Annotated in this window: 30 protein-coding genes and 2 tRNA genes; 14 read left to right on the plus strand and 18 right to left on the minus strand. The window is 42.5% G+C overall.

Features of this window, described 5'->3' with window-relative positions:
* The first annotated feature begins 170 nt into the window (after positions 1 to 170).
* The 3 genes from QXD64_06715 to QXD64_06725 all read left to right on the plus strand — a co-directional run bounded on the left by QXD64_06715 (position 171) and on the right by QXD64_06725 (position 1,455).
* Positions 171 to 283: transfer RNA gene (locus tag QXD64_06715), tRNA-Tyr, on the plus strand.
* A 25-nt stretch (positions 284 to 308) separates the two neighbouring features.
* The gene (locus QXD64_06720; protein MEM3397003.1) at positions 309 to 947 is read left to right on the plus strand and encodes an NUDIX domain-containing protein; all 639 of its coding nucleotides are present in this window, start codon (positions 309 to 311) and stop codon (positions 945 to 947) included.
* An 82-nt stretch (positions 948 to 1,029) separates the two neighbouring features.
* The gene (locus QXD64_06725) at positions 1,030 to 1,455 is read left to right on the plus strand and encodes a hypothetical protein (GenBank protein MEM3397004.1); all 426 of its coding nucleotides are present in this window, start codon (positions 1,030 to 1,032) and stop codon (positions 1,453 to 1,455) included.
* 5 nt (positions 1,456 to 1,460) lie between these two features.
* On the opposite strand, the gene QXD64_06730 is transcribed toward QXD64_06725, so the two are convergent.
* The 3 genes from QXD64_06730 to QXD64_06740 are packed head-to-tail and all read right to left on the minus strand — an operon-like array spanning position 1,461 to position 5,348.
* Entirely contained in the window at positions 1,461 to 2,174 is a 714-nt protein-coding gene (locus tag QXD64_06730) for an acyl-CoA dehydratase activase (GenBank protein MEM3397005.1), read from the minus strand.
* 2 nt (positions 2,175 to 2,176) lie between these two features.
* Positions 2,177 to 3,709, minus strand: a complete 1,533-nt coding sequence (purH, locus tag QXD64_06735) for a bifunctional phosphoribosylaminoimidazolecarboxamide formyltransferase/IMP cyclohydrolase (protein ID MEM3397006.1) — start codon at positions 3,707 to 3,709, stop codon at positions 2,177 to 2,179.
* Between the two features lie 10 nt (positions 3,710 to 3,719).
* Positions 3,720 to 5,348 carry a radical SAM protein gene (locus QXD64_06740; protein ID MEM3397007.1) on the minus strand — a complete coding sequence of 543 codons (1,629 nt, stop codon included), beginning with the start codon at positions 5,346 to 5,348 and terminating at the stop codon, positions 3,720 to 3,722.
* Positions 5,349 to 5,467: 119 nt separating this feature from the next.
* Here QXD64_06740 and QXD64_06745 point away from each other — a divergent pair, with 119 nt between their 5' ends.
* Positions 5,468 to 5,926 (plus strand): hypothetical protein, encoded by a 459-nt coding sequence (locus QXD64_06745; protein MEM3397008.1) that lies wholly within the window; start codon positions 5,468 to 5,470, stop codon positions 5,924 to 5,926.
* Between the two features lie 139 nt (positions 5,927 to 6,065).
* On the opposite strand, the gene QXD64_06750 is transcribed toward QXD64_06745, so the two are convergent.
* Complete coding sequence (locus QXD64_06750; GenBank protein ID MEM3397009.1) at positions 6,066 to 7,130, minus strand: helix-turn-helix domain-containing protein; 1,065 nt, start codon at positions 7,128 to 7,130, stop codon at positions 6,066 to 6,068.
* A 167-nt stretch (positions 7,131 to 7,297) separates the two neighbouring features.
* On the opposite strand from QXD64_06750, the gene deoC reads away from it, so the two are divergent.
* The 4 genes from deoC to QXD64_06770 are packed head-to-tail and all read left to right on the plus strand — an operon-like array spanning position 7,298 to position 12,335.
* A complete protein-coding gene (gene deoC, locus QXD64_06755) occupies positions 7,298 to 8,242 on the plus strand; it encodes a deoxyribose-phosphate aldolase (GenBank protein ID MEM3397010.1) in 945 nt (314 codons plus the stop codon).
* A gap of 11 nt (positions 8,243 to 8,253) precedes the next feature.
* Positions 8,254 to 10,020 carry an aldehyde ferredoxin oxidoreductase family protein gene (locus tag QXD64_06760; GenBank protein ID MEM3397011.1) on the plus strand — a complete coding sequence of 589 codons (1,767 nt, stop codon included), beginning with the start codon at positions 8,254 to 8,256 and terminating at the stop codon, positions 10,018 to 10,020.
* Positions 10,021 to 10,029: 9 nt separating this feature from the next.
* Positions 10,030 to 11,799 carry a phosphoenolpyruvate carboxykinase (ATP) gene (locus QXD64_06765; protein MEM3397012.1) on the plus strand — a complete coding sequence of 590 codons (1,770 nt, stop codon included), beginning with the start codon at positions 10,030 to 10,032 and terminating at the stop codon, positions 11,797 to 11,799.
* 50 nt (positions 11,800 to 11,849) lie between these two features.
* Complete coding sequence (locus QXD64_06770) at positions 11,850 to 12,335, plus strand: multiprotein bridging factor aMBF1 (GenBank protein ID MEM3397013.1); 486 nt, start codon at positions 11,850 to 11,852, stop codon at positions 12,333 to 12,335.
* Between the two features lie 343 nt (positions 12,336 to 12,678).
* On the opposite strand, the gene QXD64_06775 is transcribed toward QXD64_06770, so the two are convergent.
* Entirely contained in the window at positions 12,679 to 13,713 is a 1,035-nt protein-coding gene (locus tag QXD64_06775; protein MEM3397014.1) for a type II glyceraldehyde-3-phosphate dehydrogenase, read from the minus strand.
* Between the two features lie 103 nt (positions 13,714 to 13,816).
* On the opposite strand from QXD64_06775, the gene QXD64_06780 reads away from it, so the two are divergent.
* The 3 genes from QXD64_06780 to QXD64_06790 are packed head-to-tail and all read left to right on the plus strand — an operon-like array spanning position 13,817 to position 17,712.
* Positions 13,817 to 14,374, plus strand: a complete 558-nt coding sequence (locus QXD64_06780) for a Rab family GTPase (protein ID MEM3397015.1) — start codon at positions 13,817 to 13,819, stop codon at positions 14,372 to 14,374.
* Between the two features lie 6 nt (positions 14,375 to 14,380).
* Positions 14,381 to 14,674, plus strand: coding sequence for a hypothetical protein (locus QXD64_06785; GenBank protein ID MEM3397016.1), 294 nt, complete (start codon positions 14,381 to 14,383; stop codon positions 14,672 to 14,674).
* Complete coding sequence (locus QXD64_06790) at positions 14,674 to 17,712, plus strand: tetratricopeptide repeat protein (GenBank protein ID MEM3397017.1); 3,039 nt, start codon at positions 14,674 to 14,676, stop codon at positions 17,710 to 17,712. The genes QXD64_06785 and QXD64_06790 overlap by 1 nt, the downstream gene beginning before the upstream one ends.
* Here QXD64_06790 and QXD64_06795 read toward each other — a convergent pair.
* The 4 genes from QXD64_06795 to QXD64_06810 form a co-directional block, all read right to left on the minus strand.
* Positions 17,669 to 21,169: a NosD domain-containing protein gene (locus QXD64_06795; GenBank protein ID MEM3397018.1), complete on the minus strand. Its 3,501-nt coding sequence runs from the start codon at positions 21,167 to 21,169 to the stop codon at positions 17,669 to 17,671. The two genes, QXD64_06790 and QXD64_06795, sit on opposite strands and share 44 nt — an antisense overlap.
* Positions 21,170 to 21,271: 102 nt before the next feature.
* Positions 21,272 to 21,805: a DUF2148 domain-containing protein gene (locus QXD64_06800; GenBank protein ID MEM3397019.1), complete on the minus strand. Its 534-nt coding sequence runs from the start codon at positions 21,803 to 21,805 to the stop codon at positions 21,272 to 21,274.
* Positions 21,798 to 24,683 carry a leucine--tRNA ligase gene (gene leuS / locus QXD64_06805; GenBank protein MEM3397020.1) on the minus strand — a complete coding sequence of 962 codons (2,886 nt, stop codon included), beginning with the start codon at positions 24,681 to 24,683 and terminating at the stop codon, positions 21,798 to 21,800. The genes QXD64_06800 and leuS overlap by 8 nt, the downstream gene beginning before the upstream one ends.
* 255 nt (positions 24,684 to 24,938) lie before the next feature.
* Positions 24,939 to 26,540: a PQQ-binding-like beta-propeller repeat protein gene (locus tag QXD64_06810; GenBank protein MEM3397021.1), complete on the minus strand. Its 1,602-nt coding sequence runs from the start codon at positions 26,538 to 26,540 to the stop codon at positions 24,939 to 24,941.
* 141 nt (positions 26,541 to 26,681) lie between these two features.
* Between QXD64_06810 and hutH the strand changes: the two genes are divergently transcribed.
* From hutH to QXD64_06825, 3 genes are all read left to right on the plus strand, one after another.
* Positions 26,682 to 28,205: a histidine ammonia-lyase gene (gene hutH, locus QXD64_06815; protein MEM3397022.1), complete on the plus strand. Its 1,524-nt coding sequence runs from the start codon at positions 26,682 to 26,684 to the stop codon at positions 28,203 to 28,205.
* Between the two features lie 64 nt (positions 28,206 to 28,269).
* Positions 28,270 to 28,378, plus strand: a tRNA-Arg gene (locus QXD64_06820).
* 30 nt (positions 28,379 to 28,408) lie between these two features.
* A complete protein-coding gene (locus QXD64_06825; GenBank protein ID MEM3397023.1) occupies positions 28,409 to 29,980 on the plus strand; it encodes a tRNA uridine(34) 5-carboxymethylaminomethyl modification radical SAM/GNAT enzyme Elp3 in 1,572 nt (523 codons plus the stop codon).
* Between the two features lie 3 nt (positions 29,981 to 29,983).
* Here the strand turns inward: QXD64_06825 and QXD64_06830 are convergent, their stop codons facing one another.
* The 9 genes from QXD64_06830 to QXD64_06870 form a co-directional block, all read right to left on the minus strand.
* Positions 29,984 to 32,557, minus strand: a complete 2,574-nt coding sequence (locus QXD64_06830) for a DUF499 domain-containing protein (protein ID MEM3397024.1) — start codon at positions 32,555 to 32,557, stop codon at positions 29,984 to 29,986.
* Positions 32,558 to 33,784 carry a hypothetical protein gene (locus QXD64_06835; protein MEM3397025.1) on the minus strand — a complete coding sequence of 409 codons (1,227 nt, stop codon included), beginning with the start codon at positions 33,782 to 33,784 and terminating at the stop codon, positions 32,558 to 32,560.
* Entirely contained in the window at positions 33,781 to 34,125 is a 345-nt protein-coding gene (locus QXD64_06840; protein MEM3397026.1) for a DUF86 domain-containing protein, read from the minus strand. Before QXD64_06840 ends, QXD64_06835 begins: the two co-directional genes overlap by 4 nt.
* Positions 34,118 to 34,414 (minus strand): nucleotidyltransferase family protein, encoded by a 297-nt coding sequence (locus tag QXD64_06845; GenBank protein ID MEM3397027.1) that lies wholly within the window; start codon positions 34,412 to 34,414, stop codon positions 34,118 to 34,120. Before QXD64_06845 ends, QXD64_06840 begins: the two co-directional genes overlap by 8 nt.
* Complete coding sequence (locus QXD64_06850; GenBank protein MEM3397028.1) at positions 34,411 to 35,988, minus strand: DUF1156 domain-containing protein; 1,578 nt, start codon at positions 35,986 to 35,988, stop codon at positions 34,411 to 34,413. The genes QXD64_06845 and QXD64_06850 overlap by 4 nt, the downstream gene beginning before the upstream one ends.
* Before the next feature lie 3 nt (positions 35,989 to 35,991).
* Entirely contained in the window at positions 35,992 to 39,333 is a 3,342-nt protein-coding gene (locus QXD64_06855) for a helicase-related protein (GenBank protein ID MEM3397029.1), read from the minus strand.
* Between the two features lie 54 nt (positions 39,334 to 39,387).
* Positions 39,388 to 40,533: a zinc ribbon domain-containing protein gene (locus QXD64_06860; GenBank protein ID MEM3397030.1), complete on the minus strand. Its 1,146-nt coding sequence runs from the start codon at positions 40,531 to 40,533 to the stop codon at positions 39,388 to 39,390.
* A gap of 400 nt (positions 40,534 to 40,933) precedes the next feature.
* On the minus strand, positions 40,934 to 43,153 hold the full coding sequence (locus QXD64_06865; protein ID MEM3397031.1) for a vitamin B12-dependent ribonucleotide reductase: 2,220 nt from the start codon (positions 43,151 to 43,153) through the stop codon (positions 40,934 to 40,936).
* 64 nt (positions 43,154 to 43,217) lie between these two features.
* The gene (locus QXD64_06870) at positions 43,218 to 45,971 is read right to left on the minus strand and encodes a tetratricopeptide repeat protein (protein MEM3397032.1); all 2,754 of its coding nucleotides are present in this window, start codon (positions 45,969 to 45,971) and stop codon (positions 43,218 to 43,220) included.
* Between the last annotated feature and the right edge of the window lie 259 nt (positions 45,972 to 46,230).

The raw sequence follows: 46,230 nt of genomic DNA on the forward strand, positions 1-46,230 counted from the left end.
CATACGAACCATTTAACAAATACATGAAAGTATGGTTTACTCCTCTGATTTCATTTTCTCTGTGGAAAATTGGTAAGGGACAGCGTAAAAGCTTGTGTGGCTCATACCAACCTTCCGAAGTCATGAAGTTGGCGAAAAGCCCAAATATTATTTTGTATATGGCAAAAACACCCGGCTTAGCTCAGACTGGTGGAGCAGGGGACTGTAGAAGTGCTGTTGGCACCCGCCAACTGCCCCTGCTGGCATCCCAAGGTCGCTGGTTCAAATCCGGCAGCCGGGACCAATTTCAAAAAAGAGATGTAGAGACAATGAAAATTAGAGCTTATTTTTTAATTCCTCAACAGGTTGCAGGGACGATTACAAAGGACCCGAAAAGCCCTGGGATTCTAGCTTGTGAAAATTTTTCTACCGACGATGTTGAAACCGAGATTTTAGCTGTGATAACGAGGAGTTTCAGGGGTTGTGTTTGGAAAATACCCATTGCTATCACCAGACATGTCGATTTACTAGAAGATGGAGATGCAGTGCAATTTGTTGAGGGAGGAATTGAAGTTTCTGGTATCGAGTGCAGACATGTGGTCTCTGCCTTTATCAGAAAGCAAGGAAAACTCTTATTGCTAAAGCGAAGTGAAAAGGTTGGGTCCTTTCGTGGAAGGTGGGCGACGGTTTCTGGCTACATTGAGGAAGGAGATACACCATTAAGCAGAGCAAGACTGGAAATTATGGAGGAAACTGGAATAAGGAAAGCTGTATTGTTGAAGAAAGGGGAAGTTGTACTAGCACGCAGCGGCAACAGAGTTTTTGCAGTTCATCCTTTTTTATTTGAGACGAATGAAGAGGTAATACTTGATTGGGAACATAGTGAATATAGATGGATTCAGCCCATGGAAATAGACAGTTACAATACTGTGCCTAAACTCAAAGAGGCACTGAGAAAAGTATTGTAAGACCTTTACATCCTTTGGTTTCCCATTCCATCTATGGTAATCATTATATTTTTCTGTAGCTAACCCAATAAAGGTAATTGATATGGCGAAAAGATTGCAAAGCAAAATTGCTAGGGTATCCCTATTGAAAATTGGAATTGTGGTAGCTGTGTTGGTGGTGGCAGGATTCTGTGCCATTTTTGTATGGAGCCTGCTTGTAACTGATACAACAGAAAAGCGAGAACTTGACCATATAGACATAGAGGTGCGATATATAAAAACTGGCTGCACCTACGTGTTCAACATCACAGCTTATGATACTGTTCTTAACCCACTAGAAGGTGTTGAAATTCATTTAATAGGATGCGGTGTTGATGAGACAAAAATTACTGCTAAGGATGGTAAGGCACAGTTTTCTATAACACCTTTACTGCCTCAAAATGTGAATTTTGATGAAATTCAGGTAACTGCGAAGTACATGGGCGCACACCCAAAAATTCTCAAGGGAGTCATTTTTGTCTATGATTGAGACCTCTATTTTTCTTTACCTTCCTTCTCCCTCATGGCATACCTTGCAGCACCAACAGCGTTCACAATTTGCGGCTCTGGTGGCACAAACACATCCGCATTCACTGTCTCCCTAAATGCCCTCACAAACCCTTTGTTCTTTGCCACACCACCAATCAACACAACTTTCGTTGCAGAAGGCACAATCTCTGCTACCTTCTTTGCAAAAGAGTAATTAAGTCCTGTTAGAACATCCTCTGTCCTTGCTCCATTCGCCAGATGAGAAAGAATTTCAGAGAGGGCAAAAACAGTGCAGGTATTGTTAAGGTAAATTATCTTTCCTTCACTCACATTTTCCAGCGTCTCAAAGTCAAGCCCTAAATAGGAAAGAATAAACTCAAAGAATGCACCTGTGCCAGCAGAGCATTTGTCGTTGATGTAGAACCTGTTTTCCCTTGAATCCACAACCTTGATGTCCTGCCCGCCAATGTCCACAACCACCTCACAATCTGGAAAATAATACCTTGCTCCCAGCATCGCAGCAGTAATCTCTGTGATTGTGAACTCACTTTTAATTTGCTTCCTGAAGTAGCCAGTGGTGCACAGATTGCTGTTTATGTCTGGAATCAGCCCCCTGTTTTTTGCTGTTCTGGCAATCTCTACCCTGACAATCTCCGCCCCTTCCATTTCCACAAGCTTCGTGTATGTGCTTCCCAAGTCAAGTCCGATAAATTTCTCCATAATCAGTGCCTGAAAACCCTCCAGCCAGTGAACACCATTGCCATTCCATACTCATTAACTGCATCTATTACCTCTCCATCCCTTATTGAGCCACCTGGCTGAATCACTGCAGTTATTCCAGCTTTTGCTGCAGCATCAATACCATCTCTGAATGGGAAGAAACCATCTGAGGCCATCACTGCACCCTTTGCTTTCTCACCTGCTTTCTCAGCTGCAATTTTAACAGCCATCACCCTGCTCGTTTGCCCTGGACCTATGCCAACTGTCTCATGCTCTCTTGCGAACACAATTCCATTGCTCACCACATGCTTCACGACCTTCCAGCCAAAGAGCATTGCTGCAATCTCCTCATTTGTGGGCAGACGCTTAGAAGCACATTTCAGTTCGTGTTCGTCCAGCGCCCGGGTATCCCTCTGTTGCACAAGCAGACCCCCACCCACCTTTTTCATCTCATAACCCTTCATCTCTCCACAACTGCCAGTTCTTAACACCATGCTTTTCTTCTTTGCAAGGACCTGAAGGGCTTTTTCTTCGTAGTCAGGTGCAATTATCGCATCCAGAAAATATTTCTTCATCTTCAGGGCACAATCCTCAGTTACAGTTGAATTGAAAGCCACAATGCCACCATAGGCAGACAGTGGGTCACCTGCAATGCAACGCACAAATGCCACACTGGAGTCCTCACCATTCGCCACGCTGGAGGGATTGGTGTGTTTTACAATTGCACAGGTTGGTTCTGAGAATTCGGTAACAATGTTCCACGCAGCATCAAGGTCAAGGATGTTGTTGTAAGAAAGCTCCTTTCCCTGGATTTTTTCAGCATTGGTGATGCAAGGGAAATCCACATTGGGTTCAGCATAGAATGCAGCTTTCTGGTGCGGATTTTCCCCATATCTTAAACCAAGCTTCTTTTCAAACACAGCGATAAATGTATCCGGGAATTCCTCGCCAACAAACTTTTTCTGGAAATAGTTGTAAATGGTTGCGTCATACACTGCAGTGGTGCGAAACGCCTCAACTGCAAGCTTTTCAAGTGTGTTTTCACTTAAACCACCGTTTTTCCGCATCTCTTCCAGCACTGGCAAATACTGTTCCTTTCTTGTGACCACTGCCGTGTAACGGTAATTTTTAGCAGCAGCCCTTATCAATGATGGCCCTCCAATATCAATGTTCTCAACTGCGTCCTCCAGCCTATGCTCACCCCTTATTGTTCTCTCAAATGGATAGAGGTTTACACACACCATCTCAATTCTCTGGATGCTATGGTTTTTCAGCTGGCCAAGATGCTCCTCCTTATTTTCAGCCAGTACACCACCAAAAATAGAGGGATGCAAGGTTTTCACACGGCCATCCAGAATTTCAGGAAAACCTGTGACGGAAGATACATCTCTCACAGCAATTCCCGCATTTCTGAGCAAATTTGCAGTTCCACCTGTGCTTATAATCTCCACGCCCATCTCTGCAAGTCCTTTCGCAAACTCAGTAACTCCTGTTTTGTCTGAGACGCTCAACAACGCACGATAAATTTTCAGCATTTTTTCACCTTTACATCTTTTTTATGTTTTTTGGTGCTGGTGGCTGGCAGTACATTGGATTGCATTGGGTGGCGGGTTTCCGCATCAAATAATTTTCCCAGCCAGAAAACTTCAGAATTGGCTTCAACGCTTTCTTCCCATGCACCCATCTGTAGTAGAGGAAGTAAGCAAAAACGCTTCCAAGCAACATGAATGGCTTTTTGTTTGGCTCAACCCAGCATTTCACATTGTGCTCCCAGCATTTTGCAATAAATTCCCACTGTAGTTCGTTCAGGTCGCTCAGGTCAGCATGCTTCTCTCTGTGCAAAATGCAATCCTCCTCACTTGTGAACAGCAACGGCACATAGAAAATCTTCATGTCCTTCAGTTTATCCAGCAACTCAAGAGTTTTAATTGTATCTTCTGGGGTTTCTCCTGGCAATCCTGTGATTAGCGTACCAAGTGGATACATCTTATTGTCGTTCATTATTTTTATTGCCTGCACAACCACTTCCTGCCACTGTTCTGGCTTGTAAGGAAGCATCTTTCCACGCATGTATTTTTCCATAAGCCGCTCGCTCCCTGTCTCAATCCCCACTTCAACAGTGCAGTAAGGCGAACCGTTTACATCTTTCCACCTGGACTTCTCAACCAGTAGTGGACAGATTTCCTCCATCATTTTCGGGTCATAGACCACAGGAGCAAGAGACGCATGAGCAATCTGGATTAACTCCACACCTGGAGTGTCGTGCACCGATTTTATCAACTTCACAATGGCTTCTCTATTCGGGATAAATCCGGGCTTGGCGTGGTAAAGGAACACATCGTCTGTTTGGAGCGAAATCATTTTTGTTCCGTTCTTGGCATTTAACTCCACTTCTTTCATTATGTGTTCAAGCGGAAATGAGTGGCGCTGTCGCATTGTGGGAGAGCAAAAGGCACACCCCCTACCACAACCTCGCATTATTTCCACGAAACCGTAAAGTGAGGGTCTTTTTATCAATGGAATGGTCTCTGGCTCTGGCTTTTTGCATGTAACCACTTTTGGCAGTTGCTCCCCATTCACTGCCTTCTTGAAAAGTGAGACAACCTCTGCTTCTGCCTCGCCCATCACAATTGTGTCAAGCCCCAGTTTCTCCTGCAAACCAGCTTTCTGCACCTGCCAGGCACCACTACCACCCAGAATTTTTTTAACTGGATATCTTGAGAAAACAGGGTTTGCAAGTAAGTCCTCAAACTCTGCTGCAGACATGGATTTGCCGCTAACTGCCACAAGCCCTGTGTAAGTGCGGCTCACGAACCCAATCCCGAGCGGGTCCATGGAAGTAATACCCACAACCTTGGTGTTCTTTCCAACAAAATGCTCAAGCATTGTGGGGTAAACAGTAACCACATTTTCTTCGCCAAATTCTTCAATAAGCAGTGATTCTACCTTCCTCAACCCATAAGGTGCAAATTTGGCTGTGCCATCTGGGTTAAATGGAGTTGGAGGATACCAGTACTTGCGAAGCATGTCTTTTGGCACAATTTTTGAAGGAAAACCACCGGTAAAAGCAATGAAAGCATTGAGATTGAAATCACTCATTTCTATAGCAGATGCAGTTAGAACAATTTTTTTTCCCTCGGTGCTGCCATGCCCGTTATTGTTTTTGCCAAACATGGTCTCGCCAAATCTCGGATTACCTCGGAGAAATATATAATTTTCCACGGTAACTTTGACCTGTGGTTTCGGAACCTACCTCGCAACTTATTTATATTAATTTGTTAATTATAGATTGAATGGAGAACCAACAAATTAACCTCATCCTTGAAGACAAAATTCTCCTTCATCTACTGGATTTTACTAAGTATAGGGGTAAGTTTGAGAGCCCGAGTGGCGTGACAGTGGTAGGTATAAGCAGAGCATTGCGTGTCCACCCTAGAATTCTTCCACCCATCCTGGATAAACTCAAATCCGTAAATCTGGTATGCGAGGAATGGAACTGGGTTGTAGGGTGCAATGCCAAGAAAAAGGTGTATTTTTTGACACCTACAGGTATCACTGAGGCCAAAAGGATTCTTGAAAATCTGAAAAATCGGTCTGTGAGAATCCGTCATGGTAACAGAGAATTTGATGCAAAATTCTGCGATGTGAATTCAATTTTAGGCATGAACATGCGAACTGTAGAGATTCTATGCTGTATGAGTGATGATGGTTGCATAGACCTCAACATGCGGAACCGAATGATAAGATTTTAAGCCCCCATGCCCACTTTTGGCTTTTGTTATTCCAACGCGAGAGAGTGAGCAAATTATAAATCTAAACCTCTTTACCCGCTTGATACCAGAAGAGCAAACCGATAAAAAATCCAAATTGGAAAATAAAAAAGGAAAGTTTTTACAATTTGGGAAGACCCAGGAACTCTGTTGCCATTTCAAGGAACGTGTAGTCCCTTACCCTTGTGAGATGTTTCACGGAGTACAACACAGTGGTTGTGGTCTCAACCATCTTCGGATTTGCCTTTGCAATCACACCTAACCTCTTTCTGTGGCACTCAACATACTCTCCATAGGAGCGATGTGCTGACAGGTACACCCCATCCGTGTTGCTTGCCACTGCAAAGAATGCAGGTATCTCTGTGAGTGCTTCGGCGAGAATACTGTTTTTCTTTTCCATCTCAATCCCTATGTTGAAGCGATCGTGGGTAAGAGCCACAACTTCCAATCCAAGTTTCTCAAGGGAAAGGTCCCTCGCTGGTAAAATCACTTTGTTTGCAAACCGCCTTCTCATTGATGCCACTGCCTGCCTTGAGAGCTTTGTTTTATCTGAAACCACCACGTCTGTGCCTTCTGGCGCTGCAAGGAAACCTGCAACGCCCATCCTCTCTTTCTTTGTAAGCGAAATTACTTCCTTCACGCTAAAAAGAGGATGTGGCTCTAGTTTTCTCTCACTTGCTGGCACATCAAGGTCGAACATTGCACTGACCACTGGAGAGAAGTCAAATAAATTGAACACATAGGTACCTTCCGCTGGGAAAAACACTGTGTTCCAGTTTTCAAACGAGAGGCCTTTTGCCTGCATATTCGCCTTCAATTTCTCGTTTGTTTTTATGGCAGTAGTGTAGTTTTTCTCATACCCAATTGCTATGTCTGCAATGCCATCAGTAAGCAGGTAAAAGGTGCTTTTTCCAACATCCTTGTAAAAATTCTCGCCCACACCTTTTCCGAGCCGATTCAACGACCCATAGCTCACTGTCAGCAATTCTGCACCCATATTAGGTAAGAGAGCAATATTTACTCCCCTGTAAATCCCCATATTCCTCAATCTTCGTCTTATTGCCGTCACTGTAGAAAGCTTCAGTTTGGTCATTTTCGCAATGTCTTTGTCTGTTGAACTCGGATATTTCGCGATGTAATACAGAGCATATTTCTCCTTTGGTGTTAAGATGTCCTTTCTCCGCATGTGCATAAGTATATCATAGAGAGATATTAATTTTTTGGTTTTGACATGAGCCTCTATTATTCTAAATTTTAGATTTATTGCTATTTAGATTTGTTATTGAGTCTATTAGCACATTCCCTATCCCATCCCCAATAACCTTTATTTATACTCTCAGTTATCAGGTAACTATGTACCTGCGAATTTCCAAATCTGAGCTGGCTAAAATCCCCTCAAAACTTACGAAAGAAAAGGTTGCGGGCTTGATAGACCACACGGAGCTCAAACCCCATGTTCTGACAAAGAAAATTCATTCCTTATGTGACGAGGCAGAAAGATATGGATTTGCATCCATTTGTGTGAATTCTGCACGTGTAAATGAGGCAGTGGAATACATTAAGGCAAAGGAGTACGATGTGCTCGTGTGCTCAGTTGTGGGCTTCCCGCTTGGACAGATGAAAATTGAGGCAAAGGCATTTGAAACAAAGCTAGCAGTGGAAGATGGTGCTGAGGAAATTGATACTGTGATAAATGTAGGAAAACTGAGGGAGCTAAGCACTGCGAAAGGTGAGGAGAAAGAGAAGATACATGCCTACCTTTTAAAGGATGTTGGAGAGGTTGTGAAAGCAGCGGATGGCAAAACTGTGAAGGTAATTTTAGAGACAGGTTTTCTCACAGACGAAGAGATTACCGAGGGCTGCAAGATAAGTGTTGAGGCGGGTGCCCATTTTGTGAAAACATCGACTGGCTTTGGGCCAATGGGCGCGCTTCCTGCACATCTGAAGTTGATGCGAGAGACAGTTGGTAGAAAGAAAGGAGTGAAGGCATCTGGAGGCGTTACAAATTTTCTTGATATGTTGCGATGCATCTATGCTTGTGCAAATGAGGATGAACTTCTAAATCCAGTTTACTTTAGAGTAGGCACAAGCTCTGGCATTAACATCGTGAACACTGTTTCCTGGCTCAAATACACTGATAACTGGCTTATTGATGAGGTTCCATGCAGATACTGCCCGAGTAATTTTGTGTCAAAGTTGCCAGAGGAGATAAAAGAGTATTATGTGGCAAAGTGCAGGAATTGCCAAATTCTGACGCCAGTTGAAATTGAGGAAAGGAGGAAGCATCACAAACTGTAGGAGGCGAAAAAATGAATGGATGGTGTGGAAAATTATTGAGAGTCAACCTTACTGAGAAAACTGCGAAAGTTGAGAAATTAGACGAAGAAATACTGCGAAATTTTATTGGTGGCAGGGGTTTAGGTGCAAAGCTTCTTTTTGATGAAGTGAAGCCGGAGACAGAACCACTTTCACCTGAAAATAAGCTGATTTTCACAGTGGGACCACTCACAGCTACAGGTGCACCGACTGGTGGTAGATATTCAATAACAAGCAAATCTCCGCTAACTGGGACAATCTTTGATTCGAATTCTGGGGGGCATTTTGGCCTGGAAATTAAAAAGGCGGGTTATGATGCAATTGTGATTGAGGGGAAAGCAGAAAAACTCACTTATCTCTTTCTTAACGATGAGAATGTACGATTTGAAGATGCTTCCAGCATGGCAGGATTGGATACACATTCAACCACGGAAAAAGTGCTCTCAGAAACAAACGAGAAGGCAAAGGTGGCTTGCATTGGTCCAGCTGGCGAAAAGCTAGCGTTGGTCAGTTGCATAATCAACGACAAACACAGGGCAGCAGGTAGAGGAGGACTGGGTGCAGTTATGGGTTCAAAGAAGCTGAAGGCAATTGCAGTGCTGGGCTCAGGGACACCTGTGATTACACATCCAGACAGATTTGAGGCAGCGAAAAAACTAGCTCTGGAGGCAATTGCGAAAAACCCAGTGACAAAAGATGCATTGCCAAATTATGGGACTGCTATTCTTGTGAATATCATCAACGAAATTGGGGCATTGCCCACAAGAAACTATCAGGAAGGAACTTTCAAGGATGCGGATGCAATCTCTGGTGAAACTCTACGTGAGCGAATTTTCGTGAGGCGAAGTGCGTGTGCACACTGTCCAATAGCGTGTGGGAGAGTAACAAAAGCAGGAGGCGAGGAAGGAGAGGGGCCAGAATATGAGACAGTTTGGGCTTTTGGTGCTGATTGTGGCATTAACGACATTGAGAAGATTGCTCTCGCCAACTACAAGTGCAATCGCTATGGGCTGGATACGATTTCAACCGGCGCTACAATCGCCTGTGCAATGGAGTTGAGCGAGAGAGGTGTGATTACTGACTACATAAGATTTGGAAATGCAGATACAGTGCTCCAGCTCATTGATAAGATTGCAAATTTGGAGGGAATTGGAGAAAAGCTAGCAAAGGGCTCGCTCAGATTTGCAAAGGAGTATGGCGCAGAGGAATACTCAATGAGTGTGAAGGGATTAGAATTGCCAGCGTATGACCCTAGAGGTGTGCAGGGTATGGGATTGTCCTACGCCACTTCCAATCGTGGTGGCTGTCATTTGAGGGGTTACATGACTGCACCAGAAGTGCTTGGTAATCCCTACATGACTGACAGATTGAAAACCGAGGGAAAGGCAGGGCTCACTGTGTTGCTCCAGAACATCTCTGCGGCTGTAGATTCACTCGTGCTTTGCAGATTCTCACAGTTTGGTTTAAATCCTGAACATTATGCAGAAATGCTTTCCGCTGCAACTGGCGTTGAATACACAGACACCGATTTGTTGCTTGTGGGTGAAAGAATTTACAATCTTGAACGGCTGTACAATGTGAGAGCTGGTGTTGTGAAAGACACGCTGCCAAAACGGTTACTCACGGAAAAGCTGAAGGAAGGCCATTCAAAAGGGTATGTCGTGGAGCTGGAAACCATGCTAAAGCAATATTATGAAATAAGGGGCTGGGATGAAAATGGTGTGCCAAAAGAAGAAACGGTAAAACGAGTTGGTTTGTAAGGTGAGAACATGCTCATAGAAATAGAAAAACTAACAATAGAGAGCTTTCTTGAAATTTTTGAGAAAATTCAGGAAATAAAGAGGAAAGCAGGGATAGAAGGTGTCTTGAACAATCCCCCAGACCTTCTTGAGCGTGCAAAGCTTTATGGAATACAGTATAAAAACGGGTCCTGGGGCTGGGCTTCCAATATCTGGAGCAGAAGTGCAGAAGGAAGTGTGGTGATAGAGAAAAACGAGGACTTGAAGCTAGAACACAAGGAATTGATGCGAACTGTGCTTGAGCAAATTCTCTGCAGGAAGCTCATCCGGGTAGATGCAACTCTTGGAATGCCTGGAACTCCTGTAGCAATGCATGCCCGACTTTATGAGGATGCCCAATTTCCAGACATTGCCTTCCGCTGGAAGGAACTGAATTTTCCAGCATCACCAGATGAGAAGCCAGATGCTATAATCTTCCACATTCCCCACTATCTGGAAAATCCAAATGTGCCTGGGAAAAAAGAGATGTTAAAGGTACTTCGTTTTCCCAACCATAATTACACAATTATAACAGCCACTTCCTATCAGGGGGAGGTGAAAAAAGGTTTCTTGACTCACTGGATAAACTTTGTTTACCAGAAAGGGGGCACAGGTGAGCATGCCTCCCTCAAGGAATTTACAGTGAAGCGGGTGGATGGCAGCGAGAAGAGAATTGCAATGTGCGTCTGGGGATTAAGCGGGAGTGGTAAATCAACCCATGGGCTTTACATTCTCAACGAGCGCACCAACAAAATCTTCATTGAGAAATTCGGAATAGACATGGCAAAATATGTTTACAATCAGGTGATAAAGAACGATGACATCGTAGCAATCTTCCCAGACAGGGTTTATGGCTCAGAAAAGGGCTCATGGACGAAAACCGAGGATGTGGATGAGAATCAGGTTGCAATGTACACTGCAGGCATGTCACCAAGAGCACTCCATGAAAACACGGAGTTTGACGAAAATGGAAATGTGAGCTTTGCTGGCAAGCTGTTCCAATACCATGGAAAACTCAACCGCAATGCAAGAAGTGTTTTCTATCTCGAAGATACTGGCTACTACGATGGGAATGTTAATTCTAGTGTGCCCCTTAACATGGCGGTTTTTATTAGCCCGGGATACACATCTGACTATGCATGGGTGAAAATAAGCAACCCAGAATTTGCAGCGAAAGTTCTGGCAGATGGGAGGACCATTGGGCATCCAGCCCAGAGTAGGGTAGGTGTAGGGCAGGAGAAGTATGAGAGCAGGTATTGTCTGCCTTTCACGATGGGTGCAACCAATGCCCAGCATGTGACAAGATTCTACGAGTTTTTGGTAGCAAGGGAGAAAGAGCCAGTAGATGTTTATCTGATCAATACAACCGGTCGTATCGGCGCTGAATACGAATGGGTAGAAAGAGAGATTGGAGGCAGAAAGTTGCTTGTGCCCACTGCAAAATTCGTGGAAAAGGACGGAAAAAAGAAGCCTGTGGGAGGCACAGGCCCAAGCATTGAGGAGACCGAATTGTTTCTGTTCCAGGCAGCTAGAGGTGCTGTGAAGTATGCTCCACATCCAATTTTCGGAGACAAAGTGCTGGTGCCAGTTCATGTGGAAGGTCTCACTGAAGAGAGATTGAAACAGTTTGACCCATTCACTTATCGTACAAGAGAAGAAATGCAAAAATTGCTGCGAGCTCAGATTGAGTTGAGCAAGTATTACCTCTCAATCCAGTGTCCAGGCCTACCTGAAAAAATACTGAATGCGATGGATTTCTGAAGGCACCACTACCTTTAATATTCCCTCTTCCTTCTCCCGTGTGTGAAAGCATGCACTGTGAGATGTGTGGGATGGAAACCAAGGTTCTAAGAAAAGTGCTTGTTGAGGGCACTGTGCTATCACTTTGTCCCAAGTGTGCGAAATATGGTAAGGAGATATCGGAAGCACCCAAATCCGAAATTCCTGCACCTTTCAGGAAGCCCCAGGAAAGGCAAGAAGTAGACATCTATTCAAAAATGCCAGAAGAAGAGCTTGTTGAGGACTACAATGAACGCATCAGGAAGGCAAGAGAGGCAAGGGGCTGGAGTCAGGAAGAACTTGGAAAACGCATCAACGAAAAAAAATCCATAATTGCAAAGATTGAAACGAAGGAGTTTAGACCACCAGATGCACTTGCAAAAAAACTCGAGGCAACGCTCAACATAAAGCTTCTCGAAAAAGTTAATGAAAATGTGGCTCTAAAAACATCTGGAAGAGACAAAACACTCACACTGGGAGATATGATTGTAATAAGGGAGGAGAAAAAGAAGAAATGAAGGAAACCTTTTCAGGCTTCGCCCGAAAAGGTTTCATCCAAAAGATGGTAAGACCCAAAATGGATAGGTTCGGGGAACCCTTTTGCTCGCTAACGCTCGCAAAAGCGTTCACGGAAAAAAATGGCAAAAGGGTAAGTTCGGAGATGCTGAAAGCATCCCCTTAGCACAGGTACCATGGGGTGCCAACCCTTGGGGGTTACCGTAAGGGGCGCAGCCCCTCGTGGTACCGTAGGGTGCAACCCCGATCGTAAGACGGTCGTCCAATCTAGAAAAAATTGTTTGCTTCGTTCGGGGATGCCAAAGGCATCCCCTTTACACAGGTACCGTAGGGCGGTTAGCCCCGTTACTTTATTATTTTCAGTGTCCTATTTGTCTTCTCAATGCTCTTGAACTTGTCTGTCTCCAGGTTCATCATTGCTCTAATTGCATCCACATTCTCTGGCACAACATCGCTTTCCTGATGCACTGCCTGGGTGTAGTAGAGTTCCCTACCGACAACACTCACACCATCCTGCCAGACAGGAATCTCATAGAGGTCTCCTCTGGGCCTTCCGAGGTCCTTGGCATACTCCATCAACTGGGCAGTAGATTCAAATCCATGTTTTGAGTTCACAAGAATCACTCTTGTGGATTTCTTCCAGATATTGATTACATCCTCGGTTTTCACTTCCTTTTTCAATGTAACCATCACATTGTGCAGGTGCATGATTGTAGTGGGCACAACCACAGCCATGCTGCTGATGTTTATGCTCGGCACAACGCTCTGGACATCTGGACCATGATGCGAAGGAACTTTCACTTCTGGCTGAATTGCGTTTATTGGTCCCTTCTTTGAGTCATTTGGGTCTGTGGCTCTGCGCACTAGCACTACTTTCACATTCTCAATTCCAATCTCGTTGTGTATTGGCACAAGGGTTCTCAGTAAGCCAGTGGTATTGCATGAGACCACACGAACATACTTTGCCCCGATGCATTTCTCATAGTTTGCAAAGGCATTGAATGAAAGCCCTGTAAGTTTGTGTTTCTCTCCACCTTGGAATATTGCCGGCTTTCCCAGTTCCTCATAAACCTTCTTGTAATCCTCACCAGTGGTGCCACCATCTTTCTTCTTGCCAGGTGTTGCATCTACGATGATGTCCGCTTCTTCGAATAAATCTCTAGCAACCCCTGCCACCTCAAATCCTGCATCCTTGAATGCCTGGATTTTGTCCTCACTGGCTGCATAAATCTTGAAGCCCTTCTGCATTGCTGTTATGCACTCGTATGTGGGCCTTGTTTTCACAACCCCGATAATCTTCATGTCGTCCTGCCAGCTCACTGCATCCGCCACTCTCTTTCCGATGGTTCCATATCCGTTTATTGCTACCTTCACGACCATGTTAATCCCCTTGAAACTGCAATACCAACGGGATAATTAAACTTTCTCCCATGCGTTAAGATTAGTTTTATATATCACAATTCAATGGTGGTTCAGTGAGAACATGCAGACCAAGAATGTGATAAAATCTGTGATAATGCTGGGCGATGCGGCTGTAGGAAAGACAAGCCTTGTCAGAAGGTTTGTTGTAGACCAGTTTGATGATACATACATCACAACACTGGGTGCCAAGCCAATGGAGAAGGATGTGAAAATTGTAGGTAAAGACGCAATTGTGGAATTGCGAATGATAATCTGGGATATAATGGGACAGAAGGACTATGAAAGGGTTCATAAGGACATGTTCGAAGGTGTCAATGGTGGCATCCTTGTCTGCGATGTGACGAAGCCAGAGACACTGAAAAACCTTGGAGAATACTGGATTCCAAAATTTTTTGAGTATGCTGGAAAGGTTCCCCTAGTGTTGCTAGCTAATAAGGTCGACCTAAAAGACCAGATGAAAATTAATATAAAAGATATTCAGGCTCTCCTTGCTAGCTTCCAAATGAAAGATGGATGTTCACCACCTTTCTATCTGACATCGGCAAAGACAGGCGAAAATGTCCAGGTTGGATTTGAGAAACTTGGAGAACTTCTGATAAAGGACATGGGTCTTCTTTAGAGCACAATGAAAAAAATAACGGAACATCCGCCTGAAACTCTCGTGGAATTGATGGATATCATTTTAAGTAGAGTGTGCAGTGGACTAAAAAGCTCAAGAAATTTGCTGGCTAATGCATGCACTGAAATGGAAGGGTTCAGAATAGACCCTGATGCCCCAGAGCCAGAGAAAATTGAGATTTTAATCAATTATGTGGAAACGCTTAGGGATGAAAATGGAAATGTGATTTTTTCCAGCGTAGAAATTGAGGAATACAGAGCCTTCCTCAAAAAATTGACAGAACAGGAGCAAATGAAGTGATGCCTCCAGATATAGTTGTCCCGTTTGTAGATAGAAAGCAGGAGCTTAAAATTATTCAAGAACTGATTGAAGAGGCAATATCTGGTAGAACTGCTGCACTACTTATAAAAGGAGATGTGGGTATCGGAAAAACAAGATTGATGGAGCAAACTTTGGAAATCGCTAAAAATAAAAATTTCCAATATGGAGTTGGACACGGAGTAAAGGGTGTTAGGATTCCATTCGTAACCCTCACCGAATGCTTCTCAGAGCTAGGAATTGAGCATTTGCTTTCACCCCAGAAACCACCAAGAGTGGACTGTGTCTATCTATCTACAGATCGGGGACTTCTAATTGCAAAAGTGGAGCGAGAAAATTTTCAAATTAAGCCAGAAATCTTTACGGCAATGCTTGCTTTAGTAAATCGCTTTGTCCAGGACTCAATGAAACTTATTGACCCAAGTGCAGGTGGTGGACTTGGACGGCTTGAATACGAAGGTTGGTGGATTGTAGTGGAACGCCTCGGCAACCTAAACCTTGTAGCCATTCTTTCTGGCAGAGAAACGGAATTCCTAATTGAAGACATGCGAAATGCTCTTTTCAACATCCAAAGAAAGTATGGAAAGATTCTAAAAAATTGGAATGGAGATGCAGATGCAGTAACAGGCATAGAGGAAGAATTTCGTTATTTAATTACATCTGGCAAATACGATGGGATAGATTACGGAAAAGGGGACTTTGCTGCCCAGAGAACTACATTGTTTGAAAATGTGACAAGAGGGGTTTGCAGAATTGCCTCTGAAAAACCAATGCTAATTGTCATAGAAAATGTCCAGTGGGCTGACGAGTCCACTATTTCTATGGTTTCCTATCTTATCCAGAACATCCGAAACTCTAATCTGTTTGTGCTGCTCACCGCAAGAACCGACGAATTTGCTGGAAGTTTCGCAAATGATGTATTGGGAGACCTTGTGAATGCTGGAAAAATGCAGGAAATAGAGCTCGGAGAACTGTCAAAAGAAAGTGCAGTAGAAATCTTAGAGAGCATTGCAAAGGGAATCGGGAAAAATGAGGAAGTTGTGTGTGAAATTCTTTCAGAAACTGGTGGAAACCCGTTATTTCTGATTGAAATTACAATGTACATGATTGCAGAACGTGAGATAATCGAGGAAAATGGAAACTGGAAAATCGTGAAAAAGAAGGAACACCGCCTACCTAAAAAGGTGGAGGAGATTTTCAGACGAAAACTTGCAGGGCTGGGAGAACTGCGAGAAATTGTAGAATGTGGTTCTGTGATTGGAGAGTCATTTAACCCAGAAATTGTAGCCACGGTGTTCGGAATTGACAGATTTCAGATGCTCAGAAAATTGCGGAACATAGAACATTCTGGGCTCATCACATTTGTAGGCAACGATTGCGCCTTTGCCCACACACTTGCGAGAGAAGTGACTTATCAGTCAATTCCACAGCCAATGAGGGCAATGTACCACGAAAAAGTCGCCGAAGCCCTTGAAAAAATTTACAAGGATAGAATTGAGAGCATTTTGAGCAGGATTGGCTATCACTATTACAAAGCAGGGAATTCTGGTAAAGCATTGCCTTACCTTCTGAAAGGCATCAAAAATGCAGAAACAAAATTTGCAAATGAAGAAGCCCTACAGTTAATTGGTTATGCAAAAGAACTTTCTGAGAATGATGAAAGTTTGAAGGAAGTATATGTTGGACTTCTTGAAAAAGAGGGAGACATTTACCAGATCACTGGCAGATACAAAGAGGCATTACAGGTATATTCCACACTGCTCCAGTTCACCTCAGCTCCTGAGCGAATCTACAGAAAGATTGGGGAATGTGCTCATGCCACTGGCAACTATGAGGAAGGGTTAGAGTATATAAAAAAAGGACTGGAAAATGTGGATAAGTCAAACAGGGAATATGGAAGATTGCGGCTGCTGGAGGGCACAATTCACTACAGGAAAGGAGAGATAGAGGAGGCACAACAAATTTATCTGGAAATACTTGCCGTGTTTGAGGAATTTGGGGCAGAGGATCGAGATAGGGCTTTGTTGCTTAACAACCTCGGAAATGTGTATTTTGAAAAAAGAGAGTTGAAGAAAGCCCTGGATTACTACAGATTGAGTTTAGGAATAAGAGAGAAAATAAACGAGCATCTAACAATTGCTGGTTCCTACAACAACATAGGAATTGTTTACAGATACATGCACGAGTACAGCACAGCTCTTGCCTACTTCCAGAAGAGTTTGAAGCAAGCTGAAAAGTGTGGGCATCTCTGGGGCATGATTTTCCCATTGGATAACATGGCAGACCTCTACTTCGCAATTGGTGATTTGGATAATTGTATGCAAACCTACAAAACAGAAATCCAGTATCTTAAAAAGATTGAGAACCTGCACGCGTTAATCAATACTTATGGGAAACTCGCAAAGGCATTTGCTAAGCATGAACGATTTAATGAGGCAATGGAATGTCTTGTTGAATCTGGAGGTTATGTGCTGAAAACAAACAATCCCTTGCTTCTTGCTGGACATTTTCTAGCACATGTGGCGGTTTACAGAGAACAGGAAAAATATGAGAGAGGACTGGAATTTGTGGATAAAGCATTGCTGGAACTGAAAAAGGTAAAGAACGACGAACGAGGTAAAATACTACTTTTGAATGCCATTTCAGACAAGAGCGACTTGCTTTGCTCTCTGGGAAGAAAGGCAGAGGCAGAGAAAATTTGCACTACCATTTTCAACAACTTTTCAGCAATGGATGTGGCAAAGGCAGCGGGTTATGCTTACATCACCTATGGTAAGATTCTAGCAGACCAAGGAAAAATTGGAGAGGCAAGAAGCAAGTTTTATCAGGGAGTGGAAGCGTTGATGCTTTATGGTGGAGAATACAGAACTGCATGTGGTTATCTTGCATGGGGAGAGGTAGAAAAAGGTGCTGGTAATCGAGAGGAGGCAGATAAACTCATAGACAAAGCGATCAAGATGTTTAGCATGATGAAAATCAAACGAAAAATAGAGGAGGCGAGAAAGCTTTTGGAAAGTTAGCTTTCCTCTTTTTTCGAAGAATGAGAAGTGCAAAGTTGCAAATAACCAGCACAGAAACTTGGACTATGGATAGCTCACTAACTGGACTTCCTAGGGGATACCAATCACTTGCTCCAGCCCCACCATTAATTGGGTAGGCATTCGCAGTGCCGTTGCCATTGCCATCCCAGTTACTCCAGTAGTTTCCTTCCAGAGCTGTGTTGTCATACCAGTAGTTACTGCCGACATCGTCGTAGGCTTGGCAATTGCCAGAAACACCTTTGCCTGCACCGTTGTTGCCGATGAAGTTGTTGTGGTGAATTGTGTTGCTGGTAGAACCAGATGTGATATTCATGCCGTAGTAGGTATTGTTGCAAATCCAGTTGTTGGTTATGTTGTTGTTGCTTGATGAATACAAGGAGATGCCATAATAGTTGTCCGAGGCATTGTTGTTTGTGATGTTGTTGTTGCTTGAGGAAGACAAGCGGATGCCATCTATGGAGTTGTCTGAGGCATTGTTATAGGTTATGATGTTTTTGATAGAGGCCCCCAAGAAGATGCCGAGGTCGTTGTTAGAAGCTGTGTTGTTGGTTATGGTGTTGCTGTCTGAAAGGTAATCCAAGACGATGCCGTATTTGGTGTTGCTTGAGGCAGTGTTGTTGATTATGGTGTTGTTGCTTGAGTAATACAAGTAGATTCCACTGTCGAAGTTACCAAAGGCAGTGTTGTCAGTTATGGTGTTATTGCTGGAGCACCACAAGTAGATGCCATTCCATGAGTTGCCCGAGGCAGTGGTGTTGGTTACGGTGTTGTTGCTAGAGGAACTCAAGAAGATGCCATTGATGTTGTCAGAGGCTGTGTTGTTTTCCAACACTCCGTTCTTTACATTATTTAGTGCAATGCCTGCACCATTGGGTTGAGTGTCTGTACTTGTTGCATAATACACATTACAGTTTCTTATCACAAAATACACATCAGTGTTCTCTATCCAGATGCAATAAGTGCCTCCATTCGCATCTATTTCCCATCCTTCTATGATGTATGGATCACTCTGAGTGCCAGAGCCACCAACAACACCATTATCTGGAGTAAATTGGCTATTTTCATTTATGTGTATCGGTACATGCGGTGTGACCCTTGTTCCACCATTTGCCGCAGTATTTTCATGCCAGATTTTTCCTGCCCTGTAAGCAATCTCGCTTGCGTCCTTCTGTCCGAGCCAGTTACTCATCTCAAAGTAGAATTTGGAGTTTCCATCAATGCCTGGTAGTGTGTCAAGCCCAACACTGAGCTCAATTTTTCCATCGCTCAAACCATGAGCAATGTTTGGATTCTGGATTTCCTCTGCCTTAACACCATTCTCCCACTTCCATGCCTTTGCACTGATTACCTGCCCATTCCTCCCTTGTAACTCAATCAGATAACCATGGGAAATCATTGCTGGATTGAAGGTGTTGATTGTAGAGTTCATCAAATCAATGTAAACTCTTGCCACATCCATGCCCAGATTTTCTTTTATCACCACTGGCATAGATGGTCCTGGCTGCACTGGTGGTCTGGCACCAAGCACAGGAATTTCGCAGCCAGCAAGCATTGTGCCATCTACTGCCATGTAGAAGTAGGCATTGTTTGTTATTGCACTTGCATACTCCAGCAAATCAATGTTTTTATCAGCATCACCAGGCACATCTACACCTTTCTGTACACCCTGCCAGTCACCAAATGCACCGTCTATAACAATGCCCGAAGGCAGAGAACCAAAGTATGCTTTGCCACCATTGCCCACAATTCTGTAAGGGACATTTGTGTCCATGCTGGAAACTGCAAACGCATACGCATTACCATCACTCAAGCTCTTCGCCTTGCATCTCACAGTAAGTTCTTCGTTCACTCCCAAATCTTTCTTCGGCAAATCCAGATTTGCATTCTCCACGCTCAAACTCTCCACATGCACCGCCTTGCCCTTTGCAACCAATCGCAACTCTAGCACATCCTCGTCTGCATTCACCACATCACTGCCAATAAAATTCTGGTAAACCACCAAACTTCCTTCTGTTTTGCTCACTAGGGCCATGCCCCGTTTCTCTGCATAAGCACTGCTCTCATAATGCCGCATCAGCACCAAACTCACTGGGTTCTTCAAGCCAGCAATTTTGGCATAGCCCTCAACAATGTTTGTGCTCTTTTCAACTCTTACCTCGCCAGCATTCTCCCAAGCACTGTAATTCAATTCTGGCTTCGAGGAAGCACTCTGCTCAATGAATCTTGAGGCAACGGCAGAGCGGATTTCACCCGCATAACCAGAAACTTCAATCTTCGCATCTGCACCCAGATTCTCTATTCTGTAGCCAGTGTTGGCATTTGCATCTGTATCTACAAAAATTATCAAAGCATCGTAGCCATTGTTAGCACCATTGAACAAACTGCCAGATACTTTAGCATAGAAGTAAACTCTATCGCTTTCATAGTAAACACTGTATTCGTTCAGGTTTATATCTGGATCTACAGCAACACTTGTATCTGCATAACTTGTTATTCCTTGCCAGTCATCAATTTTACCATCTACCTTTATTTTTGTCTGTGGCTGGAGTGCATACCAAACTATTAATAAAGAGGCAATCAACAGAACAACACTAATGAAAACACCAACTATCATATTTTTTTTAGTTGTTTTCTCTTTTCTCTTTTGATATCTAACCCCATTGATAAAGCTCTCTTCTTTGTTTTTTGTTCTTCGCTGCTCTAACTTCGTTTCTTTGCCCTCAACTTTCTGGGGCTCTACACCTACTCTCTTTTGTTCCTTAGGTTCCTTTTCTACATCTTCTAAAATCTCCTTTATTATACTGTCAAGGGTTTCTACTTTATTGGGTTCGACATTATCTATTCTATTAGGAGTGAGAAATGCTCCACAAGATGGACAAAAGGTCTGGCTCTCATCCACTCGCTTGCCGCATTTCGCACATCTTACAAAAACCTTCACCCCAACATGGGTATAATCCCCAATCTTCATTAACTTCACATACTCTAATAACAAAGCTCTCTCTTTCTCCTTAAATATCTTCGGAGGAGCATAAATAAGAAATACTGAATCATGTAGAGATACAAAATCAGCCATTGCTTTCACAAATTCAAGGAGTTTATCAAAATCGTTCCTAGACATAAGAAGAGAGATAGCATCAACCACAACAACGGACTTCTTGTGATTTTTAACAAACTCTAGAATTGTTTGAGTAACTTCAAATTCCAATCTCCTTGGATCCAGGGTTTTGTGTTTCTCAGTGGGAGATGTGGTGAGCCAGTATCCCTCTTCCTTCCTCAACCATGGAAACTCTTCAATCAACAGGTCTGGGTTCCGCTTTGTAATATAAATTAATTTAAAGCCCCTAGAAACTATCTTTTCTGCCACTAAATAAACTGTACTCTCTGTCGTGCTCATGTATCCTTTACCAACGTCCACAGAGATTTCTTCAGGGGGCAATTTATTACCTCCTAGTCTTGTTTCGTCAGGTAAAACTTATATATAATTCCTTCTTAATCGTCAAAAATTCGTACCTGGACTCGCCTATTTTTACTGGTTTTTCTAAACCTTCCTGTCAAAGTACGGGCTCTTCGCTGTTGCACTCACTGGAAAACCAATTATCATCGTCGCATCCAGCATTTTTTCCGCTTTTGCAACCGCTCCAACGGTGTACATTACCCTTGAATCCAGACCAAAAATGGCAGCGTTCTTTGCCACGGAACCCAGCGCAATGCCCAGGTCAATCAACTTGAAAGCACAGTTTGGGCCCTCAAACTCACCACTTTTCCTTCCAAACTCGTCAAAGCCCTTGCAGCCGAGCCCGCAAGCCATACAATCAAAACCCATTGCTTTGTGCGGTTTTATCCCTATGAGAAGGACAGCATCCGATTGCTCTACATTTTTACCGTCTCTTTCATAACGCTTTTTTCCTGTTTTCTCAGCCATTGCAAACATTGCCCTTGCAAGCTTCCCTTTCTCCTCACCTGCTAGAACCTTCATCACGAGGGAATCCTCACCACGCCCTTTCGGTGCAGTCTGGGCAGTCACCATCAAATACTCAGCCAACCGTTTCACATACTCCTCGAGTTCACTCATTTTTCACCACCACCTGAATACCTGGTTTGAAAGGCATCGCCACCTGTGCCTTCTTTTCTGCTGGATGGGCATCAGCATTTTTTACCTCTACCTCTACACCAAACTCCCCAGCAAGAAATTCCCTTGCCTCCTGCAGGAACTGATATTCATCAAAGAATATGTATTTCTCACCCTTCTTTTTTATCTCTTCCAAAAGTTTCGGCACTGTTTTCTGGATTTCTTTTGCATGCTGCTTTAATGTAGGTTTTTCCATCAATTCCTTCATTATCTGGCTCCTCTCCTTTGAGATGTTCATTGCTATTTCCTTCGCAAGTTCCTGCTTCCATTTTGCAGCCACATAAAGCTCTATTTTTTCTGGCTTGCCCTTAACAAGTTTCAGAATGTTTCTTATGTCCTCCACCAAGGCCTGAAGAAACTCCTCCTTTCTTTCTGCTTCCTCGCTCTGTTTGTAGCTTTCTGGTGCGGGCAAGGGCTCCGAAGAGATTAAAGTGCTGTTCTCAAGATGCCAGATTTCCTCGCAGATGTTTGGCACAAAAGGTGCAAGGCATTTGAGATAATCCATGTAGATTTTTTGTGCCAGCTTGCTTTTTCCACCTCGCTTTATATACCATCGCAGGTCATTGTAAAACTCGAAGAAGAGCACATTCGCAGATTCTCGCAATGCAAATTTTTCCATGTATTGATGAGCTAAAACCAGCGTTTTTGCAAACCTGCTTTCTAACCAGGTCTCGAGATGCCCCTTGAGTTCACTCTCAAATTTTGCCAGTTCCTCATATTGCGCGTAAATTTTCTCCACCCTGTTTTTGTAGGTGAGTACCGTTTCCTCATCCCATTCCAGGTCTGCATCTGGAGAGGCAGCATGTGCGTAGTAAAGGCGGAGGGCATCAACGCCAAACTTCTCAGCAATTCTGGGAATTGCCACCATTCCACCCTTCGACTTTGAAATTTTCTCGCCGGATTTCATTGTGAGATGCCAGTTTACAAAAATCCCTCTGGGCCAGTGTTTCTCACTGAGAATTGCCACATGGTTCATCAGGAATACAGGGAAATGCACTGTCTTATGTTCTTTGCCACCCAGATTAATGTCAAGCGGATACCAGTATTCAAAGTCCTCTCTGATTTTTTCCTGGATTTCTTTAATTTCTGCGTTTCCTTCACCTTTGTCAAGGAAAACATAGTCAAAGAATGCAGAATTCATTTGCTCTGGCTTCAGCAACCCCTCGTTCACATACTTTGAAATTATGTAGAATGCGGGATAAAGCGTAGAATCTGAAATCGGCTCAATTATCCAGCCCGCTTTGTACGGGAATTCGGTGCCAAGCCATCTCCCCTTTCTGATGCATGCCCTGTCGCTGTACCAGTCAATCACTTTCTTTATTTCATCGTGATAAGTTTGAGGGTAGAGTGCCATTTTCTCAGAATGGCTCTTGGATTTTTCCTTGAGTTCTGGGTCGCTGTACTTTATGAACCATTGGTCTGGCACAACTGAGATTATTACACGAGTGCCGCATCTGCACACAACCTCCTCAGAGAACTCATACATCTTGTCTGCCACGCCTTGTGCAACAAAATCTTCCTTAATCCTGTCCTTCACCTCGGAAATCTTTTTTCCTGCATAAGCACCGCAAATCTGCTTCAACCTGCCATTGTGAAACTCCTTTTTATAAACAATGGTTGTTGCCTCATCCAGCTTTGCTCTATCCTTTGTGTCCTTTATTCCGAGCTGGGTGCAAATATCCACTGCTGACATTCCTCTATCAGGAAAATGGTCAATTGCGGGCTTGACAGGGGCACGGGTTTCCATTGGATTATCCTCTTCCACAACTTCTATCAACGAAATTGGCTTGATTTTAGCAATCTCCTCCTTACTTAATCCGTATTTCTCTGCGTTCTCCTTCAGTTCGAGAAGGGCTGCCCAGTCATATGGTGCATGGGCAGGAACAGACATCACAACACCAGTTGCCACATTCCCATCGACAAATTCCCCAGGCAAGATAGGAATTTCACGATTGACAACAGGAGCAATACATTGCTTTCCAAGCATTTCCTTTACATCTATCTCGCCCAGAATTTTCCCGTTTTTCTGGTGCAGAAGTTTCTTTGCTGCTTCCTCGCTGACGATGTATTTCTCGCCTCCTAATTCCAGAAGCACATACTTTATGTTCGGGTTGAGCCAGATATTCGTAACACCAAAAATTGTTTCAGGGCGGAGTGTTGCAGCAGGGAGATAGTAATCACCGTATTTAAATTTGAGAAGCGTAAACTCCAGAATTTCTGCATTGCCACCTCTGGAAATGTCTGTCTCAGATGGGTCAACAGCCACAGGACCACAATTTGGGCAGAGCGGTGCATGGTGTTCCTTCTTAACTAACAGTCCTTTTTCCATCAATTTTTCAAATTGCCAGGTTATGAATTTTTTGTATTCAGGGGAAATTGTGATGAGGGTTCTGCTCCAATCTATCAGAAATCCAAATTGCTTCCACATTGATATGTAGATTTTCATTAATTCATAGGATGCGGTTTCTGGTTCTCTCATCCGCTCAATTGTTGCATCGTCCAAACCAAGTTCTTTCAATTGCGAGAGAGTAATCGGGTCATTGGTCTCAACTTTCTTTGCAAATGCAACTGCAGGAATGCCTGAGGCATGCACACCTGCTGGGAAAAGCACATCGTAGCCAAGCATTCTCTTCCATCTTGTAATTATGTCTGAATACGCAAATCCACGCATGTGCCCTGCATGGAGGATGCCTGATGAGCCAGGATAGGCAAAAATCAGGAAAAACTTCTTTCCATTTCTTTTTTCTGCCTTCCAGATACCTGATTCTTCCCATATCTTTGCCCATTTCTGTTCAACCTCAACATGGTTGTAAGCGGACATGAAAGAGCCATATAGGAGGAGGTTATTGAGGATTTTGGTTGGGACTATTCCACCTTATAGCTACCAGCGTCAAAGGGCTGTTTATAATGCCCAGAGATTACAATGTTTTCTCTAATTCAGGGAACGCACCATACAACCTGCATTAAGGAAAACTTAGCAATGACTTCTATAACTCTCTTTTATGTAAGGGTTCTGTCTTTCGCAAGTCGTTTCCGTAAAGCTGCTATGCAGTGCAAACGTTCACCTATGCATAGGTTAAGCTTTAATTCTATGTGATAAAGGGAACATTAAAAAAACAGTAGTAAATAGAAGTATGCTAGTGCAAGTATTCGGAGTGTAAGGTTCCTCTTCATGGAGTGGAATATCTACTATCACCTCATTGTTGAATTGTATTGTATCATTAAAATTTATTGGAGTTACCTTACAATTAAATGTGTATGTTCCATTTGTAAGATTTAGATAGAATGAGACTATATTTAAACCATCTTCTGAGAGGTTAATAAAATCATTAAATACCAGAGATTTTCGGTTTTCATTTTTAATCCACACTACAACTTGAATTGTATAGTTAGTTATAGAATGGTTGAAATTCATGTTATGGATATATAGTTCAAGAGATCTGGTTATATTTTGGTCTCCAAGAATCGTTGAACATTTCAGGTCACCTTTACAGATAAATACATCTTGCTTATCTGATGATGCTTGTTTTATCGACAACACATACTCTGAACAAACTACAAAAGCGGAGGAAGCGTTCCATAGAATCGGATCTAGAACCAAGCCACCAGGTCGATATCTCCATACGAGCGTCCCGTCATAATCAAATATATTGATATAATTACCACCAGAAATTACGTAATTTCCTAATAAGCCTATGTTTGGCATAGATGGACCTTCACCACAAAACGTGTCTATGGCAGAACTCCATGCAATGCTTCCATTTACCAAACTCACAGCAAAAACCGAACCTGAATAATCAACTACAAAAATTCTCTCTTTTCTAAGTATTGGTGACGATGTTATCCGTGTTCCAGAAAGCATTGTCTTCCATCTAATCTCACCATTACTCTTATTGAGAAATAATACATGAGATTGATAGAACGGGTTGTCACCATATGTGGATATGGTAAGAATAATCCCCTCATCTATAATTGTAGGGCATGAAATGTCACAAATGCGGTATGGGAGTTGTTTAAGCCAAATTAACCTACCGTCCTGCAGAGAAAAGGCACCGAAATACCATTTCGAATAACCATTTTCTGTGTCCTCCCTTGCTGAAATATACACAACACCCTCTTTTATCCCTGGCACCCCATAGCCATGATAATTGAGTTCCCAAACTGCCTTCCCATCAACTGCATTTAAACACACTATTTTTCCATCGTGAAAGTATGAAACAATAACTCTTTGCTCCCCTGATGCAATCTCAAACGGCATAGAATTTTTCCTCAAGTATTTCCAGACAATAGAATTAGTAGTTGGGTTAAAGCATACTATACTCCACTCATTTGTATCTACTCCATAAATTAAGCCCTCTGAGAAGCTTATGCACCGAGAGAGAGCAATATTGAACGACTGAACTTCTCTATTATTTATGTCTAGAGCGTACAAATGTTCAGCTGGAATATATATCTTGTCATGCATCAAAAAAGGAAGGTGGCCCTTGTGATTCCAAAATCTTTCTACATACCACTCGATTGAAAAGTCAGTGGTATATCTTGGAAAAAAACCAGAGGTAGTTGAAACATTGTATTCCCCCTTGACTTCTATTGGCTCACAAAAGATAGAAAGAATGATTAGAACAAATACTCCTACACATATACTTGAAAGAATTATTCTCATATATCTCTTATCCATCAAAATTTTTTCCTGGTATTTAAAAGTTACGAATTCTGTTGCATAAAGCTAGCATTCATTCGTATTTCCATGCTTTCTAATTTGTATCTCTTGCTTTATACAAGGGCAAATCCATATTTACCCCTCTGCTATCTCTGAATTATGCAAGTCGTGGAGATAGATGGCGAGAACCTTACCGTTGCGAAATTCATTGCAGTGAGCAGAGAGCATGCAAAGGTGAAACTTGCAAAAAAGGCAGAGAAGAGAATCGCTGACTCCAGAAAAGTGATTGAAAAAATTATTGCCAGCAGCGAGCTTGCATATGGAATAAAGACAGGTTTTGGAGAACTGTGCCAGGTTTCAATTCCACAGGAAGACATTCTCAGATTGCAGGAAAATCTTGTGCGAAGCCATGCCTGTGCTGTGGGAGCGCCATTGGCAGAGGAGGTTGTACGTGGCGTTATGCTTTTGCGTGCAAATACATTTGCAAAAGGTTTTTCTGGGGTCAGATTAGAACTTGTCCAGCTGCTGATCGAAATGCTCAACCGCAACATCACACCAGTGGTTTATGAGCAGGGTTCTGTGGGTGCAAGTGGAGATCTGGCTCCACTGGCTATGGTTGCACTTGCGTTGATTGGCGAGGGCGAGGTGATTTACAAGGGCGAAAGAATGCGGGCTACCGAGGCATTTGCCAGGGAAAAGCTCAGACCTTTGAAGCTTGAGGCAAAGGAAGGGCTTGCCCTCATTAACGGCACGAGTGTGATGACTTCAATCGCTGGTTTTGCTGTGCATGAAAGTGAGCTTCTCTTGAAAACAGCTTTAATTGCTACAATGATGTCGCTGGAAGCACTGAAAGGGACGAATCAGGCGTTTAGGAAGGAGGTATCTGAAGTTAGAAAACACACTGGCCAGAAAAAATGTGCTGAAATTTTTATGAGAATGCTGGAAAAAAGTGAAATTCTTGAGTCACACAAGAACTGCAAGAAAGTGCAGGATGCCTACACATTGCGCTGTGCTCCGCAAGTGCTCGGTGCAGTATGGGATACACTGGATAATGTGAGAAAAATCGTGGAAACTGAGATGAATTCTGTTACAGACAACCCACTAATCTTACCAGAGGGCAAATCTCTTTCCTGCGGAAATTTTCATGGGGAACCAGTTGCACTTGCAATGGATTTTCTGGCAATTGCCCTTGCAGTGATGGGAAATTTTTCGGAGCGGAGAACTGCAAGACTTGTGGACATGCACCTGAGCGGGCTGCCTCCTTTTCTGACTGAAAAGAGCGGGCTTAACTCTGGCTACATGATTCCCCAGTATGTGGCTGCTTCCCTTGCATCCGAGAATAAGATTCTAGCACATCCAGCAAGTGCAGACACAATTTCAACCTCTGCAAATCAGGAGGACCATGTGAGCATGGGTACAACAGCCGCCAGGAAATGTCTTCAGATTTGCGGGAATGTGAGACACATTTTAGCAATTGAGTTGCTTTGTGCGGCTCAAGGCCTTGATTTTCATAAACCATTAAAGCCAGGCATCGGGGTGCTGAAAGCATGGAAGTTGCTTAGGAGTCATGTGCCCCATCTCGATGAGGACAGGGTGCTTTATCCAGAAATTCAGAAGATTGCGGATTTGATTGCAAAAGGAGAGTTTGTGCGGGTTGTGGAAAGGGAAATTGGGAAGATGTAAAACTGGTTAAGAGATAGAAAAACAACCTTTATTATTCTCCTCTGCTTGGGTTTCTTCGGTCATTGCCCGTGTGGGGTAGTTTGGATATCCTAGAAGGCTGCGGTGGATTGCAGTGCAAATTGCCTGCAGGATGCAGCAACCTTCAGACCTGGGTTCAAATCCCAGCACGGGCGCTCCCATACTGTCTTGCCAAAGGGGTAAGAATGGACATATTTTCGGAAATAATCGAGAAAATAAAATCTGGCAAAATAAGAGATGCCGAGGAACTGCACAAGGCAAAGATAAAGTTATCTGCTAAATACCGCCTTAGCAAGATTCCATCCAACACTGAGATTCTGGAAAACGCTGCACCAGAAGATGTAGAAAAGGTGAGGGAGATTCTGAAAATCAAGCCGATGCGGACAATTTCAGGCGTAGCTGTGGTTGCAATAATGACTTCTCCAGCAAAATGTCCACACGGAAAATGCATCTACTGTCCTGGTGGAGAGGAGTTCCAGACACCGCAGAGTTATACAGGGAAGGAGCCAGCTGCAATGCGAGCAATCCAGAATAAATTTGATTCCTATAGCCAGACACTCGCCAGAATCCAGCAACTTGAACAGATTGGGCATGCTGCTGACAAAATTGACCTCATTGTTATGGGTGGCACATTCACCTGCAGGAGTAGGGAATACCAGAGCGGATTTATAAAAGGTGCATTTGATGCAATGAATGGAGAGGTTGCAGAGACGCTGGAAGATGCACATGCACGCAACGAGAAAGCGAGACATCGGTGCATAGGACTCACAATAGAAACAAGACCTGACTGGTTCAGAAGAGAACATGCGGAGTTTGCTCTGGAGCTCGGGGCCACAAGAGTGGAACTCGGTGTTCAGATTGCTGACGATAAAGTGCTGGAGTTTGTGAAGAGGGGCCATGGAGTGGAAGATGTGGTTGCAGCTACGAAAGTTGCGAAGGATGCGGGGTTGAAGCTTGGTTACCACATAATGCCAGGGCTTCCTCTCTCAAACCCGGAAAATGACCTTGATTGCTTTAAACTCTTATTTGAGAGACCTGAGTTTCGCCCAGACATGCTGAAAATTTATCCTTGTCTAGTGCTTGAGAACACTGAGCTTTACAAGTTGTGGAAAGAGGGAAAATACAGGCCATACTCAACTGAGGAAGCAGCTGAAGTGATTGCAAGAATGAAGGAAGTGCTGCCGCGTTATGTGCGCATCCAGAGAATCCAGCGGGACATACCAGCTTACTTGATAGTTGATGGAGTGAAAAAGAGCAATCTTCGCCAGATTGTGTTAGAAAAGCTAGAAAGAGAAGGGAAAAAATGCAGTTGTATTCGTTGCAGAGAGATTGGGCATAACATGCTGAAGAAGAAGGTGAAAAGCCAGAAAATTGAGACAAATGTGCAGGAGTATGTGGCAAGCAAGGGCAAGGAATTCTTCATAAGTTTGGATACAGAGGAGGATTTTCTTGTTGGTTATGCAAGATTGCGAATTCCTTCATCTGAGGCCTGGAGAAAGGAGATGGAGAAAGGAGTTGGCATCATCAGGGAACTCAAGGTTTTCGGGCAGTCGTTGAGCATTGGCAGAGCTCCCTCTTCTGATTTGCAACAGCAGCACCGTGGATTTGGAAAGAAATTGATTGAACAAGCAGAGGAAATTCTGCACAATCAAGGCATCAAAAAGCTCCTCGTGACAAGCGGTGTAGGTGCAAGAGATTACTACAGGAAACTGGGATTTGAAAGGGAGGGAGTGTATATGGGGAAGAAAACAGGATAATCTCTACATTTCTTCATAGTTAATTCCTATCTGATCAAGTGCCTCCTTGATTTTTTGCTCGTACTCTTGAGGAGTCATGGAGCCGTCAGTTGCCTTGAGTGTTATCTCTGCCTTTTTGAATTTGCTTAAAATGAATCTCAACACATTCAATAAATCTGGGAGCGTTTGACTTGAGTCCAGTTCAACTCTTAATGACAGATGTTTAAGTGTTTTAGTATCTTCAGCTTGAGTCTGTTGCATGGTATAGTGTTTTTCATGCAGAGATTTTGCGGGCATTGATTGTGTTTTTTGGAAATCAGGTTTTGCACTCACCTCAGTAATCTCGGCCATCTCGGATATTTTATCTTTGGATTCCTCCGATGCAATTAAAATCTCGTCAGATGTGAAACGAACTGAAATCCCTGACTTTTTGAAGTCTGTGCATCTTGGTTCATTGTTTTCATAGAAACCTAAACCAAAAATACCCTTTTCGACACCAGCTTGAATGCTTTTTATCAAAACCTCTCGGCTCCGTAACCTTGGTTCGCCAGGTGTTCTGTAACTTGCATGAAGAATCTGTTCTGTATGAACATACTTTTTATCTTTAAGGAATTTTTCCTTGATTGCCAATGGATCAATACTTACCAGAATTTCATTTTCCTGAACGAGAGTTTCGTAGATGATGGCACCTAAATCTCTCTTTTCACCGTAAGTGGGAACACCCAAGTCAAGGATTTTGTGGTTATTTTTTTGGGGCAAGGCCACAATTCTATATGTCCTTCTTGTGAGATCTAAAATATCAGATTCTAATTCTTTAGTTTTTCTTCTTGCCTCCTCCTTTTGTTCATCGCTCAGCGAGAGATTTTTATCATTGATTATTGAAACATATGCAAGGTATTCTCTTATTTTTTGCTCGAGATTCACATTTTCGGTTTCAGATGGTAAAAGAAAGAAAACCGTGTTTGAGTTTATTCTATGACTTGTACCCTTATTTCTAATTATTGAATCAACTACATTCTTGTTTTCTTCCATTAATATTACAAGCTTAAAATCCTCATTGTCAGGTATGTTGTTTGTATCTGTTTCTCCGATGTATATTCTAAACTCTCCACTTTTTACAATTCTTTCAAGGCATTTTTTTTCTTTTTCCAAAATTTCATCTTTTGAAATGTTTTCCATTCTATTAATTAGAATCTTATTGATGTTTGGGATATTGGAAAATCTGATTCTTTCATTTTGTCTTTGGATGTAAAAAAGTTCATTCTGAAGTTTCTCTACAGCTTCGGTAATAACCTTTAGTGGGTAGTCTATTATCAGGGCTTGGCGTGTGATCTCTTCTATTTTAGCACCATTTTCAGGAGATGTTGAGAATGAGTAGAGAAAAATCGTAGTAGCAGCTCTTGTGGCAAACCTTAGCTTCTTATATGTTTGGCCAAGTGCGTTATCGCACACCTTTGCACCAGCATTCTTTCCCGTAATATCTTGAGATAATACGCTGTTGTACTCCTCGCCGACATACTTGATAAATTCAGCTCTAATATCTGGATTTGAAAGGTCAAAATCCGCTAAACTTATGTAAGGGATTTTTTCTTTCTGAAGCGAGGAAATCACCAGAGCAAGAATTCTAAGGACTCCGCGCGTACGCTGGAATTTGGGAAAACTTCCCCAGCGGTGGTAGAGCACATCAATTACTTCAGGCAGGAAGGGGTAAGATTCTAAAAAACGATCCCGGTATTCTGCTGGCTCCACCCCCTGAGGGAGAATTTCTTTTTCGGATGCATATTTAACAAATTTTTCAACAACACCTCTCGCTTCATCTTCGTCAACAGAGCTAAAAAGCCTGGTACGCACCACCTTGGCAATTTCGGAATCTGCTACAGGTGTAGATATTTTCTCAACTCTACCTGAAATTTTTTGAAGCTTAGAATAAAATTTCTCTGCAGAACTGTCATAATGTTCAGTTATGCTTGTGGGCATTGTCAAAACTAAACATGCATTTCCTAATGTGCACACAGTTTCAGTGAGTTCTTGCATAAATGCAATCGTTTGCTCAGCAAGTGTGCTTTTACCAACTGCTACTCCTGCCGCCTTGGTAACATACTCCAGGACTTCATCCATGAGAATTAGAAGAGGTGTATGCTTTGAGAGGACCTCTCTTAACTTGTCCATGCCAGGGGCAATATTGCCTGAAAGAATCTCTGGCTCCTCTTTGTTCTCAAGTTGTTTCTCTATGAGTCCCCAAAGCGTATCCTCTTTTGCGTTAAGACTTGTTCCCACCACCACTACTGTCCTTACATTCCATTCTTTTGCTTTGTGATAGAGAGCAATGAGTGTGTGCGTTTTCCCACCACCAAAAGGCGTGGTCAACTGAATAACTGCATCACCACCTTTGCCCTCAACCCTTTTTCTTACTGCGTTTATTATTTCTTCCAGTCCATGTGTCATGTAGGTTTTTGAAAAAAACTTTGCTGCATCTTTATATTCATCGGGTCCACGACCGTTGTACACCTCCCACAAATTTGCCGCAAAAATTTCCATTGTGAGGTTGCCCTCCTGTATATCTTTGTGGGGTATCGCTATTTCTGAAAAAGATTTCATTTACTGTAACCTCCTTTGCTTTACTTTTTTGATTATTCTTTCTTTTGCCAATAGAAAGCCTTCTAATAACTTTTTCTCATGACTTTCATTTGGAAGCGTCTCAGAGATAGATTGGGCAACTCTCCATATAACATCACTATCACCATACTGGGTTTTTTGAAGTAAAGTCACAATTTCCTCTTCCACATCCTTCTCCCAGTATATAAGACACAGGTGGAGCACATCAACCAATTCTGCAGGATTATTTAGGTGCTCTATCTTGCGCTCATGCGGTCCTAACACATGCACAAATTCCTTCTCCTTTTTGATGCAAGTGTTTTTGTTCCAGTAATCCTCAAGGGTTATACCCACGCTCATAGCCAGCTTTTTTGCTTCGTCGAATTCCACTTTTGCTTCACCGCATGTCCATCTATACAGAACATAGAATCTAGTGAGTGGAGTGATATTACTGCCAAAACCATTTGAAAGAATTTTACTCACCGCGTACTCAGTTGCAATTGTGCGAATATCTGCAAGTATTTTATATGCCCTGATGATATTGCCAGCATAGTCCATAACTTTTTCATACTTACCGAACACCTCAATTCCTGCACCAATTGCTGCTATGAAAAAGTCGGTACCACTAATTCCTTCTTTCCAGAGGTCATCAAGTTTTTTGTTAAGATAGTTGCGAAGTTCCTCCTTCACTTCATTGTAAAAACCTACATCGTTTCTTTCCATCTTTCGAGCAACAATATAAACTGACGAGGCAAGTGCTGCAGAGTCCTTGGCTCTAAGCCTTGCCTCCATCTCAGTGGATATGGGCCATGAGGCAGTAATTACGAGCCCAGAACTCAGCAAGGCGTTGATTATCGTTTCCCAGCCAGCAGTAGATTTATGTGCATAGACTATAATAGCAATTCCATTCGGCTTAAGAATGCGGTATATCTCTTTGAATGCTAAAGCTAGCCTCTCTTCAAAAAATTTTTTGCCTGCTTCCAGCCCTCCTTCTTTGTGTGTATAGGCAACAATTTCCTCGCTCTTTGGTGTGAGAGGTGTGACAAAAAGGTCTGGGTAAAGATGCCCGATTGTGCGTTTAAGCCACACATAGAAAAAGTCAGAGAGATAAGAATATGGCACATTGTCATAGTACGGAGGGTCCGTGAACACAGCATCAAAATAGTTATCTGGATAAGGGAGAGAGGTGGCGGATGCCTGTGTTATTTTGGGAACACTTTGTTTTTTCATCTTTCCTCCTCCAGTATCTTATTAATTTGGAGTTTAAGCTTTGGAAGTTCATTGGTAACGATCTCCCACACTATTCTATAATCCACTACAAAGTATCCATGGATTAAACGATTTCTTAACGCTATAATCTTACCCCATGGAATTTCTGGGTATTTACATCTTATTTCATCGGGTAATAGATTTGCTGACTCTCCAATAATCTCAAGATTTCTCACCACTGCATCCTTGGTTTTCATGTCGTCAAGAAATTCTTCATAAGAGTAATTTTTTATGTATGATTCTATTTTTTCTATTGCCTCTATAATATCTCTTACAAGAAGTTCCCGGTTCCTCTTATACATGAACCAAATCCTCCTTTATACTATCCCAGAGTAATGATTTTTGCTTGACTGCAGTTGCAGTAAGAATGTCAACCTCGCAACCCAGTAGTTTCTCAAGTTCGTCCCACAACTCAAAGAATTTAAGCCCAATAGGTCTTTCAAGTTCAACCAAAATATCCACATCGCTTGTTTCCTTTGCTTCTCCCCTTGCACACGAACCAAATATGCCCAGAATTACAACTCCATACCTCTCCCTTATCTCCTCCTTATGCTCTACCAGTATTTTTTTTATTTCCTGAACCGTTTTCATTCTTCATCGCCTCCATTTTCTTCCTCCTCTGACAGAGAGGTGTCTGGGGATTGAGGGATGGTAGGAACAAAGGAAGATGCATCAGAGATTTTTTCTAACACTAACAAAATAGTATCCAGAATGTTTTTAAAATTGTACCCCTTTTCCCCAACAACATTTGCTTCGATGTAATCCCAATTCATTGGAAGTGCTTGTCTTGCAAAGGTAGTGGCAGTTTTTTCCCAGCCACCATCCCAATGGCATATAACCGAGTTTGCGTCGGGGATACGGCTAACGACAAACCCCAAATAACATATCACTGCCTTCGCAAAGTCCTCTTCCATGCCCTCAGCCAGCATCTTCTCATGTGCTTGCCTCACCTTCTCCACAAAGGTAATCAGCGCCAGTTTCTGGCGTGAGTTGAAAAGGTCGCCCCATGTGTTCAGCCCATATTTCCGTACAGAAAAGGCTCTTTCTGCACCACTCCCCTTGCCTTCTGGTGTGGGTTCATCTGGTACAGGGTCAATTCCCCATTTGTCTTTGAGTTCCTGCCTTTTCTTCTCAAGATATTTCTCTGCCCCTTTAAACATCTCAAAATCTTTTTCTGTGGCTAATCTGTAGCCTTTTCCTCCCTCCTCAGCATCTGTAAATACTACAACAACCATTCTCTGCCCAGCCTTTCCTTCTATGAATAACCTTCTGGTAGTTTTGTCGTCAATGGTTGTGCCACATGCTGGACAACGCACTTTTGCCCTCGAAACCGTGCCATTCGCTGGTTCAAAATTCTCTGGCCATGGTTTATAACCCTGCACATCTTTTCCCACAATTTCAAACTCCACATCGTTCCCTGCACCTCTCACAACAGGATGGAGTGCAATCATTCTCTTTGGCTTTTTAGCAAGCCAGAACTGTCTCATGAGTGGAATCATAATCCCACACGATGGATTCTGGCATGGAACTGTCCGGGCCCAGATATAACCTACTGGGATTTCATTCTCATGGATGCCCTTGTAAAATCCTCCAAGTTCTTTTTCCGCCTCTTCCTTAACCCAATTTCCCCATTTCTCAACAGCCTCAAGAAGTCTGTTTTTTGCCTTGCCCCCAGGAGTTTTCAAATCTCCCCAACTCTTTTCTTCACTTTCCGTGCTTCCAAACCTTTGTGGAAATTCCAATGTTGCTTTCTCGATAAGCACCGCAACTGGATTGTAGTCGTTTGCATAGGTTTCACAACCGAGTCGCAAGGCCTCCAGTGGAAAAGAACCCCCTCCTGCAAATGGGTCTATTACTCTGGGTGGCCTATTCCCATTCGCCTCTAAAATCTCTTTTCTTGCTTTCTCAATTAATCTGGCATTGTTTGAATTCTCCCATTTTGAAAGGTCCACAATAAATTTCATTTTATTATCCCAGTCCAATCTATCTCTGTAAGTAGGCACTAAGGCAGCATACACTGTGGCTCTGCTGGCGGCCAGTGGTCGCCTTGCCCACCAGATATGCAATGTGCTAATATGACCATGTCTTATGTTTTTCTCATTTGCGGAAATTTCACTAACCGCCTTCACAGGAAATGAATCCTCGATAAATCTCCTTTTTTTCATTTTTTAACCTCCTTTTTTTATTATTTCATCTGGATGTATTACATACCTCACAACAGAAACCAATTCTACAGGTCTCAAATTTCTTGCAGGGTCTTGCAGGATGTATAACTCTGGCTTTGTTCCAGCATTATACACCACATACAAATAATAGTCACTCCCGAACCTCTTTGCCTTAAACCACTCGTTTCTTGTTAAAGCTACATCTCCATAATCCACTCTGGCTTTCACCTCAATATATCGCACATTTCCGCTTGCATCAGTAGAACGAATATCGTAACCTAAATTCTGAGCAGAAACATCTTCGGGTATCCTTCCAGCGTTCTTTTCAAATTCCATGGCTTCTTTCATCCCTATACGCTCGATCTCTATATCTCTTTTCATCCCTTGCTCTTTTTTACCGAGAGGTTTCACTCTAATAACTCCAAGTGGTTGCAGCCCACACATCGTAAGGCTCTTTTCTCTTTCAATTAAATTCTTTAGCTCTTCCAAACTCCGTATATACTCCTTCCTACGCTCTTGCTTCATTTTCAAAGCCAAATCTACATCCTCTCCTTCCTCACTCCTTTTCTCTAAGGAAAGAATGTCCCCTACCAACCTCTCTATCAAATCCTTCAATGAAGCTACACCGTACTTCTCTTTTATATTACACTGTCTCACTCTCTCCTTCTCCATCTCCTCCAAATAGGTTTTAAGTTCTCTTTCAGCTATATTCTGACCTCTCTCTAATAGTTGTTCCAAATCTACTTCCTCACTATCCGCTGGCTCGTTCTCTTCCTCCAAATCCCATAAAATAGACGGGTGGACAATTTCATACCCTGCATCATCCAGATAAACCGAAAAAATCCGTTTGCCTACTGTAGAGCCAGTACCATCCTTTATCTCTCCTTCGTAGAACAAGATGTATCCATCTAATATTCCATCTGGGTCATAAAAAATCGCCCCACTATTCAAGCAATTCCTGAAATTTTTCTCCACCCATTCAAGCACACCGTCAAACAATGTGTGCCCGAACGAGAGAAACTCACAATTGGGATAAGCAGTCATAGCATCTTTATCGAAGGTTACACATGGATATCTTCTCACTATCTGGGTATAGTTCTTTGAATTTACTAAATTTTCACAAATTTTTCTGATTTCACCGGGTATCTCCTCAATTGTATAGCAATGCTCATTAATTCTTTTTATTCTGCCCCCTGCTCTCTCAAACGCTTTTATAAAAAAGGTTTCAGTATACTCTGGGATAAGTCTCTGTTCTTTTGCCTTCTGAAAAACGCGTTTTATCGCTGTATGGTCAATAAATCTCGTTGCAAGGCTTTCACCAAGACAATCAAAAATCGTTTTTCTAGTTTTTTCATCAAACTCTAAATTAGGTCCTATTTCACTCCAGATTTCTTCTGGTGGACGCGCGTTCACTGCTGCATCAATCATCGCCTGTGCAAACTTTTTGCTATCTATAATTTCTCCAATCACATCAAAAACTTTGTCCCCACCAAGGGCTTTCCGCATCTCCTCTAATTTCATGAGTAATTTGTGAAGTATTGAGCCCTCCCTTGTATCTGAAGCCACCAAGTTATGTACAAACACTTCTCTCTTTTGTCCATATCTATGAATTCTACCCATCCTCTGTTCAAGTCTAGTCGGATTCCAGGGGATGTCATAATTTATCATCAGGTTACAAAATTGAAGGTTGATGCCCTCACCTGCCGCTTCTGTAGCCACTAATACCTCTGTCTCATTTTTAAACACAACCTCTGCATCCACTCTATCTCTCAGCTTCATTCCACCATGAATAAAGTTCACTGCGTACTCCCAACTCTTCAATTTTTCTACAAGATATTCTAAAGTGTCCCTTGACTCTGTAAAAATAATAATCTTCCTATTTTCTTTCTCTTGAACTTTTTCACGAAGCTCGTTCAACGATTCTTTCAGTTTAATTAACTTAATTTCCTTCTCCTCACTAATTATTTTTTCACACCTTTCTATAAGTGATTGCAATGTATCTATCTCTTCTTTTAGCTCCTCCCTTGTCTCCGATGCACTTAATACCTCCCAAGTTTCCTCATTTTTCCATCTTTCCTCCTCTGTCATATCTTCCACATCTTCTATGTCTTCTTCTCTAATCTCCTCTTCAATTCTAGTTGGATTTGCTAGCAACTCCTCCAATCTATGCTTTCTTCTCTCCAATGATTTCAGAAGTGCATATGTGCTTGAAGCAAATCTACGCTGAAGAATTACCAGCGCAAAAGCCACATTTCTCTTCTTATCTTTTTTCAGTGCCAGATTATACTGCGTTTCTACATACCTTGATAGCGCGTTGTATAATTCTTTTTCCTCAGGTGATTCTCTTCCCAAGTTGATTTCAACAGTTCTTACATATCTTGGAAGAAACAAAGGCCTACCATTAATGTCCTTCAAATCTTCCTTCATCCTCCTAATAAACAGAGGATTATCCCTGTCTTCCAAAGACTGCTCAATTAACTTCTCTGTTGCAAAGAAGCCAGGCTCAAGTAAATCAAGGAAAAGCCTGAAATTTTCAGGGTCTCCCTTGTGTGGTGTCGCTGTGAGAAACACAAGATGTGTAGTGATTTGAGAAAGTACCTTCCCCAACTTATATCTCTCGGACATCTCCAGTTTTTCACCATACCTGTAGGCACTCATTTTATGAGCTTCGTCAACTATAATAAGATCAAAATGCACAGCTTTCAATGCAGGTAAAATCTCATCTCTTTTTGCAAAGTCCATTGAGGTAATAATTTGATTATGGGATTCCCAGGGGTTAAGGTTATAGACATTTTCAAATGTGTGTCTATCTACAACTTGAAAATTTTCATCAAAATGTTCCTTTAACTCTCTCATCCATTGGTCTTTTAGATGACCTGGGCAAACTATCATTATTCGTTTTGCCAATCCCCTCAACTTTAATTCTTTGATTATAAGCCCAGCCATTATTGTTTTCCCTGCACCAGGGTCATCTGCTATGAGAAATCTTATCCTTGGCATCTTCAAAATATATCCATATACTGCTTCAATCTGATGTGGTAGTGGATCGACTTTCGAAACATTAAGGGCAAGCAACGGGTCATAGAGCGATGCATACCTATATCTTATCGTTTCCATTGCTAGAAAAACCTTCCATGCAGGATTTTTAAATTTTCCTTCCTCAGAGATGTATTTCAATCTCTCAATTTGTTCCTTTGTAAGTATTACATCTACATGATGACCACTGTACTGTTGCATGCCAATGATTTCTATACTCTCTCCTCTTTCTCGCACAGATTTTACTACCACTGGCTCTGGCCAATATGGTCCTGAAATCACCATGCCATTTTTCAATTTTTCTTTCACTACTTCACCTCTCCTAATTTCCACTGCTCTCCTGAATAATAAAATTAGGATTGCTCACTTTCTCAGCTTGCTTCCGCAACTTCCGCAGAACATATCATCAGGCTCTGCTTTAGTGCCGCATTTCGTGCAGTAAACTTCAACCTGGATTTTCGTCCCGCACTTCCTGCAGAATTTATCCCCTGGCTTTATCGTATTCCCACAGTTGAGACAGAGGTCTTTTCCACTCTCCACTGTGACCTCAATCACCTGCTCCTCTTCCTTTGCTACCACTTCCACAACTTCCGTCTTTTCCTCGAGCGGAATATGCTCCTCCTGACCAACTCCAAGTGCCTTCTTGGATTTCACAGCAGAGCCTAGGGCTTCCGTGTATCTGCCTGCCTCAAAATGAGCTTTTGCATCCGCAAGATGCCTCTTTGCCATATCTGTATTTTTCCCACTTTTCTCTGCATCCTTTATTTTAGTTTCTGCAACCCCGATTTCAAACTTTGCAGGAAGATAGTCCTTCGGCATCTTCTTTTTTATGAGGGCTTCTGTGGACATTTCCTCCTCAGGTATCTCTATTGACTCCAATTCCTTCTTTATCTGCTCTCTCTTCTTCTGCAGCATTTCCTCATCCATTTCTTCTTCCTCTGGCATTTTTTCCGCCTCCTCAACAACTTCTTCAGCTTCCTTTACTTCCAGCTCTTCTTCCTGCTGTTCCTTCACCCCTTCTACTCTCTCCTCTTTCTTCTCTTCAGCTTTTTTGACTTCTTCAACTTCTACAAGCTTCTTTTCGACTGCAACCTTTTTCTCTTCCTTCTTTTCCTCGGTTTTTTTCTCCTTTGGCGTCGCCTCAGCTACGACCTCTTTCTTTACTTTTTTCACCTTTGGTTTCTGGGCTGCCTCCAGAGAAACCTTTGCTGCCTCAAGTGAGCTCATGCAAGATGTGAAACGATTTTTGGCAAACAAGTCCTTAGCATCGTTCAGCCATTCAACTGCCTCAGTTACATCATGGCCCTCGCTCTTTTTCTTTGCAATCATTATCTCTACTGCCTCAATCGCTGCCTCTGCCTCAATTCTCCGCTCGTCAGAGACACCAGATGTGGAGGGTTGCCTCTTTCTTAAAAGTATGAGAACCAGTCGAAGTGCAGTGAGCACAATAATTATTCCCAGCACCACAAGTGCAGCGTATGCTACCGTTATCGTGGAATCATCAGGCATTCATCTCACATTTCTGAAATTGCAAGGTATGATTTAATGCTATCGGAAACCTTTTCAGGCTTCGCCCGAAAAGGTTTCATCCAAAATGGGGGTAGGTTCGGAGATGCTGAAAGCATCTCCTTGAGGCTGGTTACCGTAAGGGGTGCAACCCCTCGGGGGTTACCGTAAGGGGGTGTAGCCCCCTCGCCCGAAAAGGTTTCATGGAACCCTTTTGCTCGCTGAGGCTCGCAAAAGCGTTCACGGAAAAAAATGGCAAAAGGGTAAGTTCGGGGATGCTGAAAGCATCCCCTTGACGCGGGTTAGCGTAAGGGTGCCAACCCTCGGGGGTTACCGTAAGGGGGCGTAGCCCCCTCGTGGTACCGTAGGGTGCATACCCCGACCGTAGGACATTAGCCCTGCATTACTGACATTTTGAATATCCACAGTTCTTGCACTGGACACAGCCCTCTGCATAAATCAGAGAATTACCACAATCAGGACAGATACCAACCACATTACCTGACTCTAAGTAATCATCAAGTCTCGGCGCGACTTTTGCAAGTGTGAATTCTAACTTTTTCGGCTCTTTTCCAAACTTGATGTATTCCTCAAGTGCATGGGCAATTCCATCAGCACAGGAAAGCACCACAGCACCGTCTTTACCCATTTTCGGAGATGGACATCTTATCCCCTTCAGTTGTTTGATTATTGAATCAATGTCAAGTCCAGCTCTCAGACCAATTGAAATCAACCTTGAGATTCCCTCAATCTGAGACATCGCACAACCGCCTGACTTTCCCATTGTGGCAAACACTTCACATAGCCCCTGCTCATCCTCATTTATCGTCACATAGAGATAACCACATCCAGTTTCCACTCTTATTGTTTTTCCAGTGGTCGCAATTGGTCTTGGCCTCGGCACAATCTTCCGCTCTTTCTTCACGCTCAGCACCTGGACTTCCCTGCTTCTGTTTCTATAGACCGTAATTCCCTTGCACTTTAATTCATACGCTAGCATGAATGCTTTTTCCACATCTTCCACCTTTGCATTCTCTGGTAGATTTATGGTCTTGCTGACTGCATTATCAACAAATTTCTGGAACTCTGCTTGCATTCTCACATGCCACTCCGGAGCAATCTCAAGAGCAGTTACGAAAACCCTCTTTAAATTCTCTAGAATGTTGAGTTTTCCTGCGGTTCCGTCAGAAACAACAAGTTTAATCGTCTCTTCGTTCCAGTAACCTTCCTCTTTCATCACATCCTCAAATGATTTCGCTACTTCGTGAAAGTCCGTGTCTTCCAGCACTGTTTTGGTATAGGCAAGTGCAAACAAGGGTTCAATTCCAGAGGAACAACCAGCAATCATACTCAATGTGCCAGTGGGTGCAATTGTCGTGACAGCAGCATTTCTCATGAACTTGTATCTCTTTGCCCAGATGCTTTTTTCGAAATTCGGGAAATTGCCCTTCTCTTTTCCAAGTGCCTCAGAGGTCTTTCTTCCGATTTCAGCAATAAAGCTCATCACCTGATTTGCAAGTTTCAGCGCTTCGTCAGAATCATATGGGATTCTAAGATAAATGAGCATGTCTGCAAATCCCATCACACCCAGCCCTATCTTCCTGTTTGCCTTCGTCATCTTTTCAATTTCTGGTAGTGGATAACGGTTCACATCAATCACATCATCAAGAAAACGCACGGCATTTTTCACACAATGCTCTAACCTTTCCCAGTCAACCTCATAGCCCTTGTTTGTCTTTCTCAGCATTTTCGCAAGGTTGATTGAGCCCAGATTACAGGATTCGTAAGGCAGAAGAGGTTGTTCCCCACACGGATTTGTCGCTTCAATTTTCCCTATCTCTGGCGTCGGATTATGCCTGTTAATCTCGTCGATGAAAATGAGACCGGGCTCTCCAGACCTCCATGCATTTTCTGCAATTTTTCTGAACAAATCTCTTGCCTTTATTTTTTTCACAATTGCATTGTTTCTTGGATTCAGTAACGCAAATTCTTTATCTGCTTTCACCGCTTCCATAAACTCATCTGTTACAGCAACTGAGATGTTGAAGTTAGCAAGCTTTCCTTCCTGAAGTTTTGCATCCACAAATTCCTCAATGTCCGGATGTGAGACATGAAGCACACCCATGTTAGCCCCTCTCCTCGTACCTCCCTGCTTTATTGCTTCGGTTGCTGCATTATACACTTCCATAAATGAAACAGGCCCGCTGGAAACCCCTGAGGTAGATTTCACAACATCTTTGGAAGGTCTAAGACGAGAAAAAGAGAATCCAGTCCCACCACCACTTTTATGAATCAATGCGGCATGCTTCAATGTTTCAAAGATTGACTGGATTGAATCATCCACTGGTAGTACAAAGCATGCAGAGAGCTGTCCCAATTCTCTGCCTGCGTTCATCAGAGTTGGACTGTTGGGCAGAAATTCAAGTTCTACCATCATTCTGTAAAATTCTTCTTCCAGTTCCCTTATTTCTGCATCACTCATCCCATAGTTTCTCTCTGCACTAGCAATGGCTTTTGCAACCCTCCTGAATAGTTGCTCGGGTGTCTCTGTGATTTGTCCATTTTCATCTTTAGCCAGATATCGTTTCTCAAGTACAGAAATTGCAGTGGGAGTTAACTTCATTTTTCCCCTCAATTCGGCACAAACAAAGGGGTGTAAAGAGATTTTCGTTTCTCATGCTTATCGCTCATTCTAGATTTTTCAGTACCTTATTGGCTCTCTCAATCCATGTTGTGTTCCCAATTTTCTCAAAAAACGCAACTGCCTTTCTTAACAAATCCTTATTTCGCTCAATCTTTCCAAGCTCAAACAAGGCCATGTAATACTCAATGTCCTGCAATTTAATTTTTTCATACATTTCTATTGCACTTCTTAGAAACTTCTTGCTTTCCTCGGTTCTTCCCTCTGCTCCCAAAAGTTTTCCCTCCACAAAATTGGAGTAGGCAATCAATCTTTTATCAGAAAGCTCTCCAAGATGTTTCTTTCCCTCTTTCAGATGTTCTCTTGCAAGCCCAATCTCGGATTTATCTATGTATGTGTCACAAATATACAAACATTCCGTGGCAATCATGTCCTCATTCCGAATTTGTCTATATAATTTAAGAGATTCTTGAAAATACTTCAATGCCAGGTCATACTCCTCTTTCTCCTTGTAAATTATAGCGATTTCAGAGTATGTTCTAGCGATACCCATAACATCACCTATTTTTTTTGAAATGGCAAGGCTTTTTTCAAGGTAGTCCATCGCTTTTTTATAGTCCCCGCTCCTTCCATAAATTGTACCTATGTTTGTGGATATCAAAGCAATGCCCCACAGATCTCCAACATTCTCGCAAATTGCAAGGCCTTTTTCATAATACTCCAAGCTAACCAAATAATTTCCCATACTCGAGTGTATTAGCCCTATGTTGTTGTAGAAAATGCCAAGACCATAAGTATCTCCAATCTTCTTGCAAATAGCAAGACCTTTTTCATAGTAGTCAACGGCTTTTTCATAATCTCCTGCATTGTAGTAGCTTAACCCAATGTTGTTGTATGAGATTGAAATACCCCAGACATCACCAATCTTTTCGCAAATGGCAAGGCTTTTTTCATAGTAATTAAATGCCCTCTTGTAATCTCCTTTTGCATCGTATATCAGTCCTATGTTGTTGTAGCACATTGCCATGCCCCGCAAATCACCTATTTTTTCACGAATTGCTAGAGATTTTTGATACTGTTCAAGAGATTTTTCATAATCCCCTAAACACCAGAGACAAAGTCCAATTTTGTTGAGTGCATTTCCAACATCTTTTTCTGCTTTTATTTTCTCAAACACTTGCAGAGCCCTGTTCTGCCACTCTATCCCCTTTAAATATTCCCCTTTTCGCTCATAAACAACCCCTCTCACGCTCCAGGCCCTAGCAAGCTCTAATTCCTCCTCTGGAAGTCCGATGAGAAACTCTTCTGCTTTTTCGCACTCTCCTAACGCGTCATCGTAATCACCTTTGTAAATGAAAATTTCCGCTTTCTTTCTATGGCTCTTTCCTGCTTCAACTGGATTGCTTATAGCGGTGCAGCTGATTCTCTTGTCAAGAATTCCCAGTGCTTCCTCATATCGCCCATCCAAATCCAGCACCTCAGCAAGTTCCCACATCACTCCAATCTTCTGTTTAAGTTCCTCTGGTGTTTCACCCAGAACCTCCAGAGCACCTTTAAAATGTTCAATAGCTTCAGCATTCGCAAATCTCCTTGCGGCACTCCGCCCCGCTCTCAATGCATACTCTAAAAATTTGGTTTTGTCCCCACTTTCCTTGTAATGCCAAGCTAGTGAACTCCAGAACTGTTCATCACTTCCATGAAATTGCTCAATTACCTCTGCCGCCCTCTGATGCATCAATTTTCTTCGCATGCCGATTATATCACTGTATAAAACCTCACATGTAGTATTACTCACAAATTTATAACCTTCCTCAAATTCTTCCGTCGACATCAGAAAATTCTGGGATATAAGTTCATCCAGGGCATCAAGTAATTCTTCCTCATTTAACCCAACAAGCTCTTTCAACACAGCATACTCAAACACTCTGCCAAGGACTGAAGCTGTAGCAAGTACTTTCTTTGTTTTTTCTGAGAGGGTAGACACACGAAATCTCACAATGTCTTTGACATTTTTTGGAAGTGACATTTTTTTAATTGCTTCAAGATCTTTCAACCCTGCGTTCTGGATTGCAGATAAGAACTCAATTATGAATAACGGATTCCCAGATGTTCTTTCATAAACATATTTTACGAATTCTTTCGAATCTGGGAATCCCATTTGAGCAACAAACAACTGAACTTCTCTTTCATTAAAGTTCTCAATTTTAAGCATAGTACACAACCGTTCAATATTCAGGTTTCTGATTGTCTCCGCAAATGTAGATGTAGAGCGGGCGAACTCCTCAACAAAAGTAGCCACTAAAATAATGCTTTCATTAAAGACATTTCTTGCCATATAATGGAAAAATGCAAGTGTTGCAGAATCCGCGAGATGCATGTCATCAATCACAAAAATTACGGGTTTCTGTTTTGAAATGCCTGTGAACTGATAATGCAGATGTTCCAGCATTCTAGTTCGTTCTTTTACAATCTCCTTTGGATTTGATCTCTCGATTTCTAAACTCTGAAAACCTGCAAGTCCTATTGGTACATACATCTCAGGATGCTCACAAACCTTCTTCGCATAATTTTGAAGCGCCATAGTTACAGGAAGAAATGCTGGCTGGTTATTTCCAACACAAATTGAAGAAAGAACAACAAAACCTTCTCTCTGACACATCTCCATAAATTCCTCTGCGAGCCTTGTTTTACCGATACCAATATCTCCTGTGATAAGAACTGTAGCACCCCTACCATTTTTTGTATTATCCATTATCTTTTTTATAATGGCAAGTTCCCGTTCTCTGTCAACCAGATTCATAGTAAACCTGTGGTCAAAAGGACTGAACAAACACGGATATTTAAGTATTGTTTGGGCTAATAGAATGTTTGCTTTCTACACATCATACGTGCACATTGTTGGAGATAAGCATTCACGAATGAAGTCAATGACAGGGTCATAAAGAATAGCCATTACAAATCTTTATTTGGGAGAGGCATATAAAAACCTCCTTGGGTAGAAAGGAAGCATTCGCGGTGTGTCCCATTTGGAGCAAGATGGGACACCCTCTCTTTTCTAA

This window comes from Thermoplasmata archaeon (assembly GCA_038874435.1).
GTDB lineage: Archaea > Thermoplasmatota > Thermoplasmata > Lutacidiplasmatales > SKW197 > SKW197.

Coding starts and splice junctions, on each gene's coding strand:
- QXD64_06720 (MEM3397003.1), top strand. CDS start 309: ATGAAAATTAGAGCTTATTTTTTAATTCCTCAACAGGTTGCAGGGACG.
- QXD64_06725 (MEM3397004.1), top strand. CDS start 1,030: ATGGCGAAAAGATTGCAAAGCAAAATTGCTAGGGTATCCCTATTGAAA.
- QXD64_06730 (MEM3397005.1), bottom strand. CDS start 2,174: ATGGAGAAATTTATCGGACTTGACTTGGGAAGCACATACACGAAGCTT.
- purH (MEM3397006.1), bottom strand. CDS start 3,709: ATGCTGAAAATTTATCGTGCGTTGTTGAGCGTCTCAGACAAAACAGGA.
- QXD64_06740 (MEM3397007.1), bottom strand. CDS start 5,348: ATGTTTGGCAAAAACAATAACGGGCATGGCAGCACCGAGGGAAAAAAA.
- QXD64_06745 (MEM3397008.1), top strand. CDS start 5,468: ATGGAGAACCAACAAATTAACCTCATCCTTGAAGACAAAATTCTCCTT.
- QXD64_06750 (MEM3397009.1), bottom strand. CDS start 7,130: ATGCGGAGAAAGGACATCTTAACACCAAAGGAGAAATATGCTCTGTAT.
- deoC (MEM3397010.1), top strand. CDS start 7,298: ATGTACCTGCGAATTTCCAAATCTGAGCTGGCTAAAATCCCCTCAAAA.
- QXD64_06760 (MEM3397011.1), top strand. CDS start 8,254: ATGAATGGATGGTGTGGAAAATTATTGAGAGTCAACCTTACTGAGAAA.
- QXD64_06765 (MEM3397012.1), top strand. CDS start 10,030: ATGCTCATAGAAATAGAAAAACTAACAATAGAGAGCTTTCTTGAAATT.
- QXD64_06770 (MEM3397013.1), top strand. CDS start 11,850: ATGCACTGTGAGATGTGTGGGATGGAAACCAAGGTTCTAAGAAAAGTG.
- QXD64_06775 (MEM3397014.1), bottom strand. CDS start 13,713: ATGGTCGTGAAGGTAGCAATAAACGGATATGGAACCATCGGAAAGAGA.
- QXD64_06780 (MEM3397015.1), top strand. CDS start 13,817: ATGCAGACCAAGAATGTGATAAAATCTGTGATAATGCTGGGCGATGCG.
- QXD64_06785 (MEM3397016.1), top strand. CDS start 14,381: ATGAAAAAAATAACGGAACATCCGCCTGAAACTCTCGTGGAATTGATG.
- QXD64_06790 (MEM3397017.1), top strand. CDS start 14,674: ATGCCTCCAGATATAGTTGTCCCGTTTGTAGATAGAAAGCAGGAGCTT.
- QXD64_06800 (MEM3397019.1), bottom strand. CDS start 21,805: ATGAGTGAACTCGAGGAGTATGTGAAACGGTTGGCTGAGTATTTGATG.
- leuS (MEM3397020.1), bottom strand. CDS start 24,683: ATGTCCGCTTACAACCATGTTGAGGTTGAACAGAAATGGGCAAAGATA.
- QXD64_06810 (MEM3397021.1), bottom strand. CDS start 26,540: ATGGATAAGAGATATATGAGAATAATTCTTTCAAGTATATGTGTAGGA.
- hutH (MEM3397022.1), top strand. CDS start 26,682: ATGCAAGTCGTGGAGATAGATGGCGAGAACCTTACCGTTGCGAAATTC.
- QXD64_06825 (MEM3397023.1), top strand. CDS start 28,409: ATGGACATATTTTCGGAAATAATCGAGAAAATAAAATCTGGCAAAATA.
- QXD64_06830 (MEM3397024.1), bottom strand. CDS start 32,557: ATGAAATCTTTTTCAGAAATAGCGATACCCCACAAAGATATACAGGAG.
- QXD64_06835 (MEM3397025.1), bottom strand. CDS start 33,784: ATGAAAAAACAAAGTGTTCCCAAAATAACACAGGCATCCGCCACCTCT.
- QXD64_06840 (MEM3397026.1), bottom strand. CDS start 34,125: ATGTATAAGAGGAACCGGGAACTTCTTGTAAGAGATATTATAGAGGCA.
- QXD64_06845 (MEM3397027.1), bottom strand. CDS start 34,414: ATGAAAACGGTTCAGGAAATAAAAAAAATACTGGTAGAGCATAAGGAG.
- QXD64_06850 (MEM3397028.1), bottom strand. CDS start 35,988: ATGAAAAAAAGGAGATTTATCGAGGATTCATTTCCTGTGAAGGCGGTT.
- QXD64_06860 (MEM3397030.1), bottom strand. CDS start 40,533: ATGCCTGATGATTCCACGATAACGGTAGCATACGCTGCACTTGTGGTG.
- QXD64_06865 (MEM3397031.1), bottom strand. CDS start 43,153: ATGAAGTTAACTCCCACTGCAATTTCTGTACTTGAGAAACGATATCTG.
- QXD64_06870 (MEM3397032.1), bottom strand. CDS start 45,971: ATGAATCTGGTTGACAGAGAACGGGAACTTGCCATTATAAAAAAGATA.